The sequence below is a fragment of the Streptomyces sp. NPDC126510 genome (assembly GCF_040302345.1).
GTDB lineage: Bacteria > Actinomycetota > Actinomycetes > Streptomycetales > Streptomycetaceae > Streptomyces.
The window spans coordinates 335,321-379,588 of record NZ_JBEORR010000004.1 but is presented as its reverse complement, the minus strand read 5'-3'; the positions used below and the strand labels follow the sequence as shown (position 1 = coordinate 379,588).

The following is a 44,268-nucleotide window of genomic DNA, read 5'->3' as shown; positions in this document are numbered from 1 at the left end:
GCTGCGCTCCCGCGCCGGGCTCGCGGCCCCCGACCGCCCGATCGGCAGCTTCCTCTTCCTCGGCCCGACGGGTGTGGGCGGCCGGCGGGCCACCCCTCACCCCGTCATGCCTACTTCGGGGGGCACTGCTTCCACGCCAGGTGGTACACCGTGCTGATGTCCCCGTCCGTGGAGTCCATGGTCATGAAGCTGACCTTGTCGGCCGACTGGGTGCCGGCGTTGACGCGGAGCTCGGTGTTGATGTTGAAGTTGCGCTGCACTCCGCAGGGCGCGTAGACCAGCTGGGCCCAGTCCGTCTCGTCGGTGGCCTGCCAGTTGTCGTTGAGAGGGCCGCTGAAGGGGTGGTTCTTGTACACCGTGCTGGGCGAGCCCTGGAAGTAGTACGAGGCCCGCTGGCTGGCGCTCGCGCCCCGCTGGAGGGAGGCGAATCCCCGGTAGTCCGCGCTCGCGATGGCGTAGGTGAAGCCGCCGGGGACGTGGACCTTCAGGTTGAGCTGGCAGTTCCTGCGGAACGCGGTCGGGTCGGAGCTTCCGCCGGCCTGGGCGAGGTAGTCGCTGTAGGTCACCGTGAAGGCGGTGTTGTCCTCGGAGACGGCGACCGCTGCCGTGCCCTGCGGGCAGCCGGAGCCGTTCACCGTGGCGACCTGGATGATGATCTTGTCCGGGGGCGGGTCGTCGAACCCGGAGGACGGGGATTGTGCGGGAAGTGCGCTGGTGAGCAGCGCGGCGATCGCGCCACTCAGGAGCAGGCCACCGGCCATGGTTCTCCCATTCCGTTCGTGGGGGGTGGATCGGACGACAGACATGGTGCATCGACATGGGCATGTCAAAGCGACAGCGCATGCGCCCCCGGTCTGTGACCGTTCCATGAAGGAGCTGTGAAGGCCGGGGGCGGTCGCATCGTACGCAGGGCGGCAGGGGCGGGCCAGATAGCTCCCCGGCCATTCACAATGGCGGGAATTCACCCGGGATGCCGGTGGGCGCATAGGGTGCCTTGCACCAGTGCGTCAGAGCGAGGACATCCCGAGGACGGAATGAGGATCACGCACAGCGCCGCGCCCGGTCGCCGCCCCTCAGGGGTTCTCCCAGGCCGCCGGTTCCGCCGCCAGCCGCTCCACCGGCTCGGGCAGCGCCCCGGCCGCGAGGTCGGCGATCGTCACGCCCTCCAGGATCCTGCGCACGTTGGCCCGCAGGGCGATCCACAGCGGCAGCAGCGGCTCGGCGGTGCCGGAGTAGGCGAGGCCGGTCGGCCGCTCGCCGCGCACCGAGACGATCGGCCCGTCCACGGCGCGGATCACGTCCGCGACCGTGATCTCCGCGGCCTCACGGGCCAGCCGGTAGCCGCCGCCCCCGCCGCGCCGGCTGTCGACGACACCGCCCCGGCGCAGGTCGCCGAGGATCCCCTCCAGGAACTTGTGGGGGATGTCCTGCGCGGTGGCGACGGCCTCCGCCTTGACCGACCCCTCCCCCTGCCGGACGGCCAGCTCCACGACCGCTCGTACCGCGTAGTCCGCACGTGCCGAGATCCTCATAGGACCATTGTCGCCGTCACCGTGTAGACATTGAGCACACGCACCTCGCACCACATCGAGCACACGCACCCCGTACGACAAGCGCACGCATCTCGCACCACGTATCGCAAGGCACAACAGGAGGCGCTCCCTTGGAGCTCAGCAGGCGGACCTTCCACGCTCTGGCCGGCACGGCGGCGCTCGGCTTCGCGCTGACCGGCAGCGGGTCGCCGACCTCCGCCAACCCGGCACGCACCGCGCCCACCGGCCCGCCGCCCCCGGTGCCCAGCGCGGACGGCCGGCCGCACGAGATCGCCTTCGACCACTACTCGCTGATCGTCGACGGCCGTCGCCTGGTGCTGTGGTCGGGCGAGATGCACCCCTTCCGGCTGCCGAGCCCGTCGCTGTGGCGGGACGTGCTGGAGAAGATGCGTGCCCACGGCTACAACGCCGTCAGCGTGTACGTCGCCTGGAACCACCACTCCCCCGCCCCCGGCCGCTACGACTTCACCGGCGTGCGCGACCTGGACCTGTTCCTGCGGACTGCCGCCGAGACGGGGATGTACGTCATCCTGCGGCCCGGGCCGTACATCAACGCGGAGGTCGACGCCGGCGGCTTCCCCGGCTGGCTGACCGCCACCGAGGGCCGGGCCCGGACCTCCGACCCGACCTATCTGCGCTACGTCGACGAGTGGCTGACCGCGGTCGACGCCGTCGCGGCCAAGCACCTGTTCACCCGGGGCACGGGCACGGTCCTGCTCTACCAGATCGAGAACGAGTACGACGCCCACGTCGACGAGCCGTCCGGGCGCGCCTACATGTCGTACCTCTACGAGAAGGTCCGCGCCGACGGCATCGACGTGCCGCTGTTCCACAACGACAAGGGACGCGACGGCGCCTGGACACCGGGGTCGTTCGGCACCGGCGGGGAGAAGGGGCGCTGGCTGTACGGGTTCGACGGGTACCCGGAGCCGGACGAAGTGCCGCCGGACTGGGGGTCGTTCGGGACCGGCGGCAAGAAGGGCGGGGCGAGCGCCAGCCCGCGCACGCCCGGGTTCGTGCCCGAGTTCGGTGGCGGCTGGTTCGACCCGTGGGGCGGGTCCACGTTCGACGGCAAGGGGTACGCCGAGGCGCGCCGGACCCGGGACGCGGCGTACGAGCGGCGCTTCTACCTCACCAACCTCGCCAACGGCATCACGCTGCACAACGTCTACATGACGTACGGCGGCACCTCGTGGGGCTGGCTGCCCGCGCCCGCGGTCTACACCTCGTACGACTACGGCGCCGCGTTCGACGAGGCCCGCAACGTCACTCCGAAGCTCGCCCCGATGCACCAGATCGGGCAGCTGCTGCGGTCCGTGCCCGACCTCGCCAAGCTGCACCGGGCGAAGACGGTGCGGGCGACCGACGAGCGGATGAAGGTCTACCACCTGACCAATCCCGACACCGGGGCCCACTTCTACGTCCTGCGCAACGACACCGGCGAGGCCCTCTCCGCGACGCTGCCGGACGCCGGGATCGACGTGCCGGTCACGGTCCCGGCCCGGGACGCCAAGCTGATCGCCGCCGGTCTGAAGCTCGGGAAGCGGACGCTGGTGCACTCCACCGTGCAGCCCATGGTGAACCTGACCGCCGGGCGGCAGGACATCGCCGTGTTCGCGGGCCGCCGGGGCGAGATGGCGCAGGTCGTCCTGGAGTGCGCGGACGAGCCGACGCCCATGCGGCTGGACGCGGAGCCCGCCTGGGCCTACAACCTGGGCAAGCTGAACATCACGGCCCCGCTCGGCGCCGGCGGGCTGAGCAGGGTGCGGGTCGAGGGCGACGGTGTGGACACGCCGATGCTGGTGCTGTTCGCCGACGACGCCACCGCCCTGCGGCTGTGGCCCTACGAGACCCCGTCCGGCCCGCTCCTCGTCTACGGCCCCGCCCTGCTGCGGTCGGCCGAGCTGCGCGACTCGACGGTCCACCTCACCGGCGACACCATCGGGCAGACCGGCCTGGAGGTGTGGGGGCCGCGCGGAATCACCCACGTCACGTGGAACGGGCGCCCGGTCGCCACCCGGATCAGCGCCTCCGGCAGCCTGCTGGCGCTGCGGCCGCTGCCCGGGGTGGCCCGGCCGGCCCTGCCCGCCCTCGACGGCTGGCGGCGGCGGGCCGAGAACCCGGAGTCCGAGCCGGACTTCGACGACTCGGACTGGACGACGGCCGACAAGAAGACGACCTTCAGCAGCACGCCCGTGCCCGACGGGCAGCCCGTCCTGTTCGCCGACGACTACGGCTTCCACTACGGCGACGTCTGGTACCGCGGCGAGTGGAGCGGCGACGCGGACTTCGCGTCCGTGTCCCTCGCCTACAGCACCGGCACGCAGGGCCTGCTGATGGCCTGGCTGGACGGCGAGCCGCTGGGCACCCACCGCATGCCGGTGCCGGACAAGGACCGGGCACGGCAGGGGACGTGGACCGCGAAGGTCCGCTTCGAGCTGCCGAAGAAGCTGCGGGAGGAGTTCCTTGAGGGGAGCCGGGAGGAGAACGGGGAGGAGAGCCGGGAGGAGAGCCGGGAGCGGCGGCACGTGCTGTCCGTGCTCGTGCGGCGGATGCAGCACGACATGGACGGCGAGGCGCGCGACACGCACAAGGCCGCGCGCGGTCTGACCGCCGTCACCTTCGAGGGCGACTCCCCCGAGGTGACGTGGCGTATTCAGGGCGCCTCCACGCCGGACCCCCTGCGCGGTCCGATGAACAACGGCGGGCTGCACGGGGAGCGCGAGGGCTGGCATCTGCCCGAGTACGACGACGAGGACTGGAAGGACGCCGGGCTTCCCCGGTCCGAGCGGCGGCAGGGCGTCACCTGGTACCGGACCGGCTTCCGGCTGGACGTCGACCCCGGCGTCGACGCCTCGGTCGGGCTCGTCCTCGACGACGACCCGGACCGCGCCTACCGCGTCCAGATCTTCCTCAACGGCTGGAACATGGGGCAGTACATCAACGACGTAGGCCCGCAGCACACCTTCGTGCTGCCGAACGGGATCCTGCGCACACGGGGCGCCAACACACTGGCGTTGGCTGTGCTGTCCGACGGAACCACACCGTCCGGGCCCGGGGACGTGCGGCTGACGCTGCTGGGCGCGGCGGCCGGAGGGGTGCCCGTCGAACCGGTGTGACCGGATCGAGCCGTCCTCGCGCATTGCCTTCTGCGGCACGCTGGTTCACCGTGTTGACCCTTCAGCGCTGCCGACAGGGAGGGGACCCTGGTGCGAAGACGGCGATTCATCACCGGATTAGCCGGTGTCGGGGCGGGTCTGGGACTCATCCCGGCGAGTGGCGGGCCGGTCGCGGCGGCGGCCGCCGGGGCGGCCGGGGAGGCCCGTGCGTGGCAGGCCGTGCCCGCACCGGACGGCGCACCGGCCGCCCAGTTGCGGGACGTCGCCGCGGCCGGTGACGGCCTGGCGTGGGCCGTGGGCGAGGAGGGCCGCAGCGGCGGCACGCTCGGCTCGCCGCTGGCTCTGGTGTGGGACGGCACGGCATGGGCGCGGACCGGCCTCGGCCACCTGGGTTTCCGCGGCTACCTGCACACGGTCGCCGGGACGTGCGCCCGCTCGGCGTGGGCGATCGGCACCGACACGGCCGGCATCACGCATCTGCTCGCGTGGGACGGCGGAACCTGGCGGGAGGCCGACTTCCCCGGCCGGGGCCGGTCCGGCACCTCCCTCACCGGCGTCGCGGTCGACCCGGAGGGCCACGCCTGGTTCTCCGGGCGCACCTCCGACGGCCGGCTGCTCCTGCACCACGACGGCAGTGCGTGGACCTGGCTCCCCGCACCGCCCGGCGCGCCCGCGGCCGCGCCCTCGGGTGTCCAGCTCACCCCGCGCGGCGACGTCTGGCTGTACGGGGTCGGCATCGTCGCCCGCTGGAACGGCTCCGCCTGGACCGAACTGCCCGCCTACCAGGGCATCCGCGCGAGCATCACGGGGCTGCTGCCGGTCGCCGACGACGACCTGTGGCTGGTCGGCTACGACTACGGAGTGGGCGGCCCGGTCGGCAAGCCCCCCGGCGTGCTGCTCCTGCACGGTGACGGCAGCACCTGGCAGGGCGTCACCGAGCCTTTCCGCGTCGGCATGCTGAACGGGATCGTCGCCGACGCGCAGGGACGGCCCGACCGGATCGCCGGCTGGGACTTCTGGGACCAGAACCGGGCCCACTACCTGCGCTGGGACGGCACGGCCTGGGTGAGCGAGCGGGGGCCGCAGGCCGCGACCCCCGTCGTCATGAACGCCCTGGCCAAGGTGCCCGGTTCGGACGGCTACTGGGCCGTCGGGACGACCTCGGCGTCGGCGTCCTCGACCGCCCTGCCGCGCATCGAACGCTGACGGGGGGGCGTCACGCCAGCCGGATCACGTTCCAGGACAGCGGCTCCAGGACGGCGCTGAGCGTGCCGTCCCGGAGGGCCGTGCCGTCGACCGGGTGGGGGGCGACCCGCTCGGGGGCGTCGAGGGTGTTGCGGGCGTCGGGGTCGGCGTCCGCGAGGGCGCTGTGCTCGACCACGCGGGCCAGGTCGAGGCCGCTCAGGGCGACTTCGAGGGGCAGGGCGTCGGTGCGGCTGCGGTTGACGGCGAAGACGGTGACGGTGCCGTCCTCGCCGCGCACGGCGGTGGCGTGCAGGAGGTCGGTCTCGCCGTACTTCTTCGTCTCGTACGTCGGGGAGTCCACGCGGACGTCCAGGACCTGGCCGCGGCCGTACCGGGCGGCCTGCGCGAACGGGAAGAACGTGGTCTGCCGCCAGGCCGGGCCGCCGGGTTCGGTCATGATCGGCGCGATGACGTTGACGAGCTGGGCGAGGCAGGCCACCGTGACGCGGTCGGCGTGCCGGAGCAGGGCGATGAGGAGCGAGCCGAAGACGACGGCGTCCATGACGCTGTAGTTGTCCTCCAGGAGGCGCGGGGCCTCCGCCCAGTCCCGGGCGCCGGAGTTCTCGATCTCGTGCCACTCCGAGATGTACCAGACGTTCCACTCGTCGAAGGAGAGGTTGATCTTCTTCTTCGACTTCAGCTTCGCGCCGATGTGGTCGGCGGTGGCGACCACGTTCTCGATGAAGGACTCCATGTCGACAGCGGAGGCCAGGAAGGAGTCGAGGTCGCCGTCCTCGGGCTGGTAGTAGGCGTGCAGGGAGATGTGGTCGACGAGGTCGTACGTCTCCTCCAGGACCGTCGCCTCCCAGGCGGCGAAGGTCGGCATGGCCTGGCTGGAGGAGCCGCAGGCCACGAGTTCGACGCCCGGGTCGATCTGGCGCATCGCGCGGGCGGTCTCGGCGGCGATCCGGCCGTACTCCTGGGCGGTCTTGTGGCCGGTCTGCCAGGGGCCGTCCATCTCGTTGCCCAGGCACCACAGCTTGATGCCGAAGGGGTCCTTGTCGCCGTGCGCGGCACGGAGGTCGGACAGGGCGGTGCCCTCCGGGTGGTTGGCGTACTCCTGGAGTTCGATGGCCTCGGCGACGCCCCGGGTGCCGAGGTTGAGGGCCATCATGGGCTCGGCCTGGGGGCCGACCTTCTTCAGGAAGGCGATGTACTCGGAGAGGCCGAAGCGGTTGGTCTCGGTGGAGCGCCACGCGAGGTCGAGGCGGCGGGGGCGGTCCTCGACGGGGCCGACGGAGTCCTCCCACTTGTAGCCGGAGACGAAGTTGCCGCCGGGGTAGCGGACGGCGGTGACGCCGAGTTCGCGGACGAGGTCCAGGACGTCGGTGCGGATGCCGTCCTCGTCGGCGGTGGGGTGGTCCGGTTCGAAGACGCCGGTGTAGACGCAGCGGCCGAGGTGTTCCACGAAGCTGCCGAAGAGGCGGGGGTTGACCTCGCCGACCGTGAAAGCGGGGTCCAGGGTGAAGCGGGCGGTGTGCATGGTCGCCTTTCGGGGTGGGTGGTTCTGTCGTGTCGCGGCTGCGGGTTGCCGGTGGCTTGTCGCGCCCACGCGGCGGAGCCGCATCTCGAGCACAGCCCCGCGCCCCTTCGGGCGCTACAGTGCCGTTCGGTATTTCGGATCCGGCTCGCCACCTCGAACGGGACCGTAAATTCGAAGCGCCGACGCGTCAATGGTCCGACCCGGACACGGTCGGGACATTACGGGCAGGAACGGTCGTTCTCCGGTGAACTTCGGACGCCGGATCGCATGACGCGCACACTTTCGGGCGCGTAGTCTCGGACGCGCCGGCAGGCCTCGGCCGGCGCCGAGGAGGGGGAGCGATGGACATCGCGGGCGCGCGGGTCAGGGCCGCCCGAGTCACCGCCGCGCTCAGGCGCTCACGCAGTGGCTCAGCCATGCGCGGCCTGGCCGCCGAGCTCGCCACCGCGGTCCGGAAGAGACCCCGGCGCCCCACCGACGTACGGTCGCTGTGCCGGGCGCTGTGCGAGGAGATGAGCGCGCGGCGCGGCGGACGGCCCGTGGAGCTGCGGTTCGAGCGGTTTCCCGACGAGATAGAAGTGACCGGCCTGTGGGTGGAGTTCCAGGACTTCGACCTCGTCATCGTGGAGGAACGGGCCGAGGCCGTTCAGCAGCTGGTCATCCTCGGGCACGAGCTGTGGCATCTGCACGCGGGGCACGGGCATCACCACGGAGCGGGTACGGCGGCGGCCCACGCGTTCGCCGACCGCCCGGGGTGGGAGGACGTCGCGCTGGCGGTGGCCGCCCGCAACGGCTCCCGGGAGCGGGACGAGGCCGAGGCCGACGCCTTCGGGCACCGGCTGGCTGCGGGGTGCCGGGCGCTGCTGTCCGGTGGGGGCGGGCCCGACGTACCCCTCGAACCCGTGCAGCGGTCGCTGTACTACCGGGGGCCGCGAGGAGGTGCGGCACCGTGACCACGGTGGCGCTGACCCCGGCCGAGTTCGTCAACCAGTTCTATCCGAACTTCTGGTGGATCCCCGCGGGGGTCCTCGCCGCGGCCCTGGCCATCAAGCTGCCGAGCATCATCCGGCTCTGGAAGGATCCGATGCTGCGCGCGGTCGGCGGGCTGCTGCTGCTCGCCTGCGCGGTGTTCGTCTTCGTGGCGCCGTCGACGATCGCCCGGGTCAACCGGCTCACCGGGGTGGCGAACTTCTCCGGACCCTGGGTCTACTCGCTGCTCACCGCGTTCTGCGCCTTCTGCCTGCTGCTGATCATCTCCTGGCGCAACGGCCTGTCCGACCGCTCGGACCGCACCCGGCGCGCGATGCGCGGGGTCGTGGCGGTCTACTCGGGCGTGATCGTCTCGATGTGGGTGCTGTTCACTCTCGCGGACGTGCCGGTGGAGCGGCTGCGGGACCTCGACACGTACTACGCGAACACCCCGTACATGCGCGAGGTGATCGTGCTGTACCTGCTCGCGCACACCGTGGCCGCGCTGGTCACCAACGGGCTGATCTGGAACTGGGTCCGCACGGACGGGCTCGACTCACTGCTGCGCTGGGGGCTGAAGTTCCTCGGCGTGGGTTACGCGGCGCAGTTGCTCTTCGACGCCGCCAAGATCAGCGCCGTGGTGGCCCGTTGGTCCGGGCGGGACCTGGACTGGCTGAGCACGGCCGTCGCTCCGCCGCTCGCCTGTCTGTCCGCCGTGCTCATCGCGGTCGGCTTCATCCTCCCGCACGCCGGGCAGTACCTGCATGGCCGCTGGCACGTCCGGCTCGCCCTCCACGAACTGCGGCCGCTGTACCTGCTGATGAGGGCCGTCAACGGCGGTGAAGGAGTCCCGTTCCTGCTGCGCGCGACGCCGGAGCTGCGACTGGTCCGCCGGGAGACGTTCATCCGCGACGTGCTGCTGCCGCTCGCCCGGCACATCGACGAGGACCGGCGCGAGCGGTTCCACGACGCCGCCCTCGCCCTCGGTCACCCGCCCGACCGGGCGAAGGCCCTAGCCGCCACCGCGGCGATCCTGGACGCGGCCGACAACAGAAGCCGGACACGGCAGGACGACGGTACCGGCGCCCGTGACACCACGGACCTGCTGCGCGACATCGGCGCCGTGTCCCGGGCCCTGCGCCGCACGGAGGATCTCCGGGCGATCCGCGCCCTGGCGCGTGACCACACGGACGGCAGGTCGCTCACCGGCTGACCACGGCCCGGGCGGCTCCCCGCTCTCTCGGGTGTCGCGGGCGGTGCCCCGCCGGGCCGGGCGCACGGACGAGACCCCGCACGAAAGGCCGCGGGCACGGAACGTGAAGGTACGGTGAGAGCCGTCCGGTACGAGGCCCGCATGGCTCGAAACCGCTGTCGGCGCACGGGGGTTGCGCGCCGCACGGCCGTGGCCGGACGTCGGGGAATGCCCGCAGGGCAAAGGAGCCTTCATGGCTGAGTGCGAGGAGTCGCATGTCGCGTAGAGCTGTCGTCATCGGTGCGGGTCTGGCCGGCATGCTGGCCGCGGCGGCCCTGTCCGCCGTCGCGGACGAGGTGGTCGTGCTCGACCGCGACGATCTGCCCGAGGGGCCGGAGCACCGCAAGGGCCTGCCGCAGGGACGTCACGCGCACCTCCTCATGGCCGGTGGTCTGGCACCCATGGAGGACCTGGTGCCGGGCGTGAGCATGCGCAAGCACCTGCTCGCCGCCGGTGCACACGAGATTCCGCTCGGCTCGGGCATGGTCGCCCTCACGCCCGAGGGCTGGTTGCGGCGCTGGCGTCACCCCGGACCGAGCATGCTGACCTGCACCCGGGCGCTGCTCGACTGGGCGGTGCGGGGCGCCGTACTGGACAGCACGGGGGTGACGATCCGCAAGGCCCGGGTGCTGGACCTGACGGGGTCACGGCAGTGTGTGACCGGGGTCCGCCTCTCGACCGCCGCCGGGGAGGAGGAACTCGCCGCGGACTTCGTGGTGGACGCGAGCGGACGCGGCTCGCGGATCGTGACCTGGCTGGCGGGGCTGGGCGTCGACGACGTGCGCGAGAAGACGGTGGACGCCGGCCTGGTGAACGCCACCCGTCTCTACCGCACCCCCGAGGGAGCGGGGCGTTTCCCGCTGACCATGGTGCAGGCCGATCCGTATCAGGGGCGGCCCGGGCGCAGCGGCATGGTGCTGCCGATCGAGGGTGACCGCTGGATGGTCAGCCTCGCCGGCACGCGGGGCGGCGGTGAACCGCCGTCCGACCCGGACGCGTTCCTCCGGTACACCCTGGACCTGCCCGACCCCGTCGTGGGCCGGCTGATCTCCGGCGCGGAACCGCTCACCGATGTCCATGTCAGCCGCAGCACCAGCAATCACCGCCGGTACCTGGAGAAGGTCCGCTCCTGGCCCGACCGCCTCGTCGTCCTCGGTGACGCCCTGGCCACGTTCAACCCCGCCTACGGGCAGGGCATGTCGGTGGCCGCGCTGGGCGCCCGGGAGCTGGACGGGGAGCTGCGGCGCTCCGGCTCCGGCCTGGGTGAACCCGGGCTCGCCCGGCGGGTGCAGCGGCGGGCGGCCAGGCCGGTGGAGGCCGCGTGGACGATGGCGGTGAGCCAGGACGTCTGGTACCCCGGCACGCGTGGGGGCTCGCCGGGCATCGCCGACCGTCTGGTCACCGCCTACACCCGCCGCATGATCCGCACGGCGACCGGTTCGTACACGGCGGCGTCGGCGCTCTGGGACGTGATGAGCATGACGACCGGGCCGACGCGGCTGCTGCGGCCTTCGACGGTCCTGGCGACGCTGAGCGGGCCGCCGTTGCCGGCGGCGCTGGGGGCGCCACTGACGGACGACGAGCGGGCGGTCCTGCGGCGGCTGGACCGGACGGGAGGCTGAGACACCGGACCGGGCACAGGACCGGACGGCGGGGACGAGGGCGAGCCGGTCCTCTGCCCTGTCCCTCGTCAGCCGGCGAACGAAGGCGTGCCGGTCCTCCGCCCCTGTCCCTCGTCAGCCGGCGAACGCGGGCTGTGCCAGTCCCTTGCCCGCCCCCGGCACCACGAACAGGGATCCCGCCAGGGCGGGCGGCTCGGTCAGCCCCACCCGGGCCGTCGTCACGTACAGGTCGGTCAGCCCGTCCCCGCCGAACGCACAGGCCGTCACCAGCGGCACCGGCAGCTCGATCACCCGGTCCAGCTCGCCGTCCGGGGTGTAGCGCCGCACCGCCGACCCCTCCCACAGGGCGACCCACACGCACCCCTCGGCGTCCACGGTCAGCCCGTCCGGGAAGCCCGCGCTCTCCTCGATCTCGGCGAGGGTCCGCCGCCCGGAGATCCGCCCGTCCGCGTAGTCGAAGACGTCGAGGCGCCGGGTCGGGGAGTCGACGTAGTACATGAGCCGCCCGTCGGGGCTCCACCCCGTGCCGTTGCTGACGGCCACGTCGTCGAGCACGACCTCGACCGTGCCGTCGCCGGTCAGTCGGGACAGCCCGCCACCCCCCGGCGCCTCGTCGTAGCGCATCGTGCCCGCCCACAGCGCGCCGTCGGGCGCGACGGCGGCGTCGTTGGCGCGGCGGCCGGGGACCGGCTCGTGGTGGAGCCAGCGGAAGGTGCCGTCGGGGTCGAGGAGGCCGACCCCGTCACGCAGGTTCAGCACCAGTCCGCCGCCGGTGCGCGGCTTGACGGCGCCGATGTGCTGTTCCGTGCGGCGCAAAGTGCGGCGCCCGGTGACCGGGTCGTAGGTGTGCAGGCGGGAGCCGAGGATGTCGATCCACAGCAACCGGCCGGTCGCCGCGTCCCACGTGGGGCCCTCGCCGAGCTCGGCCTCAGCGCGCACCGCGACCTCGTACGGCGTCGTCATGCCACGCTCCGGTGGCCGAGGTGCTCGGACAGCTCGGCGGCGCCCTTGACGGCGAGCTGCTCCAGCTCGGCCCGGCGCTCCTCGCTCCAGCGGATCATGGGCACGGAGATCGACAGGGCGGCGACGACCTGCCCGGTGCGGTCGCGGACCGGCGCGGCCACGCAGGACACGTCCGGGTTGGACTCGCGGTTCTCCACGGCGAGGCCCCGCTCACGGATCTCGGCCAGGGCCTCGCGCAGGGCGGCCGGGTCGGTGATGCTGTTGGGGGTCATCGCGACCAGCTCGGCGCTGTCGGGGATGCGCGCGGTGAGCTCCGGCTCCGGAAGGGAGGCCAGCAGCATCTTGCCGACGGAGGTGCAGTGGGCGGGCAGCCTGCGCCCGGCCGCCGACACCATCCGCACGGCGTGCGTGGAGTCGACCTTGGCGATGTAGATGACGTCCGTGTCCTCGAGGATCGCCACGTGCACGGTCTCGTCGCAGGTCTCGGCGACGGACCGGGCGACCTGCTGCCCCTCGGCCGCGAGGTCGAGCTGCTCGGAGTAGCGGGCACCGAGCTGGTATGGGCGCACGCCGAGCCGGTAGCGTCCGGGCTGGCCGGGCATCGGAACGATGTACTTCCGGGCGGCGAGCGTGGTCACCAGCTCGTGCACGGTGGTGCGCGGCAGCTGGAGCCGGCGCACGATGTCGGGGGCGGAGAGCGTCCCGTCCCCGTCGAGAAAGAGCTCGAGAATGTCGAGAGCCCGGGTCACGGCTGGTACGAGGCGTCCCACGACCGGCCCCCTCCCTTATATGTCTCAGGCGCCTGTGTTCGAGATTTCAACAGGCGATCGGCATGACGAACACAGGCTAGCCATAGAGGTATGTCCGGGCAATGGGCGGAGCCCGGCGGAGCGGAAGAGGTGGGGCCGTTGAACCGATTCGGGCGCTCGTCACTCAGGGTGTGAGGGCGGCGACCCAGTCGCTCGACCTCACCAACGCCGGGCCGTTCACCTCTGCGGCGCCGGAGACGTACGCCAGCCATCGCAGCTCGTCGCACGCGAAGAAGGACTCGCCCCACGTGTCGACCCAGATGCGCGCTTCGTGGTCGCCCGACGGTGTGAGGTCCCACCAGGCCCAACCGCGAAACTCAGATTCCGGATCGAACTGGTACAGCCATTCCTGCACGTCCCACACCCCCTGTCCGATCGCGAGGGAGTATCGTTCCCTGCCTCCCGCCACGGATTCGGGAACCGGGGCAGAGCCTCCACGGCCCGCCGCAGCGAACCATTCCGGAATCGAGTCGAGCGGCAGGTCTTCTCCCTCGAAGGGGTGCGAAACCGCCAGATCGAGGGCGGGCTCCAGCACAGAGCGCATCCTGAGGCCGAACTCGCTGACCGGACAGGCCACCCGCACGTCGAAGACGCATAGAACGGGGGGCGCGTCCTCCGGCGCGGGACGGCGCGACAGCCTGCCTCGCTCCTGCTCGATGTCCTCGATCTCGTGAATCATTTCCCCGTCTCTCCGTCAGTCTTCCTGCACTACCCTGCCCGGGTACTTCGCTACTTCCTGCCTGAACTCGTTCAGCATCCCGCTGGGAATCCCGTACAGATCATCCCCCATGGTGGGATCCGAGATCTCTGGGCAGATCCGCTTCATCTCCTTCCATTCCGCCTTGGAGAACCCGAGACCAGGTTCCTTCTGCGGTACGGCCGTTCTCCTGATCTTGTCCCGGAACTCGGCCGAGACCTGAAACTCCACGATCTGTCCGCCCTCACCACGGAACCGGACGGTGTGGCCGATGTCTCCGCTCAGATTGACGTACAGGGCCCCCTTGCCGGTGATCGTCACCTTGCCGTCCTCGCCGATGTGGATCCGCTTGCTGAGGGGGTGGTCCGTCTGCTTCCGGAACCCGGAAATGATTTCTTCGCAACGGGGGGCGAGGCCGAGAGGGTCGGTCCACGTGTGCGGGTTGTGGACGTAGGCGGACGGATTCGGAGCCGGCGCGAGGCCGAGGGGGTCAGGAGTGAGGTAGCGCGCGGTCTCCGGGTCGTAGTGCCGGTGGTAGTTGTAGTGCAGGCCCGTCTCGAGGTCGAAGTACTGGCCGGGGAAGCGCAACGGGGTGTACGTAGTGCTGTCGGCCGACCAGGACGTCATGCCCCATACCGTGCTGCGCGTGCGCCAGGCGATGTCGCCCGATTCGTCGAGGAGCTCGGTCGGGGTGCCGACGAGATCGGTGACGATCGCGAAGAAGCGGGAGTCGATCTCGCTCTGTGACGCGTCATCGACGCCCACCCGTTCGGTCTGGGCGACGGGGTGCAGACCCTGGTGATCCCACGTGATGGTGACCGGACTGGGCAGTCCGGTGCCGATGGTGGTCTGTTCGCAGAGGGTGGCACCGTCCCAGGTGAACTCCGTCCGCTCGACGACGGTCACCTCGTCCGAGGCGAGGCGCAGTTTGGCGACGCGGCGCCCGAGCGGGTCGTAAAGGTAATGCCATCGGGTGCCGTCAGGTGTGGTGACCGAGGTGAGGCGGTCTTCGGAGTTCCATGTGTAACGCCAGGTGTCCGGCTTGCGGGAGAGGCGGGCCTTCTGACGAAGCGTGATGCGGCCGGCCGCGTCGTGCTCGTACCGGACGTTGCCCGCGTGAGTGATCCGGGTTCCGGCATAGCCGCGCGTACCTGTGGCCTCGTGGCCGGGGTGGCTCACCGGCCACGACGCGTCGGTCTGATTACCGGCGTCGTCGTATGCATAGCGTTCGGACCAGTCGGCGGCGCGGACCGCTGTGACCCGGCCGACGAGGTCGAGCTCGAAGTGGCGTGTGCCGTTCAGCTGGTCGTCGACACGGGCGAGGTGACCGTCCGCGCGATAGACGTATCCCCTCCTCTGGACGGTGTCGCCCGTGGCGCCCACCACCGACTGTCCGGTGCGGCGGCCCAGCTCATCGAAGGAGTGGGACACCGTGGTCGTCGAGCCGATCCGGCGACTCAGCTCACGACCTGCCGTGTCGTAGGTGAAGCACACCGTGTGATCGCCGGCGAGCAGCGTGGTTCGGCGCCCCGCGGCGTCGTAGCTCCAGCTGCTGACGGCCCCGCTGGGGGTGATGCGCCGCGTCCGGTGACCGATCAGGTCGTACTCGTACCTCGTCGCACGGCCGTTGACCGTCTCGGACAGCAGTCGGCCTGCGGGGTCGTAGGCGAGGAGCAGCGTCGATTCGCTCGTCGCCGCGGTGGCCAGGCGACCTGTCGGTGTGTAGGTGAAGACCGTGACCTGGTCACTGGCTGTTTTTCGCGTGACGAGACCGAGGACATCCCGCTCGAACTCAGTGTTCTGGCCGAGAGCGTTGGTGCACGCACGGAGGCGGCCGGCTCCGTCGTGGGCGTAGGTGACGGTGCGGCCGTCGAAATCCGTTTCCGAGATGAGCTGTCCGGCCGGGTCGTAGCCGTAGCTCCAGTACTGCCCCTGCGGGTTGGTGACCCGGGCCAGCCGGAGTTCTGTGTCGTAGGTGAAGGAGTGACGCACGCCGTCCGGCCCGGTACGGGACGCCGGCAGGTCGAAGTGGGTGTACTCGAAGCGGGTCACGGCTCCGGTGGCATCGCGGTGTGCGGTGCAGTTCCCTTCGGCGTCGTACGCCCAGACCTCGCTCGACCCATCGGCGTTGCCACGGCGGATCAGTCTGCCTTCCACGGTCCACTCCAGGCGCGTCGAGTTGCCGAGAGGGTCGGTGATCACCGTGGGGCGGCCCACGATGTCCCGCGTATACGTCGTGGACGCGCCGAGGGGATCGGTGATCTCGACGGGCAGACCCGCCTTGTCGCAACGCACGCTTGTCGTTTGCCCCAGCGCATCGGTGACGGAGGTCAGATGCCCCCGGTCGTTGTATGTGAAGCGGGTGGTGGCGCCGACGGGATCGGTCACGGAGACGCGGTCACCGCACTCGTTGTACTCCTGATGCCAGACTGCGCCGTCGGGCCCGGTGATGAGCGTCGGCAGCCCCGACGGGTCGTGCTCGGAGCGCAGCTCCGCACCGTCCGGACGCACGACGCGTGACACGCGTCCTCGCTCGTCGTAGGCGTAACGCCGTACGGCCCCCAGCGGGTCCGTCACAGCGACCAGTCGCAGCTCCTCGTCCCACTCCCGCAGTGTGACGTTGCCGAGCGGGTCGGTCTCACGGACGAGGCGCAGAGCCTCGTTGTGCTCGTAGACACGGCTGTGGCCCAGGGAGTCCGTCACCCTCGTGGTGCGGTCCTCGTCGTAGGTGAGGGTGGAGGCCAGCGCATCGCCCGTACCGCCGGTGGCCACGACCCGGCCCCACTCGTCGTAGGTGTACCAGTACGTCGTGTGGTTGCGGTCGGTCCAGGAGGTGATGCGGCCCTCAGTGTCATAGGTGTAGCGCATCGGCAGGCCCGAGGAGTCGGTCTCCTCACTCAGGTGTCCCCGCTCGTCGTAGCCGAACGCGAGCAGGACGGTGCCGGGACCGTCGGGGTCGGCAGGGTCGAGCAGGCGCAGGCCCGTGATGCGTGAGGCGGAGGCGTCGTGGTCCAGAGCGATGTGGTAACCGCCTGAGTGGACCACCGCCGAGGGGAGGTCACCGTCGGCGTACTCGACGGTGATGCGGTTGCCGTTGCGGTCGAGGATGTGCTGGAGGGGCAGATCGACCGCTGTGTCGTCGGCTGCCGGCACGGGGCTGTGGAAGACGTGGGTCAGCCCGGAGTCGGGGTCGCTGACGCGTACGGCGCCGTCGGTTTCGTCGTCCCAGCAGAGCGTCAGGCGGGAGCCGGGTGTCACCGGACGGACCGGCTCGTTCGTCTCCGGGTCCGGCAGGGGGAAGCAGAGCCGGGCGCCGTCCGCGGCTGCGTACACCAGGCCCTCGTCGTCCGCCTGCACACGCTGGTCGAGTGTGGAGGCCCATGAGGGACCGAACCATCCGCCCCAGCGATACGAGGAGAGGTGCGTGCGCTCAAGAGTCAGGGGCAGCACACCCGGGAGCTCGACGTCCGTCCGGGCCAGGGCCATGTCGCCGGTGGCCACGTCGATCGGGTCCCGTACGAACTTCTTGATCATGTTCTGGACGGAGGCCGGCAACTTGTCGAACCCTGGGTTCAACCTCAGGCGCTCGAAGGTGGCGCAGTTCAGCTTCAGGCCCTTGCCCAACTTGGCCAGATCGGCCGGTTTGAGAGCCTTCAGTCCCTTGCCCAAAGCCTTGCCCAGAACGCCGAGACCGACCCCCATGAGGGCGCCCTCCGTCAGGAGACCGGCCAGCTTGTCCGGGTCCTTGAACGCGGCGGGGTCCTCAAGAAGCGTGGCGAATGCGGAGAATTTGGCCCCCTCCTTGGCGTACTTGGCCACGGCCGCGACCCCCCGGACCTCCTTCAGTGTCTTCAACGCCCGCTCAACCGCCCGGATGACCTCCATCACCCCCCGGATCGCGGAGGCCAGGGCAGTGCCCTCGCGTTCGATGCGGGCGATCAGGGCGACCACCTTCGCCGCGCGCTGGCCTGCCATGAGGGAGGAGACGACCGCCGAGGTGCCGCCGGTCAGGACGGAAAGGGCCAGACCGGCGATTTCGAACTCGGCGATCTCCGCGAGGATGACCCCGATCTCGGAGAGCAGCTCGTGGGCCTTGTCGGCGAAGTCGTCGAGTGCCTTGGCGCCGTCGCGCAGTGCGTCCGCCATCTCCGTCGCCTGCTTACGCGCCGCCTTGGAGCGCTTCTGAAAGGCCTTGGCGGCCTTGCCCTCCCACTCGACATCCGCCAAGGCCTTACCGGCGGCCTCGGCGGCGTCGTCCAGGCCGGTGGCCAGGTGGCGCCAGTTCTTGGCGATCTCCCGAATGCCGTCCGGGTCCACGGCCGGGTCCGTGATGCCCAGGAATTCCAGGCCGCTGGCGACGGTGTCGCCGAACATGTGGTTGAACTTGCTGACGTAGTGCAGGGGGTTGAGGTCGACCACGCGCCGGTCAGCTCTTCCGGGCGCGGGCCTGGGCTGCCAGCAGAAGGTCGAGCAGGTCGAAAGCGTCGGAAACCTCACCCATCAGCTTCGCCTCCGCCTCCCACTCGGCGTCCAGCTGCGTGGTGAGCTTCGTGAGGGTGGTCATGCCCTCCTCGATGTCCGCCTTCGCACCGAGGAGGGAGCCGAGGGCGCCGAGCGCCGAGAGGTCGTGGGAGGCGGCCTTGAAAGCCTGCAACGGCTTGGCCGTGTGGTGTCCCACCCTGCGGAGTCCCGAAGCTGCCTTGTGCAGCGATGCGGCTTCCTTTTTCAGGTCCGACATGTCGCCGTGCCCCCGTACTTCACTCTGTGCACATGCCAACCCAAAGACCGTAGTCAAGCTGGTTATGGTGGCGGTATAGAGGACACCAAGCGCGATCAAAGATCGTCGGGATGTCCGCCGCTCACGGACGGCTCACCGGCGTTTGCACCCCGCAGACCGCGGCAGCGGCAGCGCGAAGCCGGGTTTCGTACGCGGTGTCGACGACGCCGTGAACGCGCCGCTCACCGGGCACGCCGCCCCCGCTTCGCCCCCAGCTCCCCCCGCAACCGCTGTGCCCGCAGCACCAGTTCCAGTTCGAAGCGGCGGTCGGGGTCGTCTATCTCGTCGCCCCAGAGTTCGCGGATCTGGCGCAGGCGGTAGCGGACCGTCTGGGGGTGGACGCCGAGGCGGGTGGCGACCTCCGGGGCGCCGCCTCGGGTTTCCAGCCAGGCCAGGAGAGTTTCGGCGAGGCGGCGGCCGTGCGTGGGGCCGCAGTGGGTGAGGGGGGCCAGGCATCTCAGCGCCAGGTCGTCGATGAGTTCCTCGGGCTGGAGGAGGACCAGGGCCTCGGTGTGTTCGGTGCAGTACAGGACCTCTCCGGAGGGGAGGAGGTCCCGTTCCATCAGGCGGACCGCCGCCTCCGCCCAGCGCAGCGACTTCGCCGCTTCGGTGAGCGGCACCGGCGGGCCGATGGCGCCGGACCAGCCGGCCAGGGCCCGGTGCATGAGTTCGGGGCGGCCCGCCGCGTCCGGCTCGGGCACCACCATGCGGGGCTGCTCGTACTCCATGTCGAGCAGGACGCCCTGGCCGACCGCGGGGGCCATCGCCTCGCGGGCCGGGCGGAGCAGCACGCCCACCGCGACCTTGGCCGGTAAGGGCCAGCCGATGCGGGCGGCGCGTTCGGTCAGGGCCTCGGCCGGGTCGCCGCGGTGGTGCTCGGCGAGGAGCAGCTCCATGAGGCGGCGCTGCAGGCGCAGGCGTTCGCCGGCCTGGCGGGCGGCGGCCTCGGCGTAGCCGCGTACGGACTGGTCGACCAGGCCGTCCAGGTACTCGTAGCCCGCGTCGACGAGTTCGTACATCGCCGGGGGCGGGATCTCCACGCGCTGGCCGATGTCGGCGAAGCGCCGCCAGGCCAGGCGTACGCCCATGCGGTAGATGGCCTGGAGGGAGTCCAGGGAGCGGCCGTTGAGGCCCTCACCCCGGCCGAAGTCCTGGAAGACGCCGGGCGGGACGGTCGGCCGTCCCTCCGAGTGCTCCAGGTGCTGCACGAACACCTCGATGGCACGGCGGATGCCGACCAGGGCCATCGGCTCACCGGAGTCGTCGAGGACGACGGGCAGGTGCGGGTACTCGCGCTGGATCTCACGGAGGATCTCCTCGGCGAGTGCGGGCGCCTCGGCCATGGCGATGGCGGCGAACCGGCGCACCTGGAAGCGCGGTACGTCGTGCCAGGCCGAGAGCGTCGTGACGGCTGCGGTGCGGGCGGCCGTCATCGTCAACTCCCCTGACCGGCTTGCTCGTACGTGATCAGGGGGGTGTTCGGCTGGTCGGGTGTGGCTTCGAGCAGCGCGACCACGCCCAGCGCGGCGCCCACGGCTAGGGCGGCGGCGAGCGCGACGGTCAGCGCGGCAGCGAGCAGTCTGGACATCGCAGGGTCAGCCTCTCTGTCCGGATTCGCCCGGAGATCGTCCGGAGGTTGCCCCACCCCGGCACCCCGTCCCTGCCTGTCGCGCCCAGTCTCGACAAGCATTGACACCCCGTCAAGAGCGGCCTACGGTTCCCGGCCCAGCCGCACGTGCGCATCCCGCCGCCGTGCCGGCCCTCTCGTACGTCGAGCCGTCCCAAGCCACTGGAGTGCCCGGATGCGCCGTACAACCTCTCCTTTTTCCCTGGTCCTGCTGGGTCTCGGCACGTTCCTGCTGGTACTGGCGCCGCTGCTCGCCTGGTACGTGGAACCGCGTGCCGCGGTCAACCCGGTCGACATCGACACGACGGCCGTCTACACCGGCCGGGGCAGCGTCTTCGACACCGACCGGATCGAGACGGTGCCCGACCGGAAGATCACCGTGACCCAGCGGGTGCGGGGCAACGTCGAGGACAGCGAACGCAGCGGCAACGCCGTGTGGGACGTGACGACCACGGTCGACACCGACAAGTCCCTGCCGGCCGCCGATCCGCACGACGCGCTGGACTTCGTCCCCCACCGCTGGGTGATGGACCGGAAGACCACGCGGCCGGTGCACTGCTGCGGGGAGAAGCCGTACATCGAGGGCGAGGCGTACCTGAAGTTCCCCTTCGACGTGCAGAAACGCTCCTACCAGTGGTGGGACAACACCCTCGGCGACACGGTCGTGCTGCGCTACCGGGGCACCGCGAAGATCCAGGGCTACACCGGCTACCGGTTCACCGGTTCGGTGCCCCCGACGAGGACCGGCACGCGCATGGTGCCGGGCAGCCTCGTCGACCGGCCGAACCGGCCGCAGGTGCTGGCCGAGGAGTGGTACTCCAACCACGGCTTCGAGCTGGTCGTGGACCAGGCGACGGGCCGCGTGATCTACGCGCAGACCGGACCGCGGCGGACCCTGCGGGCGCCCGGCGGGAAGAAGGACGCGGCGGTGCTGCTGGACAGCCGGAAGGTCTCGTTCACCACCGCGACGCAGAAGGAAGCGGTACGGCAGGCGAAGCGGGACAGCGGGCAGCTGCGGCTGGTGGGCACGACACTGCCGATCGGCGCCGGGGCGGTCGGCTTCGTGCTCGCCGTGGTGGGTGGCGTTCTCGTGGCCCGTGGGCGGAAGGAGCCGGAGAACCCCGTTCCGGCCGAAAGGTCCGATACACCCCAGCCCACCCTCACGAAGTGATGTGCCGTCAGCTCCAACAAAGCCCGAAATTGTCACGTCGGTGAGTAGCCCTGGCGAACGTCCGGGCGAAAACTGTCCAACCCCACCCGAGCACATCCCGTCCACACTCCCCTCCCAGGAAGAGCTCAGGCCCCCCACAGGCGGCCCCCCTGCGACCGACCACACCCCCCACGTCTTCCCCACGCTGAGTTCCGCACCCCGAGACGAGTTGGAGCACCCATGCCCCAGCACGTACCGTCCACGCTGCACGCCGCGTCCCCCAGCGCGCCGCAGCACTCTCCGGCGCTCCCCCCACATCCGCGCCGGATCGTCTTCCTCGCCCATCGTGATCTGGGCAACCCCTCCGCCGGCGGCTCCGAGCTGCTGGTCGACCGACTCGCCGACGGCCTGACCCGCCTGGGCCACCAGGTGACCCTGCTGTGCGGGGGGCCCGCGGCCCCCCGCGACTACCGGGTCGTGTCGGCGGGCGGCCCGTACGGGCACTACCTGCGCGCGAGATCCGCCTTCACCCGCCGGGTCGGCGACTGCGACCTGCTGGTGGAGGTGTGCAACGGCATGCCGTACCTGGCGCCGCTGTGGCACCGGGGGCCCACCCTGTGTCTGGTCAACCACGTCCACACGGATCTGTGGAAGATGCGCTTCGGCGGGCCGCTGGCACCGGCGGCACGGATCGGCCGAAGACTCGAACACTGGGCCCTGACGGGGGCGCAGCAGCGGAACCTGCTCGTCGCCGTGTCCTCCTCGACCGCCCACGCGCTGCGGGCGATCGGCGTCGAGCGGGACCGCATCAGGGTCGTGCACAACGGGGTCGAGGAGCCGGGCCCGAGGGCCGATCGCTCCGCCGAGCCGTTGTTCGTCGCCGTCGGGCGCCTGGTCGAGTACAAGCGGGTCGATCTGCTGCTGCGGCTCTGGGAGCGGGTGCGGCCGGTGACCGGCGGCCGGCTGGTGATCGTCGGTGACGGGCCCGAGCGGGAGCGTCTGGAGCGGCTCGCCGGTCCGGGGGTGGAGTTCACCGGGTATGTGACGGAGGCCGAGAAGCACCGGCTGCTGTGCGCGGCCTGGCTGTTGCTGCATCCCTCGGCGGTGGAGGGGTGGGGTCTCGTCGTGACGGAGGCCGCGGCCCGGGAGACGCCGAGCGTGGCCTTCGACGTGCCGGGACTCAAGGACTCCGTGGTGGACGGTGAGACCGGGCTCCTCGCGCGCGGTGAGTCCTCGTTCGCCGCGGCGTGGTGCGCGCTGGCCCTGTCCGGGCGGCAGCGGCAGCTGATGGGCAAGGCGGCGCGGGAGCGTGCGGCACAGTTCCGGTGGGACCGGACGGTCCGGCAGTTCCGGGCGGTGGCCGCCGAGGCGGTGAGGGGCTGGGCTCCGTGAGGCGGCTTACGGTCCGTCGGGGCTGGTCGCGTCCACGCGGCGGAGCCGCACATGTCGCAGCCCCGCGCCCTTTGACTGGGATGAAAGACCCCTCGTTCCGACGATCCCTCGCCCTGTTCCGTGCCTTCCTCCACGAACAGGACGATCCCCAGAGCTGTTACTCGTTGCTCGCGCGCGACGCCGTGGACCAGGTCGAGGCCTACGACGGCCCTGTCGCCGGGCGTACCGTCCTGGATGTCGGCGGCGGCAGCGGCTACTTCACCGAGGAGTTCCGGCGCCGCGGGGCGAACGCGTTCCTCTTCGAGCCCGACATGACCGAACTCGGTGAGAAGCCCCCCGACTCGGCCGTCGTCGCCGACGGGTACCTGCTGCCGCTGAGGGACGGCGTCGCGGACGTCACCTTCTCCTCCAACGTGCTGGAGCACGTGGCCGATCCGGAGACGTTCCTCAGCGAGCTGGCCCGGGTGACGCGGCCGGGCGGGCTGATCTACGTGTCGTTCACCAACTGGCTGTCGCCGTGGGGCGGGCACGAGTGGGCCCCGTGGCACTGGTTCGGTGCCGAGCGGGCCCGGGCCCGCTACCAGCGGCGGACGGGCACGCCCGCCAAGCACACGCTCGGCGAGAACCTGTTCGCGGTGCACATCGGCTCCACCCTGCGGCAGGTGCGCGCCCGGGACGACGTCACGATCGTCTCGGCGCGTTCCCGCTACTGGCCGTTCCTAGCGGAGACCGTCGTCAAGGCGCCCGGCATCCGCGAGTTCGCCACCTGGAACCTCCTCCTCATTCTGCGGCGGTGCCCTTCATGACAACCACGGTCCAGGCTCCTCCCCCGGCGGCCGTCCCCACCACCGCGACCGCCGCGGGCCCGCCCGACGGCCCGCGGTCGCGGCGCTGGCTGCTGGGGTTCTGGGCCGTGGTGTTCGTGTTGTTCCTCGCGGTGCAGCCGGGGCGGCAGACCTTCGACACCAAGCTCGGGGTCACGGTCGATCCGGGGCAGTTCCTCGCCGACCTGGGCCAGTTGTGGCACGACCGGGCCGGGTTCGGCGGGATCCAGGACCAGTACGTCGGCTATCTGTGGCCGATGCTGCCGTTCTACTGGCTGTGCGACCTCGTACGGCTGCCGGTGTGGCTGGCGGAGCGGCTGTGGCTGTCGCTGATCGTGTCCGTCGCCTTCTGGGGGGCGTTGCGGCTGGCGGAGCGGCTGCGGGTGGGGAGCGGGGCGTCCCGGCTGCCGGCCGCGGTGGCGTACGCGTTGTGGCCGCTGTTCACGACCGTCATCGGGTCGACGTCGGCCGCCGCGCTGCCCGGGGCGTTCCTGCCGTGGGTGCTGCTGCCGCTGACGAATGAGCGGTACGCCGCCCGGGTCGCGGCCCTGCGGTCGGCGCTGCTCGTGCCGTTCATGGGCGGGGTGAACGCGTCGGCGACGCTGGCCTCCCTGCTGCCGGTCGGGCTGTATCTGCTGTCCCGGCCGCCCGGCCCCCGGCAGCGCAAGCTGATCGCCTGGTGGACCCCGGCCGTGCTCGTGGTGACCGCCTGGTGGTGGGTGCCGCTGCTGCTGCTCGGGGTGTATGGCGAGAACTTCCTCCCCTATATAGAGACCGCGCGGACGACCACGGACACCATGTCGGCGACCGAGGCGCTGCGCGGCGCCGGGAACTGGGTCGCCTATCTGCACCTCGGTGAGGCGTGGCTGCCGGCCGGCTGGGCCGTGGCCTCCTCCGTCGTCGTGATCCTCTGCTCGGCGCTCGCGGCCGGGCTCGGGCTCGCCGGACTGGCCCGGCGGGACATGCCCGAGCGGCGGTGGCTGGTGCTGACGGTGCTCGTGGCGGTGCTGGTGCTGCTCGCCGGGTACGGCGGGGCGTTCGGGGCGCCGTTCCACGGGGTGGTGCAGGACTGGCTGGACGGATGGCTGTCGCCGTTCCGGAACATCTACAAGTTCCAGACCGGTGTGGCGCTGGCGCTCGTGCTGGGCCTGGCGCATCTGGTCGGGGTGGCCGTCGAGCCGCGCGGGGCCCGGCGGGTGCGCGGGCGGCGCTTCGCCCCGCTGGTCGCGGCCGTGCTGATCCTGCCCGGGCTGCTGTGGCCGTACCTCAACGGCTCGATCCTCAACCCGGGATCGTTCCAGAAGCTGCCCACGTACTGGCAGGCCACGGCCGACTGGCTGGAGAAGTACTCGCCCGACTCGCGCGCCCTGGTCGTCCCGGCGACCGCGCACGGCCTCTACACCTGGGGCTCCCCCGTCGACCAGCCGCTCGACGTGCTCGCCGGGTCGCGGTGGGCGCAGCGCGACTACGTGCCGTTCGGCACGCCCGGCAACCGGCGCGCGATGGACGCCGTCGAGCAGGCCCTGGTGTCCGGCTCCGAAGTGCCGGGCCTGGCCGACTACTTGAGCCGGGCCGGGCTGTACTACGTCGTCGTGCGCAACGACCTCGACCCCGACCAGGTCGGCTACGTGCCCACCGCGACCGTGAAGCGCACTCTGGAGCAGTCGGGGTACGAGCGGGTGACGGGGCTCGGGCCGGTGATGACCGGCGGCCGGATCGCTCAGGACGCGCCGCTCCAGGTCGAGGGGCTGTACCCGCGGCAGCGGGCCGTGGAGATCTACCGGCCGACGGGTGAGGACGTGGTCCGGCCGGGGCAGGCAGGGCTGGCTCCGGTCGCCGACACGGCCGTGGTGTCCGGTGGGCCCGAGGCGCTGCTGCCGCTGGCGGAGCGGCTGCGCGGCCGGGCGACCGTCCTGGCCGGCGACAACCACCCGGGGCTCGGCACCCCTGCCGTGCAGGTGCTGGGTGACGGGCTGCGGCGGGCGGACACCCGGTTCGGGCTCGTCAACGCCGGTACGTCGTACACGTACACGCGCGACGAACGCAACGCGCCGGACGCGCTGCAGGACCCGGGCGAGAAGCCGCGCCAGATCCTGCCCGCCGCAGGCACCGACCACCAGACGGTGGCCGAACTGCGCGGCGCCCGCTCGGTGTCGGCGTCGTCGTACGGCAACTGGCTGTTCCATCTGCCGCAGTACGACCCGGTGAACGCCTTCGACGGCAATCCGGACACGGCCTGGGCGGAGGGCGCGCCGGACACCCCGGACGGGCAGTGGCTGCGCATCGGCTTCACCGGCCCCTACGACATGCCGTCCTCCTTCAAGGTCACGCCGCTGCCGCAGGAGAGCGTGCGGGCGGCGGCGACGAAGGTGCGGGTGGAGACCGAGAAGGGCGAGCGGACGAGCTTCCTCCAGCCCAACGGTGCGACCCAGCGGGTCAAGGCACCCGAAGGCGAGACGCGGTGGATGAAGCTGACCATCGTCGACTCCGTGGAGCGCAGGTCCGGTCTGACCGGCGCGGGCTTCTCCGAGATCGACCTGCCGGACGTGCAGGTGACACGGCTGCTGCGGCTCCCCGTGGACGCCGAGGACACCACCTCGGCCGCGACCGTCGTCTCCCTGCACCGCGCCTCCGACCCCACGGGCCTGTCGGCGACCGGCACCGAGGCCGGTCTGCACCGCCGCTTCACCACGGCGGCCGCCGGGACGTACGAGGTGAAGGCGAGCGCGGTGCCCGTGCCGGGCGCGGAACTCGACGAGCTTCTGTACGAGGTCGCGCCGGAGCAGCAGTCCCGGATCGTCGCCACCGCCGACTCCACGGCGAGCCTCGGCGCGGGCCTCGCGGCACGCAACCTCACCGACGGCGACCTGACGACGGCGTGGATCGCGGGTGACCGGCCGACGATCCACCTGCGCTGGGAGGGCAAGCAGCCGGTCGGCGAACTGGTCCTGGCGCCCGCGGGCGGTCTGTCCGCCCGCGCGTCCGAGGTGCACATCAGCTCCCCGGACGGCGCGGCCATCGCCGGCGCCGACAAGAACGGCTGGGTCCGCTTCCCGCCGATCACCACCGACCGGCTCGACATCACCATCACCGAGACGGCCCCGCTGACCCTGCACAACCCGGTCGCCGACGAGGACCTGCGCCTCCCGGTCGGCCTCACGGAGGCGTACATCCCGTCCCTCGACCAGTACCGCACCCCGCAGCCGGACGGCACCCGGAAGTTCTCCCTGCCCTGCGGCAAGGGCCCGGTGGTGGCGCTGGACGGCGAGCTGTACCGGACGGGCGCGAAGGGCACCGTGCGGGACCTGGTGGAGCGGCGGGGCGTGGAGGTGACGCTCTGCCAGGAGGGCCGCGGCGACACCGAGGTACGGCTGGACGCCGGTGAGCACCGCCTGGAGGGCGGCGACGCGGGCCCGCTCGCGCTCACGGACATGACGCTGACCCGCGGCACGGTCCCCGAGGCCGCCGCGGCCGGGCGTGACCTGCGGATCCGGGACTGGCTGGGCGACCGGCGCGAGGTGACGGTCGGCTCGGGCGCGGCCTCGTACCTCACCACGTACGAGAACTTCAACGACGGCTGGAAGGCCACGCTGAACGGCAAGGAGCTGACCCCGGTGCGGCTGGACGGCTGGCAGCAGGGCTGGCGGGTCCCCGCCGGGGCGGGCGGCGCCGTCGAGCTGTCCTACGCGCCGGCCATGACGTACGACGCGGCCCTGATCGGCAGCGGCGCCGGCATCGCGATCCTGCTGGGCCTGGCGCTGTGGCGCCGCCGCGCCCCCAATCCGGACGCGCCCCAGCCGGCCCCGCCGCTGCCCGGGCTGTGGCTGGGCACGGTGGCACTGACGCTGGCCGGGGTGGTGATCGCGGGCTGGTTCGCGCTGCTGGTCCCGGCGCTGGCACTGCTCGCCGCGCGGCGGCACGCCCTGCTGGTGCCGATCGCGTTCGCCGCCCTGGCCGGCGCCGGGATCGTCGCGGCGTTCGGGGCCGGGGAGCCGGTGGGCGCGGGCGAGGGGGCGTTCGGGCACCTGGCCCAGCTGCTGGCGCTGATCGGCCTGTTCGCGGGACTGGTGAGCCTGCGCGAAGGGCCACCGCCGGGGGAAGCGCCGACGCAGCGGTTGCCGAGGACGGAGACCGGGGAGGGCAAGGCCGTATGACGGCACCGGTACGCATCCCGTTCCCGGTGGTGGACGAGGTGTCCCGGCACTGCCTCCAGGAGGCGGAGCCGGAGACGGTCCACATCGAGGTGCACCTCCCGGGCCCCCTCGACCAGGGGCGGCTGCGCAAGGCGTTCCTCGAAGCCCTGCACCGGCATCCGCGGATCCTGATGCGGGAGGCGCGTGGTCCCTGGTACCGGCGGCGGTACGAGTGGGAGCTGACGTCCGAGCCCGATGTGGAGGTGGTGACCTTCGTCCCGCCGAGCCCGCGAGCCCTGCAGGACGCGAGGAGCCGGGCCCTCACGGACGCCCCTCCCCTGTCGATGTCCCCGCCGATCCGGCTGGACGTGGTGGGCTCGGTCCTGCTGCTCACCATCAACCACACCGCCCTGGACGGCCCGGCCTGCCTCCGTGTCCTGGCCACGGCCGCCGAGCTGTACGGGGGCCGGGACAACTCCCCCGCGGCACCCCCGGCCCGCCCCTCCGAACCCCGCCGGGAAGTCCCGGCCACCCCCTCCGGCTGGTCGCCCCCCGCGCGGGTCGCGCACGGCACGCCCGAGCCCTCCCCCGGCAACGGCGTGCTCGTGACGGAGCTGCCCCTCCCGCACCGCCCCAAGGGCTCCCCGTACACCGTCAACGACCAGCTCATGGTGACCACGGCCCTGACCATCGCCCACTGGAACAGGGAGCACGGCGCCGGCCCCCGCCCCCTGCGCATCACGATGCCCGTGGACGACCGGCCCCGCGACACCACGATGCCCATCGGCAACGGCACCCGCCTGGTGGAAGTCCCGTTCGCGCCGGGGGAACTGGACGTCACCGACCTGCCGGCCCTGCTGCGCCGCACCGCGGAACGGACCCGCGCCCTCAAATCCCTCCCCCGGCCCCAGCTCGGCCACGGTGCCGCCCTGCTGACCGCGCCCTGGGCGCCCGTCGCGGCCCGCGCGGCCCTCACCCGCGCCCTGCGCAGGGCCGCCGCACCCTGGACGTCGACGACCCTGCTCAGCAACATCGGCCGGATCCCCTACCCGCTGGACTTCGGGGAGGAGGCGGGCCGGGCCCACGCGGTCTGGTTCTCCGCCCCGGCCCGGATGCCGCGGGGCCTGACGGTGACCACCGCCTCCACGGCCGGCCGTCTCCATCTGGCCCTGCGCTGGTCGAAGGCGCTGCTCAGCCACGGCGACGGCGCCCACCTCCGCGACCTCTTCGAGCACTATCTGCACACCACGGAGGTGAGCCCGTGACGACACCGACCACCCCCGGCACCCCGCCGCGCGACCTGCGCGACTTCTACGAGAACCCCGCCGTGCCGGTCGCCTCCGGCACCCCGCGCAGCCTCCGCCAGGCCCGCATGCTCGCGCGGGCCCTGAGCGGCCCGGCGGCCGCTCAGGGCTCGCAGACGATCATCGACATCGGCTGCGGGGACGGCACCGCCGCCGCCACCGCCGCCCCGCTCCTGCCCGGCCATCGCGTCATCGGCGTCGACTGGTCCCAGGACGCCCTGCGCCGCGCCCGCACCCGCATTCCGTACGCGGTGCGCGGCGAACTCACGGGCGGCGGACTGCCGTTCGCGTCCGGGTCGGCCGACGCCGTGCTGTTCAGCGAGGTCGTCGAGCACCTCGTCGACCCGGACGCGGCCCTCGACGAGATCCGGCGGATCCTGCGCCCCGGCGGGCATCTGATGCTGTCCACACCCAACCTGGCCGCCTGGTACAACCGCGGCTTGCTGCTGGCCGGGGTGCAGCCGGTGTTCTCGGAGGTCAGCCTGCGCGGCATCCACGGCCGTCCGGGCAAGGAGGTCGTGGGGCATCTGCGGCTGTACACCGCCCGCGCGCTGAAGGAGTTCGTCGCCGCGTCCGGATTCGACGTCGTACGGCTCGAAGGTGCGCCCTTCCACGGCGTGCCGCGCCCGCTGCGGCCGCTGGACCGGCTGGCCTGCGCCTGGCCGCAGCTCGCGTCGATCCTGCTGCTGCACGCCCGGAGGACGTAGCCCATGTGGTGGGGAGTGGCCGCGGCCCTGCTGGCGAACACCCTGTACAGCCTGGGCTTCGTGCTGGAGAAACGGGCGCTCACCGCCCTGCCCGAGGTGTCGATCCGGCAGCCGGCCCGGCTGCTGCGCCTCGTCGTCGGCAGCCCCCTGTGGATCGGCGGCTCCCTCTCCCTGGCCGCCGGTTTCGCCGCGCAGCTCGTCGTCTACCGCACCCTGCCGATCGCCGCCGCGCAAGGCATCTTCGTCTCCGGCCTGGTGCTGCTCGTACTGCTGTCGGCGCGGCTGCTCGGCGAGGAGACGTCCGGCCGGGAACGGTACGCGCTGGGCGCGATCCTGCTGGCGCTGCTGATGGTGGTGCTGTCACTGCGGGAGGGTGCGGACACCGTCAGCCAGGACGCGCCCTACCCGCTGGTCCTGCTGGTGTGCGTGCCGTCGCTGGCGGCCGGGGTGTGGCTGTACGGCTCCGCCGAGCGGCGCACCCGCAACCGTCACCGGCGCCCGACGACCGGCGTCGAGTACGGCGTGGCGGTGGGCCTGCTGTACGGGGTCAGCTCGCTGGCCATCAAGGGCGTCTCCGGTCATCTGACGACCGACGGGATCGGCGGTGCCCTCCTGGACCTGCTGAGCTCCCCGTATCCCTATCTCCTGGCGTTCACCGGTGTGTTCGGCCTGGTGATGTCGCAGGCGGCGCTGCAGCGCTGCCGGGCCTCGCTGATCGTCCCGGTGTGCACGACCGTGACGAGCCTGTTCACGGCGGTGCTCGGCACGCTGTCGTTCGGCGAGGCCCTGCCGGACGAGCCGCTGCGGCTCGCGCTGCGGGTGGCGGGCACGGCCCTGGCGGTGGCCGTGCTGCTGACCATGCCGAAGCACGACGCTTCTCCCCAACCCTCCCCACCCGCCAAGGAGCTGACCTCACCGTGAAGCCCGACGACCCGCTGCTGAAGATCCTCGCGTGCCCGATCGACAAGGGCCCGCTGCATCTGCTGGCCGAGGAGGCCGGGCGGTCGGAGGCGCTGTACAACCCGCGCCTGCACCGCCGTTACCCGATCACCGACGGCATTCCGCAGCTGCTGCCGTCCTCGGGGGAGCAGGTGCCGGACGACGAACACGAGGCTCTTCTCAAGCGGATGGCGCCGTGACCAGCCTGGCGGCCCGCGTCGCCCCCCTGCTGCCCACCCGCCTGGTGGCCGCGACGGCCCGGGCGCTCTACCCCCGGTTCGAACCGGAGCTGGCCCGGCTCGCCGAGCTGTGCCCGCCGGGCTGCCGTACGGCGGTGGACGTGGGCGGCTGGTACGGGCCCTGGACGCACCGTCTGTCCCGCCTCGCCGAGCAGGTCGTGACCATCGAGCCGGTGCCCCATCTGGCCCGTCTGCTGACCGCCGCCACCCCGCCGAACGTCCGGGTGGTCCGTGCGGCGGCCTCGGACCGGCCGGGCATCGCCCGGCTGTGGCTGCCGTCGGACGACTCGGGCGACCGGGGCGTGTCCTCGCTGGTGCGGCGCGACATCCACGGCCGCGCGCTGGACGTGCACTGCGTGACGCTGGACGAACTCGGTCTGCGCGACGTCGGCTTCATCAAGATCGACGTGGACGGCAACGAGCCCGCGGTGCTGCGCGGCGCGACGGGCCTGCTGGCCCGTGACCGGCCGGCCCTGTTCGTGGAGCTGGAGTCCCGCATCCAGCCGATCGCACCGGTGGTGACCTACCTGTCCCTGCTCGGCTACGACGGCTGGGTCCTGCCTGGCGACACCTGGGTGCCGCTGGCGAAGTTCCCGCTGGAGGACCACCAGGCCCGCGCGTCCTACGTCGTCTCCCACGGCCTGCTCCGCCGCGTCCTGCCCTCCCCGCTCCCGCGTGGTCCGCGCTACGTCAACTCCGTCCTGTTCCTGCCCGACGGCCGCCGCCCCGGCAGGGCCCGAGTGGGCGACGATGGGTCCCATGCCCTCCGGAAAGCACCCCGTTAGCCCCTTCACCCCGCTCGACTTCCAGCTGGTGCTGCTGCGCCGCATGGCCGACCACAACCCCGGGCTGGTGGAGGACGCCCGCCATCGGCTGGGGGTGTCCATCGCCGACATGCGCGAGGCGAACAGGCGCTGGCAGGCGATGGTCCGCTCCCCGCGCTCCCGTGCGCCCCTTTCCCGGTACCGGTCGGTGCTGGGCGAGCCGGAGTCCCGTACGCCGCGCCGGATCGGCGATCTCGACTGCGAGGCCTGGCTGTGGCCCGTGCCCCTCTGGCCCTCCTTGCGCTTCGAGGTGCTGACCGCCCCGAACCGTGCCGTGTGGAACGAGTGGCTGGTCCGCGCCCCGGGCGCGACGGGTCCGGAGCTGCGTGCCCTGGACGACCTCACCCCCTGGTCCTGCACGGTCGACGAGGCGGCCCGTGCCTTCGCCCCGGCCCGTCCCCTGGAGGGCACGGCGCCGACCCGGTGGGGGCTGGCGTTCACCGCGCCGGACGCACACGGGGTGCGGCGGGAGGCCGTCGCGGAGTTCACCTGGGGGCTGGTGCAGCGGGTGTCGGTCACCGGCCGTCAGGGCTCGTCGAGCAGGTCCAGCTGATCGGCGAGGGTGACGGCGATGCCGACGGCGGCGGTGAGGCCCAGCACGATGCGCTCGGCCAGTAGCGAAAGGTGCTCCCCATGCCCACTCCAGCGTGCGGCTCGACGGCGTCGGCGATGACCGTACATCGCGACTTTGGGGCAAGTGGGGGACATTCGCCAGTAGTTGGTCCGGATACGTGAGTCCTAGGTCGTGTCCGCAAAGTCCCGTCGTCCGCCCGGAGGGCGGGCCCCGCGGCGTCTGGTGCGTGCTCTCGGCGTGCCGGGCGGAGTCCCTCGTACTGGATGTACTTGGGGCTTGGTCCGGTGCGGCGAGAGTGCGTGCCAGGCGTCGCGGGGCAGGCGGGACTTTGCGGACACGACCTAGGGGGTGTCCGTGTGCCGGATCTTCGCCGGTACGCACCACCAGGCGAGGGCCCCCGCCGTCAGATAGGCGAGCGCACCGATGCCCATGCTCGTCCGGATCCCCGCCCCGTAGTTCGCGGCCGAGGCGAGCAGACTGCCGCCGAGTGCGACGCCGGTGGCGCTGCCGACCTGGCGGGTGGTGTTGAACAGGGCGGAGGCGGCTCCGGAGTAGGCCGGGGGCGCGGCGCCCATGACGGTGGCGGTCGAGCCGGTGAGGGCGAAGGACGTGCCGAAACCGGCCGCCATCATCGGGAGCACCAGGAGCCCGTAGGCGGGGTCGGAGCCCGCCGCAGCCCAGCCGGCCAGCCCCAGGGCGGCCAGGAGCATGCCCGAGACGACCAGGGGACGGTCGCCGGTGCGGCGGGACAGCCGGCCGGACAGGACCGAGGCGAACATGGTCATGGCCACCGCGGGGAACAGTGCGAGGCCGGTGCCGAGGGCGCTGTAGCCGCGCTGGTGCTGGAACTCCAGGCTGGCGGTGAAGACCATGCCGTAGAAGCCGAAGTTGAACAGCAGGCCGATGACGGCACCGCCGCTCATGGTGCGGGAGCGCAGCAGGCCCAGCGGGAGGGCCGGGGACAGGGCCAGCCGCTCGCGCAGGGCGAAGGCCGCGGCGGACAGGACGGCCAGGCCGAGCCCGGCGAGGACGGCCGGGTCGGACCAGCCGCGCCGCCCGGCCTCGTTGAGGGCCGCGGTCAGCAGGGCCACCGCCGCGACGACCGCGACCTGCGCCGGCCAGTCCAGGGCCCGGTCGGCGCGCCGGGGCGAGCGGGCCACGTGCCGCAGGGTCAGCGCCAGGCAGGCCGCGCCGACGGGCAGGTTGATGAGGAACACCCAGCGCCAGCCCACCGTGGAGACGAGCAACCCGCCCAGCAGCGGCCCGGCGGAGGCGGCGATGCCCGCCATCGAGCCCCACAGCCCGAAGGCCCGCGAACGTGCGTCCGGCCGCGGGTAGGACTGCTGGAGCAGGGCCAGCGACCCCGGCACGATGAGCGCGGCACCGAGCCCCTCCACCAGCCTGGCCACCACGAGGAAGGACGCACCGGGCGCGAGCGCGCAGGCCGCCGAGGAGCCGGTGAACACCGCCACGCCCCAGCAGAAGACCCGCCGGTTGCCCAGCCGGTCCCCCAGCGCCCCGCCCGTCAGCAGGAACCCGGCGAAGACCAGCGTGTACCCGTCGGTGATCCACTGGATGCCGGTGAGCGAGGCCGACAGCTCCCGCCCGATGACCGGCACGGCGACGTTGATGACCGTCACGTCGAGGATCACCATGAAGTACCCGGCGCACACCGCCAGCAGCGGTGCCCAGGACCGTCGCTCGGAGGGCATGGCCCTACCACTACACCAAAAGCCGTACCACGGGACGTCAGGGGACGTATGCCCCGCGTGCCGTGCTCAGCCGGCGGCGGCCAGCACCGCCCGCACGACCCTCGGCAGCGAGTCCGGGTGCAGACCCAGGAACAGGTTCGGCTCGATCAGCTCCAGCTCCATGACGCACGGCTCGCCGTCCGGCCCGGTGACGAGGTCCACGCGCGCGTACAGCAGCTCCGCGTCCCCGGGCACGGCGGCCAGCGCCCGCTCGGCGACGGCCAGTTCGGCCGCGGTCGGCTCCCAGGGGCGGAGGTCGGGGTGGGCGACCTTGTCGGCGTCGTACGGCGTGCCCGGCGCCAGCACGGCGCCCTTGACGCTGGCGTGCAGCAGGCGCCCGCCGAAGAATTGCAGGGCGCGCTCGCCGTGCGTGTCGATGCCGCTCAGGTAGGGCTGCACCATGACGGTGAACCCCTCGGCGTGCATGCGCTCGATCTGCCGTACGGCGGCGTCCCGCTCCCCGGCCGGGTAGCGGGCGGCGTACCGGGCACCGGCCCCGGAGGCGGGCTTAACGACGTACTCGCGGTCGGCGGGCAGGGCGACGGGGTCGCCGGGTGCGAAGTACCGGGTGGGCACTGCGGGCACTCCCGCCTCGGCGAGCTGCCCGAGGTAGCGCTTGTCGGCGTTCCACCGCACGACACCGACCGGATTGGCGAGCCGGGTCGCCTTCGCGCACCGCTCGGCCCACGCCGTGAACTCCCCGGCGCGCCAGCTGTAGTCCCAAGTGGAGCGGAGCAGGGCGAGATCGAACCCGGCCCAGTCCGTGCCCGGGGCGTCCCAGGCGACGGCCGCGGCATCGGCCCCGGCTTCCCGCAGCGCGTCCACCAGCACCGGCAGGTCCCGGTCCTTGTGCTGCTCGCCGCGGGGGTCGTAGGTGACGACGGCGATGCGCGGGGTGCCGGCCACGGCGACTCCCTCCTCGTACGGACGATCGACTCGATGTCCGTCGCAGGCTAACAATCCCGTCCGGAACCGCGACACCCCGTTTGACCTTCACCTTCGGTGAAGCCCCAGCATCGGTGGCGGAACGGACGAGCGCGCTGGACGCGAGAACGGCGGGGGACGCATGGCCATGCTCACGATCGGCGCGTTCGCGAAGGCGAGCCGGCTCTCGCCGAAGGCACTGCGCCTGTACGACGAGCTGGACCTGCTGCGGCCCGCCCGCGTGGACCCGGACACCGGATACCGGTACTACGCGGCAGCCCAGCTGGAGCAGGCCCGGCTGGTGGCGTGGCTGCGGCGACTGGGCATGCCGCTGGCCGAGATCCGCCGGGTGTGCCTCCTGCACGACCGCGCCCCGTCGGCCGCCGCCCGCGAGATCCGCGCCTACTGGGCGCGCGTCGAGGCGGAGACGGCGGTCCGGCGCGACCTCGCCGCGTTCCTGGTCGATCACCTGACGACGGGCCCGGACGGGCCCGGGAAGGACACCGCCATGCTGGAACTGCGCTACTCCGCCCACTCGGACACCGGCCGCGTGCGCCCCGCCAACCAGGACACCGCCTACGCGGGCACCCGGCTGCTCGCCGTGGCCGACGGCTTCGGACCGGCGGGCGCGCCCGCGAGCAGTGCCGCCGTGGAGGCGCTGCGTTTCCTGGACACCGACGAGGTCCCCGCCGGTGGTGTCCTCGACATCCTCGAGGAGGCGGTGGGGCGCCGAACAGGCCGTGCGGGACGCCGCCGACGGCTCCGACGACGTCGGCACGACCCTGACGGCCCTGCTGTGGACGGGCTCGCGGCTGGCGCTGGTGCACATCGGCGACTCCCGCGCCTGTCTGCTGCGCGACGGCGAACTGTTCCGCATCACGCACGACCACACGTTGGTCCAGTCGATGGTCGACGAGGGCCGGCTGGCACCCGAGGAGGCGGCCTCACATCCCCAGCGGGCCCTGCTCCTGAAGGCCTTCACGGGAGGCGGGTCCCCCACGGCCCCGGACCTCCGCCTGCAAGAGGTCCGCCCCGGCGACCGGTATCTGCTGTGCTCGGACGGCCTGTCGGCGGTCGTCCCCGACACCCGCGTCCAGGAGCTCCTCGCCTCGCCCGCCTCCCCCGACGAGACGGTGCGGGCCCTGGTCGAGGCGGCGAACGCGGCGGGTGGCCCGGACAACGTCAGCTGTGTGGTGGCGGACGTGGTGGAGGCCGCCGTCCGCGCGGGTTCCTAGGACTCCTCCGGCTCGCAGTCCAGCAGCCGCACCTTCGCCGCCGTGCGGGCGGGGCGCCGCATGGCCGTCGCCGCCCGGCGGGGCTGCCCGGCGGCGATCGCGATCGGGTGATTCACCGAGACCCGGCCGGCCCCGAGCCGCTGGACCAGGTCCCGCTCGGGCCGCAGCCGGCCGCCGGCGCGCAGACCGCCCTCGGTGCGCACGTTTCTTCCGCCGGCGGATGGTGTACGGAGGGATCGTGGTCGCGGTCGCCCCGGCGGCGGCTGCCGGTGATGGCCGTCCCCGGCCGGGGACAGCCCTACCGATGCCCCGTGAACAGGCCAAAGCTAAGGAGATGTGCCGCGTGACCTCCCTCTTCCCGGCCCTGACCAGCGGCTCCGCCGAGGCGCCCGCCCTGCGGTTCGGCGAGCGCTCCCTGACCTGCGGAGAGCTCTCCGCCGCGGCCGGCGCGACGGCGGAACGCGTCGGGGACGCCCGCCGGGTCGCCGTCTGGGCGACGCCCACCCTGGAGACCGCCGTCGCCGTCGTCGCCGCGCTGCTGGCCGGGGTCCCCGCCGTGCCGCTCAACCCCAAGTCCGGCGAGAAGGAGCTCGGGCACATCCTGTCCGACAGCGCACCCGACCTGGTGCTCACGGCACCCGACGACCAACTCCCGTCTCCCGTGAGGGATCTGCCCCGCCTGGACATCGACGTCCACGGCTCAGGCCCCGTCCCCGAAAAGCACGCCGACGAGAACGCCCCGGCGCTGATCGTCTACACCTCCGGCACCACCGGCCCGCCCAAGGGCGCCGTCCTGCCGCGCCGGGCCGTCGCGAGCACCCTGGACGCCCTGGCCGACGCCTGGCAGTGGACCGGCGACGACGTTCTCGTCCACGGACTGCCGCTGTTCCACGTGCACGGCCTGGTCCTGGGCATCCTCGGCCCGCTGCGGCGCGGCGGGTCGGTGCGCCACCTGGGCCGCTTCACCACCCAGGGCGTCGCCCGCGAGCTGAACGCCGGGGCGACCATGCTGTTCGGCGTGCCGACGATGTACCACCGCATCGCGGAGGCCGTAACGAGCGACCCGGAACTGGTGAAGGCACTCACCGGGGCGCGGCTGCTGGTCTCCGGCTCCGCCGCGCTGCCGGTCCACGACCACGGCCGGATCGCGACCGCGACGGGGCGGCGGGTGATCGAGCGCTACGGCATGACGGAGACACTGATGAACACCAGCGTCCGCGCCGACGGCGAGGCCCGCCCGGGCACGGTGGGCGTGCCCCTGCCGGGGGTGGAGCTGCGCCTGGCCGAGGAGGACGGCTCGGAGGTCACCGCCCGCGACGGGGAGACGGTGGGCGAGATCCAGGTGCGCGGGCCGAACCTGTTCACCGAGTACCTCAACCGCCCCGACGCCACCGCCGCCGCCTTCACCGCCGACGGCTTCTTCCGCACCGGCGACATGGCGGTGCGCGAGCCCGACGGCTACGTCCGGATCGTCGGCCGCAAGGCCACCGACCTGATCAAGAGCGGCGGTTACAAGATCGGGGCCGGCGAGATCGAGAACGCGCTCCTGGAACACCCAGGGGTGCGGGAGGCGGCCGTCACCGGGGAGCCGGACGCCGACCTGGGCGAGCGGATCGTGGCGTGGATCGTGCCGGCGGACCCCCAGGCGCCGCCCGGGCTGGAGGAGTTGGCGGACCACGTGGCGCGGCGGCTCGCTCCGCACAAGCGGCCGCGGGTCGTGCACCACCTGGACGCGCTGCCCCGCAACGACATGGGGAAGATCATGAAGCGGGCGCTGGCCCATGACTGAGTTCCGCTCCGCCCGCGAGGTCGTCACCGCCCTGGCCGACGACGCCACCTTCGCCGAACTCCCCGCCCCGCCGGGGCACTCCAGGCCCGACGGCCCGCTCGCCTGGCCGGGTTACGACGCCTCCCGCGCCCGTGCCGCCGAACGTACCGGCGAGCAGGAGTCCGTGGTCTGCGGCACCGCCCGCGTGGGCGGCACCCGGGCCGTGCTGATCGCGTTCGAGTTCGGCTTCCTCGGCGGCTCCCTGGGTGAGCGCACCGGCGACCGGCTGGAGGCGGCGTACGCGTACGCCCGTGAACGTCGCTTCCCGGTGGTGCCGCTGGTGGCGACGGGCGGCAGCCGCATGCAGGAGGGCATGCTCGCACTGACCCAACTCCAGCGGGTGGCCCGCCAGTCGGCGCTCACGCGGGAGGCCTCTCTCGCGCAGGTCGCGATCCTGCGCGACCCGACGACCGGGGGCGGCTGGGCCACCCTGGGCGCGGGCGCCGACGTGACGCTCGCGCTGCCCGGCGCCCAGGTCGGATTCGCCGGCTCCCGGGTGCGCCCGGCGGACGCCGACCCGGCGGCGTACACGGCGGAGGCACAGGTCGCGGCGGGCGCGGCGGACGCGGTCGTACGACCGCGGGAGCTGCGCGAGACGCTGGGGCGGTGGCTGCGGCTGCTGACATGCCCGTCCACCACGCCCGCCCCGCCGCCCGAACCGCTCGGCGGGTCCACGGTCCTGCCCACCACGGGCTGGGACGCCGTGCGCCGTGCCCGTTCGCCCCGACGGGCGCGGGCCGCCGCCTACTTGGACGCCTACTTCACCGACCGAGTCGCCATCAGCGGCGACCGCTGCGGCGGCACGGACCCGGACGGCATGCTGTGCGGCTTCGGCACGCACGAGGGCCGTACGGTCGCGTACGCCGCACAGACCGGGACCGCGACCCGCCCCGCCGGCTACCGCACCGCCGCCCGGCTGATCCGCCTCGCCGACCGGCTCGGCATCCCGGTGCTGACGCTGGTGGACACCCCGGGCGCGGCCAACGACGCGGAGGCGGAGCGGCAGGGCGTGGGCGCGGCGATCGCCGACCTGTTCGGGGTGGTCGCGGGCGTCCGCACGCCGGTGACCACACTGGTGATCGGTGAGGGCGGCTCCGGCGGCGCCCTGGCCCTGGCGGCTCCCGGCAACACCTGGGCCACCCCTGACAGCTACTTCTCCGTGATCGCGCCGGAACTCGCGGCCGCCATCCTCAAACGGCCCCCGCGTGAGGTGGAGTCGACGGCGGACCAGCTGCGCATCCGGCCGCAGGACCTGGTGGAACTGGGGGTGATCCGGGGGACCGTCGGTGGGTGAGCCCGGTGAACGCCCCCGTTCCGGGAACACGGGCCGGGACGTCCCGCGTCCCTCGAACCCCCCGTTCGGCGGCGCCCCGCCCGGCCCCCCAGGAAAGGCGGCCCGGGCCCCTCCCGAGCACGATGCGAAGGAGGCCCGCCACACGGCGGACCCACGTATGCGAGGCCCGCCACCTGGCGGCCCCCCACGGTCTGTGCTCTCGGGAGGACCTGCCATGACCGCCAGTCTGGAGCAGTTGCGCCGCTGCCACTTCGCCGTCGACCTGGGGGCGGCCCGCACACGCGTCTACGTCAAGGGCTCCGGTCTCGTCGTCGACCAGCCGTCCGCCGCCGCCGTGAACACCCGCACCGGCGCGCTGATCGCGGTCGGCGAGCTCGCCGAGAAGATGACGGGCCGCACCCCGCACTACATCCGGGTGGTCCGGCCGGTCTCCGGCGGCACCGTCGTCGACATCGAGATGGCGCAGCGCATGCTGCGGCACCTGCTCGGCGACAAGATGCGCCGCGCGCTGCGCCGCAAGCCGATCCTGCGGGCCGCGGCCTGCACCCCGCACGACGCCGACCCGCTGGCCCAGCGGGCCGCGATCGAGACGCTCGTCGGGCTGGGGGCGCGCCGGGTGGAACTGGTCGACACGCTCATCGCCGCGGCCGTCGGCTGCGGGCTGCCCGTGGAGCAGCCGGAGGCCACGATGATCATGGTGTGCGGGGCGGCGGCCACGCAGGTGGCCGTGCTGTCCCTCGGCTCGATCGTGACCGCCGAGCGGATCCCGGTGGGCGGCGAGGCCGTCGACCACGCGATCGTGCAGCACCTGCGTCACGAGCACGAGCTGATGCTGCCGAGCCAGTCGGTACGGCCGTTGCAGCTGGCCCTGTCCGGCAACGGCCTCACCGCGCAGGGCCCGGCCTCCACGGAGATCCACGGCCGGGACGTCGCCACGGGCCTGGCGCGTTCGGTCCAGGTCGACACCGCGGCCGTCCGGGAGGCCATCCAGACGCCGCTCACCGCGATCCTCGACGGCATCGGCAAGGTGCTGCGGGACTGCCCGCCCGACCTGGTCGCCGACCTGGCCGACCGGGGGATCATGATGGTCGGCGGCAGCGCCCTGCTGCCGGGCCTGGACCAGATGCTGCGGCAGGCCACCGGCATGCCGGTGCACATCGCCGAGCGGCCGGACGTGTGCGCGGTGCAGGGACTCGGCGCGATGCTGGAGGGCAGGATCGCGCCGCTGGCGCTGGACCCGCTGGGTACCTGACCACCGGCCGCCGACGCCGAGCGCCCGGCCCCCGGGTTGCCGACGCCGAGTGCCTGACCGCCGGCGTCGGCGCCGAGAGCCCGAGCGCCGGCAGCAGACGCCGAGAGCCTGCGCCGACCGTGCACGCCGGGTACCCGAGCGCCGGCCGTCGAGTACCCGACCCCCTAATTGCCGACGCCGAGAGCCCGAGCGCTTCCCGTGGGCCGGGAGCCGACCGGGCGGGTCAGCGGGCGAACCAGCAGCGTACGGTCGTCCCGCTGTCACTCCGGTGCACCCGCACCAGGTCGGCGATCAGGTTGACCAGCAGGACCCCGCGCCCGCCGCGCTGCTCGCGGGGCACGGGCCGGCGTCCGGCCAGGACGTCCGTGAGGTGCCCCTCGTCGTGGACCTCGCAGACCACGTAGCCGTCCTCGGACCACACCCGGAGCACACCCGCACCGCCGCCGTGCACCACGCTGTTCGTGGTGAGCTCGGCCGTGGCCAGAGCCAGGTCGTCGAGCTTCACGCCGACGAGGCCGAGCCGCGCGCCCTCCCCGACGGCCACGTGCCGGGCGTGGGAGAGGGAGTCGGAGTCGAAGGCGAACATCAGCGCCTCCGGCACGGGCGGCAGCGCCTCGTTGTAGCGGACGACCACGTCCTCGGGGGCGTACGCCGCGCTGCCCTGCTCCGTCCGGGAGCCGGGGTGGATGACCGTGGGGTGGGTGGCGTACGCATCGGTGACCATGTGCTCGGGCAGCCGCGCCACGTCGTACGGGCACATGATCGTCGCGGCCCGGCCCTGGAACGCGGCGTTGATGAGCGCCTCGTGCTGGACGCAGGCCGGGTACTCGACGTCGGAACGGCCCGCCCATACGGGCTCGCCGATGATCCGTACCCGTCGGCCCGGGGGCTGGGCGTCGGCGAAGGCGCGCAGCACGCCCGGGATGATGCGCCCGGGGTTGCGTCCGGCCTCGCGCATGTCCAGCAGGCGCACGGCCTCGGCGGCGTCCCCCAGCGCGTCCCTGATCAGGGCGAGGTTCTTGCCGGGCACGGCGACCGCGACCGGCTCGCCGGCGTCCAGGCCGTCGCGCACGAAGGGCAGGGTGCCGTCGAGGTACTCCTGCTCGTCCCGGTAGAAGAGCGCTGGGTGGGTGAAGGGGTCCAGGGGGCCGAAGGGCTCGGTGGCAGCGGTGGTCACGACGTCGACACCTCGATCCCCTTCTGTCCGGGCCAGAGCAGGTCCAGCGTCCGCCGCAGGGCCGCAGGCGGACGGCTCACCACGAACCTCCGGCCGTCTGTGAGCTGCCCGGCGGCGGCCGCGAGGGCACCGGCGCCCGCGACGTCGACGAACGTCACGTCGGACAGCTCCAGGTAGTACACGTCCTCACCTTCGCGAACAGCCTCTTCCAGTACGCCTTCCCAGATCGCACGCGTCGTCAGGCCGACCTCCCCCGCCGCCCGGACGCCCTGCTGCCCGGCCAGTGGGGACACCGCCAGGCCCGGCCCGGGGCCGGCCGCCGAGAGCCGATGCCGAGTCTTCGAGGCCCTCTCCCCACGTTTCCGGACCACAGCGCTCGTACCCGTACGGCAGAAGCTCATTCCCCGAAAGGGTGTGTAGTAAGCCGTACGGCGGGCAGGCGCAGCTCACACGGACGTCCACGGGGGCGAGAGACGTCGTGCAGTCCGGCGAGACGCACACGACCGACGAGGACCGACAAGGCGGTGACATGACCTCAGCGGCATCACCACATCTCACGGGAGGGCTGGACACCCTGGTCATCCGTGGCCGCGTCGACGCGGATCACGCCGAGCTCACCCCGCGGGGTGAGCTCGTCCACGGTTGCGCGGACATCCTGGCGCGAACCCTGGCCGGCCTGCCGGCCACCGTCACGCGGGTGGACCTGGACATGGGGGGCGTGCACTTCATGGACACGGCGGGTCTGCAGTTTCTGGACGTGCTGGCCGACCACGGCCGGCGGCGTGCGCTGACGGTGACGGCGACGAACTGGAACGGTCAGCCGCGCCGGATCCTGGAGCTGGCGGGCCTGGACACGACCGACCCGCTGACCGGCCTGGAGACCACGGGCCCGGCCGCCGCCGCGCCACCGGCCGTCCGCACCGTCTCCGCGGTCGCCCTGGAACGCGCGGAGTGCCTGCACGTCCTCCAGGAGGAGGTCGAGCAGCTGCGCCAGGCGATCGCCTCCCGCCCCGTCATCGACCAGGCGCGGGGCATCCTCATGGCCACGCACGGCTGCGCGTCGGACGAGGCGTGGCACATCCTGCGGGAGACGTCCCAGCTGTCGAACACGAAACTGCGGGACGTCGCGGCGGCGGTGACGGCGAGCGCGGAGGCGGACGGCCCGGCGCCGCCGGCCGAGCTGCGCACGGCGCTGCAGCGGGCCGTGGCGAGGCGCCGCCGGGGCTGAGGGGCTGCGTGGCCGGGGCCCGGGGACCGGTGTTCCCGGGCCCACCGGGGTACCCGGCAGCAGACTGCCGCGCGAGGAGGTACACGATGAGCGACCACACCCCGTCCCAGGCCGAGGGCGACCGCGACGACGAGCAGGACACGACCCCGCGTCCCACCCCGTCCCAGGCGGAGGGCGACCGCGGCGACGAGAACACCGCGGGCGAGAGCGACCCGCCCGAGGGCGCCGCGACGGAGGAGTCCCCATGACGGAAGAGGCCCGGTAAGGGAGGCGCGCACATACGGGCGGCCCGGCGGGGAACTCGTATCTTCCCTACCAGTCAAGGGAGTTATCAGTGATCGTCGCCGTCGTCATCGCCGGGTGCGTGCTGCTCGCCGTGCTCGCCTTCCTCGTCCCCCGCCTCTCGCGCCACCCCGAGCGCGGCACCCAGCGTTCGCTCGGCGCGGGCGCCCGGGCCGGCGGCAAGGCGCCCGGCGTCCTGGGCCGGCTCTTCGCCAAGCCCTTCCACACGAGCTCCCGCGCGGTGAGCCGCAGCGGCTCGGCCGGCCGCCGCACCCGGGGCCGCATGCCCTTCTGACCCACCGCGCGGCCGTGCCGCCCGGCATGCTGGTCCGGTACGCAGGTCAGGCAGAAGGAGACCTTCTCGATGGGCACCGCAGTGCACGTTCCGCAGACACGGGACATGATCGGGGAGGAACTCTCCGGGGACGAGGCGTTCACGGCCCTGCGGCGCTACGGAGGCCGCCGGCTGCTCGTGGACGCGTTCACCCGGTTCCGCTACGCGGACGGTTTCAGCAACTCCCGCTCCCTCGCCTTCCAGGTGGTCCTGGGCATGGTGCCGTTCACCATCGCCCTGGTCGGCGTGGCCACCACCGTGCACACCGAGAGCGTGGGGCGGATCATCGAACTCACCCTCGGCCGGATCGTGCCCGGCGCCAGCACGCGTCTGGTCGAGGACGCCCTGCACGGCACCGAGCGCAGTGCCGGTTCCGGCGCCTGGGGCGCCGTCGCCATGTGGCTGGGCCTGGTGTTCGCCGTGCTCAACCTGGCCTCGGCGATGGCCCAGGTCGAACGCGGCGCCAACCGCATCTACGGCATCGAGCGCGACCGGCCCTTCCTGGCCAAGTACGGCCGGTCACTGCTCCTCGCCCTGGCCGCGGGCATGCCGATGGTGCTGGGGTTCCTCGTCCTCGTGGCCGGTGACGCCGTCGGCGGTGCGGTGGTGCAGGCCCTCGGCTGGTCTTCCACCTGGCTCGGCTGGTGGGAGGCCCTGGACGTGCCGCTGGGGGTGCTGCTCGCCTGGGTCGCCTCCTCGGTGATCTTCCGCTGGGCGCCCCGCCGGGACCAACCGGGTTACACCTGGCTCGCGTTCGGCTC

At 72.7% G+C, this 44,268-nt stretch carries 38 protein-coding genes and 1 pseudogene (1 of these 39 running past the window's edge); 23 read left to right on the top strand and 16 right to left on the bottom strand.

What is annotated here, in order from left to right; translation table 11 throughout:
- Window positions 1-110: 110 nt before the first annotated feature.
- On the bottom strand, window positions 111-761 hold the full coding sequence (locus ABTX60_RS07710; protein ID WP_352096157.1) for a DUF4360 domain-containing protein: 651 nt from the start codon (window positions 759-761) through the stop codon (window positions 111-113).
- 312 nt (window positions 762-1,073) lie between these two features.
- Complete coding sequence (locus ABTX60_RS07705; RefSeq protein ID WP_350710124.1) at window positions 1,074-1,532, bottom strand: RrF2 family transcriptional regulator; 459 nt, start codon at window positions 1,530-1,532, stop codon at window positions 1,074-1,076.
- Window positions 1,533-1,663: 131 nt separating this feature from the next.
- Here ABTX60_RS07705 and ABTX60_RS07700 point away from each other — a divergent pair, with 131 nt between their 5' ends.
- Both ABTX60_RS07700 and ABTX60_RS07695 read left to right on the top strand, forming a co-directional pair.
- Window positions 1,664-4,672 carry a glycoside hydrolase family 35 protein gene (locus tag ABTX60_RS07700; protein ID WP_352096156.1) on the top strand — a complete coding sequence of 1,003 codons (3,009 nt, stop codon included), beginning with the start codon at window positions 1,664-1,666 and terminating at the stop codon, window positions 4,670-4,672.
- A 90-nt stretch (window positions 4,673-4,762) separates the two neighbouring features.
- Window positions 4,763-5,878, top strand: a complete 1,116-nt coding sequence (locus tag ABTX60_RS07695) for a hypothetical protein (RefSeq protein WP_352096155.1) — start codon at window positions 4,763-4,765, stop codon at window positions 5,876-5,878.
- A gap of 10 nt (window positions 5,879-5,888) precedes the next feature.
- Here ABTX60_RS07695 and arfA read toward each other — a convergent pair whose 3' ends face one another.
- Window positions 5,889-7,400 (bottom strand): arabinosylfuranosidase ArfA, encoded by a 1,512-nt coding sequence (arfA, locus tag ABTX60_RS07690; protein WP_352096154.1) that lies wholly within the window; start codon window positions 7,398-7,400, stop codon window positions 5,889-5,891.
- 341 nt (window positions 7,401-7,741) lie between these two features.
- Between arfA and ABTX60_RS07685 the strand changes: the two genes are divergently transcribed.
- The 3 genes from ABTX60_RS07685 to ABTX60_RS07675 all read left to right on the top strand — a co-directional run bounded on the left by ABTX60_RS07685 (window position 7,742) and on the right by ABTX60_RS07675 (window position 11,243).
- Window positions 7,742-8,353 carry a toxin-antitoxin system, toxin component family protein gene (locus ABTX60_RS07685; protein WP_352096153.1) on the top strand — a complete coding sequence of 204 codons (612 nt, stop codon included), beginning with the start codon at window positions 7,742-7,744 and terminating at the stop codon, window positions 8,351-8,353.
- Complete coding sequence (locus ABTX60_RS07680) at window positions 8,350-9,582, top strand: DUF6545 domain-containing protein (protein WP_352096152.1); 1,233 nt, start codon at window positions 8,350-8,352, stop codon at window positions 9,580-9,582. The genes ABTX60_RS07685 and ABTX60_RS07680 overlap by 4 nt, the downstream gene beginning before the upstream one ends.
- A gap of 254 nt (window positions 9,583-9,836) precedes the next feature.
- Window positions 9,837-11,243 carry an NAD(P)/FAD-dependent oxidoreductase gene (locus ABTX60_RS07675; protein WP_352096151.1) on the top strand — a complete coding sequence of 469 codons (1,407 nt, stop codon included), beginning with the start codon at window positions 9,837-9,839 and terminating at the stop codon, window positions 11,241-11,243.
- A gap of 114 nt (window positions 11,244-11,357) precedes the next feature.
- Here the strand turns inward: ABTX60_RS07675 and ABTX60_RS07670 are convergent, their stop codons facing one another.
- The 7 genes from ABTX60_RS07670 to ABTX60_RS07640 form a co-directional block, all read right to left on the bottom strand.
- A complete protein-coding gene (locus ABTX60_RS07670) occupies window positions 11,358-12,206 on the bottom strand; it encodes an SMP-30/gluconolactonase/LRE family protein (protein ID WP_352096150.1) in 849 nt (282 codons plus the stop codon).
- Window positions 12,203-12,976, bottom strand: a complete 774-nt coding sequence (locus tag ABTX60_RS07665; protein WP_352096149.1) for an IclR family transcriptional regulator — start codon at window positions 12,974-12,976, stop codon at window positions 12,203-12,205. The genes ABTX60_RS07670 and ABTX60_RS07665 overlap by 4 nt, the downstream gene beginning before the upstream one ends.
- A gap of 163 nt (window positions 12,977-13,139) precedes the next feature.
- The gene (locus ABTX60_RS07660) at window positions 13,140-13,694 is read right to left on the bottom strand and encodes a hypothetical protein (RefSeq protein WP_352096148.1); all 555 of its coding nucleotides are present in this window, start codon (window positions 13,692-13,694) and stop codon (window positions 13,140-13,142) included.
- 15 nt (window positions 13,695-13,709) lie between these two features.
- Window positions 13,710-18,131, bottom strand: coding sequence for a DUF6531 domain-containing protein (locus ABTX60_RS07655; RefSeq protein ID WP_352096147.1), 4,422 nt, complete (start codon window positions 18,129-18,131; stop codon window positions 13,710-13,712).
- A 7-nt stretch (window positions 18,132-18,138) separates the two neighbouring features.
- A complete protein-coding gene (locus tag ABTX60_RS07650; RefSeq protein WP_352096146.1) occupies window positions 18,139-18,390 on the bottom strand; it encodes a hypothetical protein in 252 nt (83 codons plus the stop codon).
- Window positions 18,391-18,671: 281 nt separating this feature from the next.
- Complete coding sequence (locus ABTX60_RS07645; RefSeq protein ID WP_352096145.1) at window positions 18,672-19,922, bottom strand: PucR family transcriptional regulator; 1,251 nt, start codon at window positions 19,920-19,922, stop codon at window positions 18,672-18,674.
- 2 nt (window positions 19,923-19,924) lie between these two features.
- Window positions 19,925-20,077, bottom strand: coding sequence for a hypothetical protein (locus ABTX60_RS07640; protein ID WP_010042314.1), 153 nt, complete (start codon window positions 20,075-20,077; stop codon window positions 19,925-19,927).
- A 214-nt stretch (window positions 20,078-20,291) separates the two neighbouring features.
- On the opposite strand from ABTX60_RS07640, the gene pgfA reads away from it, so the two are divergent.
- The 10 genes from pgfA (at window position 20,292) to ABTX60_RS07590 (ending at window position 32,181) form a co-directional block, all read left to right on the top strand.
- On the top strand, window positions 20,292-21,287 hold the full coding sequence (gene pgfA, locus ABTX60_RS07635) for a cell envelope lipid trafficking protein PgfA (RefSeq protein ID WP_352096144.1): 996 nt from the start codon (window positions 20,292-20,294) through the stop codon (window positions 21,285-21,287).
- A 219-nt stretch (window positions 21,288-21,506) separates the two neighbouring features.
- Window positions 21,507-22,658: a glycosyltransferase family 4 protein gene (locus tag ABTX60_RS07630; RefSeq protein ID WP_352096143.1), complete on the top strand. Its 1,152-nt coding sequence runs from the start codon at window positions 21,507-21,509 to the stop codon at window positions 22,656-22,658.
- Window positions 22,659-22,738: 80 nt separating this feature from the next.
- Window positions 22,739-23,464 (top strand): class I SAM-dependent methyltransferase, encoded by a 726-nt coding sequence (locus ABTX60_RS07625; protein ID WP_352096142.1) that lies wholly within the window; start codon window positions 22,739-22,741, stop codon window positions 23,462-23,464.
- Window positions 23,461-27,636, top strand: a complete 4,176-nt coding sequence (locus ABTX60_RS07620) for an alpha-(1->3)-arabinofuranosyltransferase (RefSeq protein WP_352096141.1) — start codon at window positions 23,461-23,463, stop codon at window positions 27,634-27,636. Before ABTX60_RS07625 ends, ABTX60_RS07620 begins: the two co-directional genes overlap by 4 nt.
- A complete protein-coding gene (locus ABTX60_RS07615; RefSeq protein WP_352096140.1) occupies window positions 27,633-28,880 on the top strand; it encodes a condensation protein in 1,248 nt (415 codons plus the stop codon). The genes ABTX60_RS07620 and ABTX60_RS07615 overlap by 4 nt, the downstream gene beginning before the upstream one ends.
- A complete protein-coding gene (locus ABTX60_RS07610) occupies window positions 28,877-29,626 on the top strand; it encodes a class I SAM-dependent methyltransferase (protein WP_352096139.1) in 750 nt (249 codons plus the stop codon). The genes ABTX60_RS07615 and ABTX60_RS07610 overlap by 4 nt, the downstream gene beginning before the upstream one ends.
- Before the next feature lie 15 nt (window positions 29,627-29,641).
- The gene (locus tag ABTX60_RS07605; protein WP_352096173.1) at window positions 29,642-30,547 is read left to right on the top strand and encodes a hypothetical protein; all 906 of its coding nucleotides are present in this window, start codon (window positions 29,642-29,644) and stop codon (window positions 30,545-30,547) included.
- Window positions 30,544-30,765: a Trm112 family protein gene (locus ABTX60_RS07600; protein WP_352096138.1), complete on the top strand. Its 222-nt coding sequence runs from the start codon at window positions 30,544-30,546 to the stop codon at window positions 30,763-30,765. The genes ABTX60_RS07605 and ABTX60_RS07600 overlap by 4 nt, the downstream gene beginning before the upstream one ends.
- Window positions 30,762-31,589 (top strand): FkbM family methyltransferase, encoded by an 828-nt coding sequence (locus ABTX60_RS07595; RefSeq protein WP_352096137.1) that lies wholly within the window; start codon window positions 30,762-30,764, stop codon window positions 31,587-31,589. The genes ABTX60_RS07600 and ABTX60_RS07595 overlap by 4 nt, the downstream gene beginning before the upstream one ends.
- Complete coding sequence (locus tag ABTX60_RS07590) at window positions 31,555-32,181, top strand: hypothetical protein (protein ID WP_352096136.1); 627 nt, start codon at window positions 31,555-31,557, stop codon at window positions 32,179-32,181. Before ABTX60_RS07595 ends, ABTX60_RS07590 begins: the two co-directional genes overlap by 35 nt.
- On the opposite strand, the gene ABTX60_RS07585 is transcribed toward ABTX60_RS07590, so the two are convergent.
- The 3 genes from ABTX60_RS07585 to ABTX60_RS07575 form a co-directional block, all read right to left on the bottom strand.
- On the bottom strand, window positions 32,154-32,309 hold the full coding sequence (locus ABTX60_RS07585) for a hypothetical protein (protein ID WP_352096135.1): 156 nt from the start codon (window positions 32,307-32,309) through the stop codon (window positions 32,154-32,156). The two genes, ABTX60_RS07590 and ABTX60_RS07585, sit on opposite strands and share 28 nt — an antisense overlap.
- 234 nt (window positions 32,310-32,543) lie before the next feature.
- Entirely contained in the window at window positions 32,544-33,914 is a 1,371-nt protein-coding gene (locus tag ABTX60_RS07580) for an MFS transporter (RefSeq protein WP_352096134.1), read from the bottom strand.
- A gap of 66 nt (window positions 33,915-33,980) precedes the next feature.
- A complete protein-coding gene (locus tag ABTX60_RS07575) occupies window positions 33,981-34,859 on the bottom strand; it encodes an ATP-grasp domain-containing protein (RefSeq protein ID WP_352096133.1) in 879 nt (292 codons plus the stop codon).
- 160 nt (window positions 34,860-35,019) lie between these two features.
- Here ABTX60_RS07575 and ABTX60_RS07570 point away from each other — a divergent pair.
- Window positions 35,020-36,112: pseudogene (locus tag ABTX60_RS07570) on the top strand (MerR family transcriptional regulator).
- On the opposite strand, the gene ABTX60_RS07565 reads toward ABTX60_RS07570, so the two are convergent.
- Complete coding sequence (locus tag ABTX60_RS07565; RefSeq protein WP_352096132.1) at window positions 36,109-36,315, bottom strand: hypothetical protein; 207 nt, start codon at window positions 36,313-36,315, stop codon at window positions 36,109-36,111. The pseudogene ABTX60_RS07570 and the gene ABTX60_RS07565 sit on opposite strands and share 4 nt — an antisense overlap.
- Before the next feature lie 140 nt (window positions 36,316-36,455).
- Between ABTX60_RS07565 and ABTX60_RS07560 the strand changes: the two genes are divergently transcribed.
- From ABTX60_RS07560 to ABTX60_RS07550, 3 genes are all read left to right on the top strand, one after another.
- Entirely contained in the window at window positions 36,456-37,901 is a 1,446-nt protein-coding gene (locus ABTX60_RS07560) for an acyl-CoA synthetase (protein WP_352096131.1), read from the top strand.
- A complete protein-coding gene (locus tag ABTX60_RS07555) occupies window positions 37,894-39,234 on the top strand; it encodes a carboxyl transferase domain-containing protein (RefSeq protein WP_352096130.1) in 1,341 nt (446 codons plus the stop codon). Before ABTX60_RS07560 ends, ABTX60_RS07555 begins: the two co-directional genes overlap by 8 nt.
- A gap of 214 nt (window positions 39,235-39,448) precedes the next feature.
- A complete protein-coding gene (locus tag ABTX60_RS07550) occupies window positions 39,449-40,486 on the top strand; it encodes a rod shape-determining protein (RefSeq protein WP_352096129.1) in 1,038 nt (345 codons plus the stop codon).
- 223 nt (window positions 40,487-40,709) lie between these two features.
- Here ABTX60_RS07550 and ABTX60_RS07545 read toward each other — a convergent pair whose 3' ends face one another.
- On the bottom strand, window positions 40,710-41,663 hold the full coding sequence (locus ABTX60_RS07545) for an anti-sigma factor RsbA family regulatory protein (protein WP_352096128.1): 954 nt from the start codon (window positions 41,661-41,663) through the stop codon (window positions 40,710-40,712).
- On the bottom strand, window positions 41,660-41,956 hold the full coding sequence (locus ABTX60_RS07540; RefSeq protein WP_352096127.1) for an STAS domain-containing protein: 297 nt from the start codon (window positions 41,954-41,956) through the stop codon (window positions 41,660-41,662). Before ABTX60_RS07540 ends, ABTX60_RS07545 begins: the two co-directional genes overlap by 4 nt.
- Window positions 41,957-42,192: 236 nt before the next feature.
- Here ABTX60_RS07540 and ABTX60_RS07535 point away from each other — a divergent pair, with 236 nt between their 5' ends.
- From ABTX60_RS07535 to ABTX60_RS07520, 4 genes are all read left to right on the top strand, one after another.
- The gene (locus tag ABTX60_RS07535) at window positions 42,193-42,891 is read left to right on the top strand and encodes an ANTAR domain-containing response regulator (RefSeq protein ID WP_352096126.1); all 699 of its coding nucleotides are present in this window, start codon (window positions 42,193-42,195) and stop codon (window positions 42,889-42,891) included.
- A gap of 86 nt (window positions 42,892-42,977) precedes the next feature.
- The gene (locus ABTX60_RS07530; RefSeq protein WP_352096125.1) at window positions 42,978-43,139 is read left to right on the top strand and encodes a hypothetical protein; all 162 of its coding nucleotides are present in this window, start codon (window positions 42,978-42,980) and stop codon (window positions 43,137-43,139) included.
- Between the two features lie 86 nt (window positions 43,140-43,225).
- Complete coding sequence (locus tag ABTX60_RS07525) at window positions 43,226-43,468, top strand: DUF6411 family protein (RefSeq protein WP_053672211.1); 243 nt, start codon at window positions 43,226-43,228, stop codon at window positions 43,466-43,468.
- A 69-nt stretch (window positions 43,469-43,537) separates the two neighbouring features.
- On the top strand, window positions 43,538-44,268 hold the 5' portion of the coding sequence (locus tag ABTX60_RS07520) for a YihY/virulence factor BrkB family protein (RefSeq protein WP_352096124.1). It continues 235 nt past the right edge of the window; only the first 731 of its 966 coding nucleotides appear in the window; the start codon lies at window positions 43,538-43,540; the stop codon falls past the right edge of the window.

Bases quoted from the DNA above. Each gene is read 5' to 3' on its own strand.
- ABTX60_RS07710 (WP_352096157.1), bottom strand. From the start codon at position 761: ATGGCCGGTGGCCTGCTCCTGAGTGGCGCGATCGCCGCGCTGCTCACC.
- ABTX60_RS07705 (WP_350710124.1), bottom strand. From the start codon at position 1,532: ATGAGGATCTCGGCACGTGCGGACTACGCGGTACGAGCGGTCGTGGAG.
- arfA (WP_352096154.1), bottom strand. From the start codon at position 7,400: ATGCACACCGCCCGCTTCACCCTGGACCCCGCTTTCACGGTCGGCGAG.
- ABTX60_RS07685 (WP_352096153.1), top strand. From the start codon at position 7,742: ATGGACATCGCGGGCGCGCGGGTCAGGGCCGCCCGAGTCACCGCCGCG.
- ABTX60_RS07675 (WP_352096151.1), top strand. From the start codon at position 9,837: ATGTCGCGTAGAGCTGTCGTCATCGGTGCGGGTCTGGCCGGCATGCTG.
- ABTX60_RS07670 (WP_352096150.1), bottom strand. From the start codon at position 12,206: ATGACGACGCCGTACGAGGTCGCGGTGCGCGCTGAGGCCGAGCTCGGC.
- ABTX60_RS07660 (WP_352096148.1), bottom strand. From the start codon at position 13,694: ATGATTCACGAGATCGAGGACATCGAGCAGGAGCGAGGCAGGCTGTCG.
- ABTX60_RS07645 (WP_352096145.1), bottom strand. From the start codon at position 19,922: ATGACGGCCGCCCGCACCGCAGCCGTCACGACGCTCTCGGCCTGGCAC.
- ABTX60_RS07640 (WP_010042314.1), bottom strand. From the start codon at position 20,077: ATGTCCAGACTGCTCGCTGCCGCGCTGACCGTCGCGCTCGCCGCCGCC.
- pgfA (WP_352096144.1), top strand. From the start codon at position 20,292: ATGCGCCGTACAACCTCTCCTTTTTCCCTGGTCCTGCTGGGTCTCGGC.
- ABTX60_RS07630 (WP_352096143.1), top strand. From the start codon at position 21,507: ATGCCCCAGCACGTACCGTCCACGCTGCACGCCGCGTCCCCCAGCGCG.
- ABTX60_RS07625 (WP_352096142.1), top strand. From the start codon at position 22,739: ATGAAAGACCCCTCGTTCCGACGATCCCTCGCCCTGTTCCGTGCCTTC.
- ABTX60_RS07620 (WP_352096141.1), top strand. From the start codon at position 23,461: ATGACAACCACGGTCCAGGCTCCTCCCCCGGCGGCCGTCCCCACCACC.
- ABTX60_RS07615 (WP_352096140.1), top strand. From the start codon at position 27,633: ATGACGGCACCGGTACGCATCCCGTTCCCGGTGGTGGACGAGGTGTCC.
- ABTX60_RS07590 (WP_352096136.1), top strand. From the start codon at position 31,555: ATGGGTCCCATGCCCTCCGGAAAGCACCCCGTTAGCCCCTTCACCCCG.
- ABTX60_RS07585 (WP_352096135.1), bottom strand. From the start codon at position 32,309: ATGTACGGTCATCGCCGACGCCGTCGAGCCGCACGCTGGAGTGGGCAT.
- ABTX60_RS07580 (WP_352096134.1), bottom strand. From the start codon at position 33,914: ATGCCCTCCGAGCGACGGTCCTGGGCACCGCTGCTGGCGGTGTGCGCC.
- ABTX60_RS07555 (WP_352096130.1), top strand. From the start codon at position 37,894: ATGACTGAGTTCCGCTCCGCCCGCGAGGTCGTCACCGCCCTGGCCGAC.
- ABTX60_RS07550 (WP_352096129.1), top strand. From the start codon at position 39,449: ATGACCGCCAGTCTGGAGCAGTTGCGCCGCTGCCACTTCGCCGTCGAC.
- ABTX60_RS07535 (WP_352096126.1), top strand. From the start codon at position 42,193: ATGACCTCAGCGGCATCACCACATCTCACGGGAGGGCTGGACACCCTG.
- ABTX60_RS07530 (WP_352096125.1), top strand. From the start codon at position 42,978: ATGAGCGACCACACCCCGTCCCAGGCCGAGGGCGACCGCGACGACGAG.